This window comes from Cupriavidus sp. BIS7 (assembly GCF_000292345.1).
GTDB lineage: Bacteria > Pseudomonadota > Gammaproteobacteria > Burkholderiales > Burkholderiaceae > Cupriavidus.
This window is the reverse complement of the sequence record NZ_ALOU01000066.1, coordinates 1-55,831: the sequence shown is the minus strand read 5'-3', so window position 1 is coordinate 55,831 and position 55,831 is coordinate 1. Positions and strand designations below refer to the sequence as shown.

The following is a 55,831-nucleotide window of genomic DNA, read 5'->3' as shown; positions in this document are numbered from 1 at the left end:
GCATTGTTTTCAGATGTCTGTTCGCTGGCCATTATTGCACGCCATGCCGTCAAACCAAGCACCGGACAACGGGCCGGACAGCCTTTATTTCAATGCCCCGGAAGACCGCCGCACGGTGCGCCGCCGCCTGCTCGCGTTACGCGCCGCGCTGCCCGATCGCGCCTCTGCCGATACCCGGATTGCGGCCGCGCTCGCACCGTTGCTCGAACGCATCGGGGTACAACGGCTGGGGTTCTACTGGCCGATCCAGCAGGAGTTCGACGCGCGCGACACGGTGGCCCAGTGGCTTGCCGCGATGCCCGGCCGCGTGGCCGCGCTGCCCGTCGTGAGCCGCCCCGGCGCACCGCTCGACTTTCATACCTGGACCCCGGACACGACGATGCGCACCGGCCACTACGGCATCCCGGTGCCCGACGGCACCGAGGCAGTCATGCCCGACGCACTACTGATTCCCTGTGTCGGTTTCAGTGCCGATAAGTTCCGGCTCGGATACGGTGGCGGCTTCTACGACCGGACGCTGGCCGCGATGGCGGCCGCTGGCGCCACGCCGGTGGCAATCGGGATCGGCTTTGTTGCGTGCGAGGTACCGCTGCAGGCGGAGGCGCATGATCTGCCGATGGACTGGGTGGTGACGGAACGGGGTGTGATGTAGAACTCCCCTCGCCCACGTAGTGTGAAGGGCAGAGGCGCCAAGAGCCTTTCAAAGGCTGCTGGTTTGCTCCCCTCGCCCACGTAGTGGGAGAGGGGAGCAAACAGGTGGCGATTTTCAGGCTTTCACAAGGTCATCCACCAGCGTCTGCATCCTGCGCCAGTGCGAGCCTTCCCAGAACACGCGCCGGCACTCGGGACAGGTCACAAACCGATCGTGGCGCTCAAACACGCCCTCCGGTACCCGCCCATCCACTTCCGTCTTGTCGATGCGATGCAGCGGCACGTTGCAGTCCAGGCAGAGCGAAAACGGCCTGGCGTTGCGCGCAAGGTCAAGGCGGGAAAAAATCTCCCGAACCTGCAGCGACGACTTGATCGCCCGCACGTAGCACCCGTGGGTGATGCCGCGGCGCTTGAGCAGTTCCCGGTCGCGCGTCAGCACGATGCGGTTCTCCTCGGCGGCAATGCGCTCGATCTCGCTGTCCTCGTAGTGGTTGTCGTATAGCGTGTCGAACCCGGTCATGCGCAGCAGGTGGGCCAGGCCTCCCAGATGCGCATCGGCGACGAAGCGGATCACGCGCAGCGGGTAGTCGCGGACGCGCAGCAGCGGCGAGACATCGAGCGATTCGAACTTGGGATAGACGGCGACGCGGTCACCGTCATGCACGATGCGCTCGAACGGCGACGATTCGCCGTTGACGAGAATCAGCTCCACCTCCGTATGCGGCACACCGAGCGCCTCGATCATGTGCTTGACCGTGGCGGCGCGCGCACAGGGGCACGACAGGTCCCGGCGGCGCTGCGCTGGCGCCAGGAAATCGTTCAGTTCCTCGTAGAAACGGAAGGTGGCGGTGACCATGGCGTCGAGTAGACACCCTGGGCCAGGGTCATGGCAAGGCGCTCAGCGCGCGTTACCCTGGCGCAATGCGGCCTCGACCGCCATACGCGCCCAAGGCGTCATCGCCACAGGCGATTCCAGGCACGCGGCCGGCATGCTCAGGTAGTGACGCATCGTCACCTCGCGGCGTGCAGACTGGTATCGGAACGGTTCGCTGCTTTCGGCTTCGAAGCGCGCCTGCGTGACGTCATCGGCCTTCAGGAAGCATTGCCCGCCGCTGACCAGCCCGAACATCAGGCCGTCGTAGAACAGCCCGTGCCCGCCGAACATCCGCTTGGCCGTGATGGCCCCGATATTGGCCGCCAGCGGCGCCATCAGTTCAAGCAGATGCTCGATGAACGGGTCCGGGCGGCGCGCGGCGGGCATGGTCGATTACAACTTCAGGCGTTGCCAGATTGCCTTTGTGGCGCCAGCCGCGTTGAGCGTGTAGAAGTGCAGGCCCGGTACGCCGGCATCGAGCAGGCGCGCGCACAGGTCGGTCACCACATCCAGGCCGAATGCGCGGATCGCTTCCTTGTCGTCGCCAAACGATTCGAGCCGCTTGGCAACCCAGCGCGGCACTTCCGCGCCGCACATCTCGGAGAAGCGCATCAGCTGCGAGTAGTTCGTGATCGGCATGATGCCGGGCACGATCGGTACTTCCACGCCCATCGCGCGAACATCGTCGACAAAGCGGAAATACGCGTCGGCGTTGTAGAAGTACTGCGTGATGGCCGAGTTGGCGCCCGCCTTGACCTTGCGCACGAAGTTATCGAGATCGTGGCGCGGCGAGCGCGCCTGCGGGTGGTACTCGGGATAGGCAGCCACCTCGATCTGGAACCAGTCGCCGGTCTCCGCGCGGATAAACTCGACGAGTTCATTGGCATAGCGGAATTCGCCGATCTCGCCCATGCCGGACGGCATGTCGCCGCGCAGCGCCACGATATGGCGGATGCCGCCATCGCGGTAGGTCTTGAGGATCTGCCGGATGCTGTCACGCGTGGAGCCCACGCACGACAGGTGCGGCGCGGCCTCGATGCCCTCGCGCTGGATTTCCAGCACGGCATCCAGCGTGCCCTGTTGCGTGGTACCGCCGGCGCCAAATGTCACCGAGATGTACTTGGGCTGCAGCGGCGCCAGTTGGGCACGCGTGTTGCGCAGTTTCTCCGCGCCTTCCGCCGTCTTGGGCGGGAAGAATTCGAAGCTGTAGTAACGATCAGTCATGGTTGGCACGCCGCTCAGGCGGCGCCCCGGAAAAAGAGTCTCGGCGCGTCAGTTGCGCTCGCCAAGCAATACGCTGGAAAGAATCCACGAAATCACGCTGTACAGGATCGAGCCGAGCAGCGCGGCGCCAAACCCCTGCACGACAAACCCCTGCAGCAGGTTGCCGACAAACAGGAACAGCAGCGCGTTGATGACGAAGATGAACAGGCCCAGCGTCAGCAGCGTGACCGGCAGCGTCAGGATGACCAGGATCGGCCGGATCAGCGCATTGACCAGGCCCAGCACCAGCGCGGCAATCATGGCCGAGCCGAAGCTGCCAAGATGCACCCCGCTGATCAGGTAACCCACCAGGAACAGCGATGCGGCATTGATGATCCATACGGCCAACAGTCTCATTGCAACTCCTTATTCTGGTCAGTGAAGGGAATCCATTGTGCGCGATTCCTTTGAGGCATCATCGCGCACCGGCCGGTCAGTAGCCGATCAGTAGCGGTAGTGGTCGGCCTTGTACGGGCCTTCCTTCTTCACGCCGATGTAGGCAGCCTGCTGCTCCGTCAGTTCGGTCAGTTGCGCGTTGAGCTTCCTGAGCTGCAGGCGTGCAACCTTCTCGTCCAGGTGCTTCGGCAGCGTGTACACGCCCACCGGATACTTGCCGCTGTCGCGCTCCAGCCAGAGTTCGATCTGGGCGATCGTCTGGTTGGCAAACGAGCTGCTCATCACGTACGACGGGTGGCCCGTGGCGCAGCCCAGGTTCACCAGGCGGCCCTTGGCCAGGATGATGATCTTCTTGCCGTCCGGGAACTTGACGTGGTCCACCTGCGGCTTGATCTCGTCCCATTCGTACTTCTCGATCGACGCGATGTCGATCTCGTTGTCGAAGTGGCCGATGTTGCAAACGATGGCCTGGTCCTTCATCTTCGCCATGTGGTCATGCGTGATCACGTGGTAGTTGCCGGTGCAGGTCACGAAGATGTCGCCGTGCTCGGCGGCGTAGTCCATCGTCACCACGCGGTAGCCTTCCATGGCGGCCTGCAGCGCGCAGATCGGGTCGATCTCGGTCACCCACACCTGTGCGGACAGCGCGCGCAGGGCCTGGGCGCTGCCCTTGCCCACGTCGCCGTAACCGGCCACGATGGCGATCTTGCCGGCGATCATCACGTCGGTGGCGCGCTTGATGCCGTCCACCAGCGATTCACGGCAGCCGTACAGGTTGTCGAACTTGCTCTTGGTCACCGAGTCGTTGACGTTGATGGCGGGGAACTTCAGTTCGCCCTTCTGCGCCATCTGGTACAGGCGGTGCACGCCGGTGGTGGTCTCTTCGGTCACGCCGCGGATGGCTGCCAGGTTGCGGCTGTACCAGCTCGGATCCTTTGCCAGCTTTTCCTTGATGGCGGCGAACAGGTAGGTTTCTTCCTCGCTGGTCGGCTTGGCGATCAGCGACGCATCCTTCTCGGCACGGGCGCCCAGGTGCAGCAGCAGCGTGGCGTCGCCGCCGTCGTCCAGGATCATGTTCGGCGTGCCGCCGTCGGCCCAGTCGAAGATACGGTGCGTGAAGTCCCAGTATTCCTGCAGCGATTCGCCCTTGAACGCGAACACGGGGGTGCCCGACGCGGCGATCGCGGCGGCGGCATGGTCCTGGGTCGAGAAGATGTTGCACGAGGCCCAGCGCACGTCGGCGCCCAGTGCCTTGAGCGTTTCGATCAGCACGGCGGTCTGGATCGTCATGTGCAGCGAACCGGCGATACGCGCGCCCTTGAGCGGCTGCGCAGCGGCGAATTCGTCGCGAATTGCCATCAGGCCCGGCATTTCGGTCTCGGCGATGGCGATTTCCTTGCGGCCCCAGCCGGCCAGGCCGATATCGGCGATCAGGTAATCTTGCTTGAGGTCAGTCACAGCGTTCATGAGTCACTCCGGAGTTGAAGTGGTCATGCACGAGACGGAGTACGAAGGCAGCCCCGGTGGGTTACCGATGGGCACCATTTGGGAACCTATGGCCGCGCCGGCACATGAGATGTGCGGGCAAGGCAGGCAGACAGGTCGACTCGCGTCCCGTGCGAACCACGGAACAGCGAGCGCCGTTGAGACTTCCGAGCCTGGCGAATGGCAGGGCCATCCGTTGCAACGCTCCTCGGAGTGGCGGTATTGTAGCGTGCCTGTTCGCGCCGTGCGGCGCGAGTTGCCAGATTTTTCCCGTTTTTTGTTACCGTTTGCTCCTGTCCTGCACATGCTTTCCACGCCACCCCGTACCCTGACCATTGCCGGCTCCGACTCCGGCGGTGGCGCCGGAATCCAGGCGGATCTGAAGACTTTTGCGGCGCTCGGCTGCTTCGGCATGAGCGCCATCACCGCGATCACGGCCCAGAACACGCTGGGTGTAACCGGTGTCCATGCGATACCTGCCGAGATGGTGGCTGCGCAGATCGATGCCGTGGCCAGCGACATTGGCGTAGACGCGGCCAAGACCGGCATGCTGGGCGCGGCGGCGATCGTCGAGGCCGTGGCGGCCGCGGTGGATCGCCATGGCATCCGCAAGCTCGTGGTGGACCCGGTGATGATCTCGACCTCGGGCGCCACGCTGTCTGACGACGCGACGAGCCAGGCGATGGTGAGGCTGCTGTTCCCGCGCGCGATGCTGGTGACGCCGAACCTGCCCGAAGCGTCGTACCTGCTGGGCCGCCGCATCACGCGCCGCGCGGAGATGGAGACTGCAGCCGTGGATCTGCTCGCGCTCGGCTGCCAGGCCGTACTGCTTAAGGGTGGGCACCTGGAGGACGACGGCCCGGACAGCTTCGGGCTGGACGACCTGCTGATGCTGGCCGACGGCACCGTACGCGTCTACACCCATCCACGCATCGATACACCTAACCTGCACGGCACCGGCTGCACGCTGGCGGCGGCGATCACGTCGCAGCTTGCACGCGGCGATACTCTGCCGGACGCGGTCGGCGCAGCGCTCGACTACGTCGCGCAAGCCATCGCCTCGGGCGCGCGGCTGCGCCTTGGCAGCGGCAACGGCCCCCTCAATCACAGCTTCGCGCCACGTGCGTTGAGCTGACCACAAATCCCATGCAGACACTGACGAATATCGACCTGCGCGAAGACAGCGCGGCAAGCTGGTATGTGAAGGATGAAACCGTGCAGGTGGTCTTTGCCACCGAGGCGGGAGAACTGATCAGCCGCGAGGGCCCGAACCGCTATCAGCGCGGCGACGCAATCGTGACGGGCGCCACCGGCGACCGCTGGGTAGTATCGCGCGGCCGTTTCGATCCGCGGTACGTGGCGGTGGGCCCGAATGCCCATGGCGAAGCCGGCCCGTATCGCAACAAGCCGGTGCCAGTGCTGGCGAAGGAAATGCCGCACGCGTTTGCGATCGCGCGGTCGACCGGTGGAGATGTGCTGACGGGCAAGCCGGGCGACTGGCTGATGCAGTACGCGCCCGGCGACTATGGCATCACCGAACGCGCCCGTTTTCTTGCCGTATATCGAAGGACGCCCTCAGAATGATTCTGGCGTCGTTGCGCGGCCTTGCCGTACCGTTTGTACTGTCTGCGGCCGCACGCCTAGCCAGAACCGCTTTGCTTCATTCTGAGAGCGTCCCACAGCTTTCTGGTTAATTGCCGCCCGCAAGCTGCACCAGCTTGAATGACGCGCGAGCCACGCAGCAGACGGTGCCTGATGCGTCGCGGGCCTCTCCCTCGCAGAATGCAATCTTGTTGCCACGTCGCAGCGTGCGGGCCTCGAACGTCAGTTCGCCACGTGCTGCGGCCAGGAAGTGCGTGGACATGTCGATCGTAATCACGCCGATTTCCAGTGGCGCGTGCGAGCGCGCTGCGCCGCTCAGTGTGAAATCGAGCACCGCCATCAGCGTGCCGCCGTGCACGTCGCCACGGCTGTTCACCACATTCGGGCTGGCCGGCAGGCGAGTACGGCACAAGCCGTCTTCCATGTGCTCCGGCTGCAGGCCCAGCAGGCGCATCAGCGGGATCTCGATACCGAAATAGGGCTTGTCAGGCGTGCCGGGGGCGGCGGGGACGATCTCGTTCACTGCTGTTTCCTCTCTACAGGGTTCCGTAGGGCGGAACCTCGATCCTTTTGATGATGATCGGAGAGGATATGCGGATTGTCCGGGCGCGGCCAGCCGGAGTGGCCGGTTAGCGCCCAAACTGTCAGGTGTTGAAGCGCTGGCCCTCTCCCCCAACCCCTCTCCCGCAAGCGGGCGAGGGGAGCAAACCCGCAGCATTTCAAATACCGATGGTGGTCTCCCCTCTCCCGCACGGGAGAGGGGCCGGGGGAGAGGGTAAAGCCGTTCAATCAGTGTCGATCAGGCAAACAATGCATTGAGCCCTGCCACGGCTGCCGCCACGTCACTGGCCTCCGTGATCGCGCGTACCACGGCCGCGCTGCCGACGCCCACGGCCAGCACTTCATGCATGTTGCCCGCGTTGACGCCGCCGATACCGACCAGCGACGGAATCACCGGCTTCATCAGCGCCACGTACGACTGGAAGCGGCCCATCCCCTGCGGCTGGGTCGGCATGACCTTGGTCGTGGTCGGGAAAATCGCGCCGAGCGCGAGGTAGCTCGGCGCGATCGCGGCCACGCGCAGCATCTCGGCATACCCATGCGTGGATACGCCAAGGCGCAGGCCCGATGCGCGGATCGCGTCGAGATCGGCCTCGTCGAGGTCTTCCTGCCCGAGGTGAATGCCGTAAATGCCGCTGTCACCGCCGCAGGCCGCGTGGTAGTCGATCGCCACGCGCCAGTGATCGTTGATGAACAGGCGCGACTGCGAGCCCTTTGCCGCCTGCGCGGCGCGCTGCACTTCGGCCTTCACCGCCCCGGCATCGGCCGACTTGAAACGCAGCTGCACGGTCGGCACTGCCAGCGGGACGAGCTTCTCGATCCAATCGGCGGTCGGCATCACCGCGTAGAGGCCAAGATCGGGCGGGCATGGTGCAAACGGCTGCGCCGCCTGATCGGGCGACACCAGCGCGGCGTGCCGCACGCGCGGGAAACGCGCGAATTCGTCCGGCCACGCAGTAGCACCACTCCGCCAGGCACGTGCGATGCACAGCGCATCGTGCGCCGGAAAATGCAGTGACAACGCCGCGCAGAGCACCGCCGCAAAGCCGGGCGAATGCGGCGTGTCATCGTCGGCCTGCACCTCGAGCACCCACGTGCCCATCGGCGAACGCACCGTGTCGATCCAGCGGCCGCCTTCACGGTCCGTTTCGATCAGCACGGCGTTAGCCGCTGCCACGCGATCGATCAGATCGCCCATGGCCTCGCCGTCGGACAGCACCACGTCATGTCGATCAAGCACAGCCGGCGCATTGGCTGCCGGCCATGCGCGCCACGGCGTTTCGTCACGGCCGAATGTCGCGCCAAAGCGCTGCATCAGGCCTTCGAACAGCGCGGCGTCGATTGGCGCCGCAACTCCCTGACGTGTCATGCGCGGTCCTCCGCGCCTTCGGCGTGCCAGAACGGCATGCCCACCACGGGCGTGCTGGCCTGCGCCACCTCGCGCTCGGGCATCGGTCCGGCCAGGTACGCGGTGCGCCCGGCTTCCACGGCCAGCGCGAACGCGCGCGCCATGTTCACCGGATAGGCGGCCTGTGCAACGGCCGTGTTGAGCAGCACGCCGTCATAGCCCCATTCCAGCACCTGTGCCGCGTGCGACGGCAGGCCCAGGCCAGCGTCGACGATCAGCGGCGTGTCGGGCAGGCGGTCGCGCAGCGTGCGCATCGCGTGCGGATTTACCGCGCCACGGCCCGTGCCGATCGGAGCGGCCCACGGCATCAGCGCCTGGCAGCCGACGTCGAGCAGGCGGCGGCACAGCACGAGGTCCTCGGTGCAGTACGGCAGCACCTTGAAGCCTTCCTTGATCAGCGTCTCCGCCACGGCAGGCAGGTTCAGCGTGTCAGGCTGCAGCGTGTAGTCGTCGCCGATCAGTTCGAGCTTGATCCAGTCGGTCTCGAACACCTCACGCGCCATCATCGCCGTGTTGATCACTTCCTGCGGCGTGAAGCAGCCCGCAGTGTTGGGCAGCACCGGCACGCCCAGCGTGCGCAGCATCTGCCAGAAGGTCTCGCCGCCGAGCGTCTGGCCATCGCCGCTGCCCACGGCGGTCTGCCGGCGCAGCGCCACCGTAATCATGGCCGGATGCGAGGCCTCCACCGCGGCCTGCAGCGTGGCCGGGGACGGATAGCGCGCCGTGCCGAGCAGCAGGCGCGAAGCAAACGATTCCCCATACAGCACGAACGGGTCGCGCAGGGTTTCAGCAGGTTCGAATGTCATAAGAGGTCTTTACCCTCCCGTCACGGGTTGCACGAGGTCGATCTGGTCGCCCACGGTCAGCGGCGTGGCCGCATGACGGGTGCGCGGGACGAACTGGCCGTTCACTGCTGCAGCAAACGGCGGTGCGATGGCTGCCGCCGTCACCGCGTCCGCCAGCGTGGCGGCATCGGGCAGTTCTATCGGTCGGCCATTGAGCAGGATTTCCATGGTGTCTGTCTATTAATGCAGCAAGCCGCTACCGGCTTCGGCCGATAACGACGGCATGACGATGCCCGCCTCCTGCACGGTCTCGATCATGCCGGGCCAGCGCAGCGCGGCAGGCACGGCATGCGCGGCCGGGTCGCCACCGAGCATTGCGCGCACGACGGCGCAAGCCGCTTCGGTCACCGCAGGTGCGATCAGCCAGCCATGCCGATACAGGCCGTTGACGCGCACCACGCGTGCCTGCTGGTCGACGCGAATCGCGGGCAGGTGATCGGGGCGCGTCGGGCGGCGCTGCACGTTGAGTTCAAGCACGCGTGCCTCACCGAACGCCGGGTGCAGCGAATGGGCGGCCGAGAGCAGTTCCAGCGCGGAGCGCACGCTCATCGGCGATTCGTCTTCGCTTTCCAGTTCGGTGGCGCCGATCACGTAGAGATCGTTCGGCTTTGGTGCGATGTAGATTGGATAGCGCGGATGGAGCAGCCGCACGGGACGATGCAGCTTCACGTCGGGTGCATGGACGCGCACCACTTCGCCGCGCAGACCACGCAGGCCCGGCAGTGCCACGCCATGATCGCCAGCCAGTTGAGGCCACGCGGCGCGCGCGCCAAGGCCACGGCAGTCCAGCACCACGCCCGCGCGAATGCCGAGCGCGGGCAAAGCGTCGGCATCGATGTCGCCGGCCTCCCAGACGCAGTGCAGCCCTTCGGCCACCGCGCAGCTCAGCAGCGCGCGCAAGGCACCACGGTTGTCGAGTTGTCCTTCGCCCTGCAGCAGCAGCCCTTGCGGGAAACGCCCGGCCAGCGCCGGCTCGACCTGCGCCACGCCGTTGCCGTCGAGCGCGCGCAGCCGCTGCTGCACGAGTTCGGGCGGCGCCACCGCACGCATGCGGCCCGTGAACAGCGACACCTCGCTGCGGTCACGCGCGTGCCAGACCACCAGCGTGCCGTCTTCCTGGAAGAACACAGGCTCGGGCAACTCGCTGATCCAGGTACGCCAGAGATCGACGCTGGCCATGCCGAGATCGACAATACGCCGTTCGGCGATTGCCGATTCCGCCAGCGGCGCCAGCATGGCCGCTGCCACGTGTGCGGCCGAGCCGCTGCCGTCGGGACCGCCACGCTCGATCAGCGCCACGCGGGCGCCCGCACGCACGAGCTGCCAGGCGGATAGCCGCCCGGCCAGGCCGGCGCCGAGGATGGCGACATCGAAGGACTGTACTGCTGTCATGGGCTTGTATGCCGGCGGCATGAAAGATGTACGCGCCGTCCGGCCTCCGGTTGGGTGAATACCGCCGCGCCGCGTGGGGGCGCCGCGCGCGGGACTCGGGTACTGCAGGTGCTGCTGGTACTGCCGGGCACGGCCTTGCGGCCGCGCCCTTCCCGCTAGAACTTTCGGCTTACGAGTAGATCTTCGAGCCCGTCTTCACGAACTCGATCGACTTCTCCTGCATGCCGCGTTCGGCTTCCGGCAGCGATGCCGCGTAGTCGCGCACTTCCTGCGTGATCTTCATCGAGCAGAACTTCGGCCCGCACATCGAGCAGAAATGGGCGATCTTGGCGCCTTCGGCAGGCAGCGTCGCGTCGTGGAACGAGCGAGCGCGCTCCGGATCGAGGCCGAGGTTGAACTGGTCTTCCCAACGGAACTCGAAGCGCGCCTTGGACAGTGCGTTGTCGCGCAACTGTGCACCCGGCCAGCCCTTGGCGAGGTCGGCGGCGTGCGCGGCGATCTTGTACGTGATGATGCCTTCGCGCACGTCTTCCTTGTCCGGCAGGCCCAGGTGCTCCTTCGGTGTGACGTAGCACAGCATCGCGGTGCCCATCCAGCCAATGTTGGCGGCGCCGATGCCGCTGGTGATGTGGTCATAGCCCGGCGCGATGTCGGTGACCAGCGGCCCCAGCGTGTAGAACGGCGCTTCGTAGCAGTGCTTGAGCTCTTCGTCCATGTTGGCCTGGATGCGCTGCAGCGGCACGTGGCCCGGGCCTTCGATCATCACCTGCACGTCGTGCTTCCACGCCTTGTCGGTCAGTTCGCCAAGCGTGCGCAGTTCGCCGAACTGGGCATCGTCGTTCGAATCGGCGATACAGCCAGGACGCAGGCCATCACCAAGGCTGAACGACACGTCGTACGCCTTCATGATTTCGCAGATCTCGTCGAAGTGCGTGTACAGGAAGTTTTCCTTGTGGTGCGCCAGGCACCACTTGGCCATGATCGAGCCGCCGCGCGACACGATGCCGGTCACGCGGTCGGCCGTCAGCGGCACGTAGCGCAGCAGCACGCCGGCGTGGATCGTGAAGTAGTCCACGCCCTGCTCGGCCTGCTCGATCAGCGTGTCGCGGAACATTTCCCAGGTCAGGTCCTCGGCGATGCCGCCGGTCTTGTCCAGCGCCTGGTAGATCGGCACCGTGCCGATGGGCACCGGCGAGTTGCGCAGGATCCACTCACGCGTTTCGTGGATGTGCTTGCCGGTGGACAGGTCCATGATGGTGTCCGCGCCCCAGCGGATCGACCACACCATCTTTTCCACTTCCTCGGCCAGCGACGACGTCACCGCCGAATTGCCCAGGTTGCCGTTGATCTTCACGCGGAAGTTGCGGCCGATTGCCATCGGCTCCAGTTCCGTGTGGTTGATGTTGGCCGGGATGATCGCGCGGCCGGCGGCCACTTCACGACGCACGAATTCCGGCGTCATGTCTTCCGGACGCAGCGGCAGCGCGGCGCCCAGGGCGTTGCCCGGGTGCTGGCGCAGCAGTGCCTTGTACTCGGGCTTGTCGTAGAGCGCCTGCAGGTTCAGCGATTCACGCAGCGCCACGTACTCCATTTCCGGCGTGATGATGCCCTTGCGTGCGTAGTGCATCTGCGACACGTTCGCACCGGCCTTGGCGCGGCGCGGGTTGGTCAGTTGCGCAAAGCGCAGGTGCGCGGTGGCGGGGTCGTTGGCGCGTGCCAGGCCGTATTCGGACGACAGGCCCGACAGCACTTCGGTATCGCCACGTTCTTCAATCCACTTCGCGCGGACGGCCGGCAGACCGGCCTTCAGGTCGATATGCACGTCCGGGTCGCTGTACGGGCCCGAGGTGTCGTAAACCGGAATCGGCGGGTTCTGCATTTCGCCCTTCTCGGTGCGAGTGGCGGTCTGCAGAATCGTGCGCATCGGCACGCGGATGTCGGGGCGGCTGCCGTTGATGTAGGTCTTGCTGGAAGCCGGGTAGGCGAATTTCTGGTCGAGATCGCTTTCGAGCGATTCAAACGAAGCAGCGGGGGCAGTACGGGCCATGGGTATCGTCCTCTCTCATGCGGGGATGGACGAAACCAGGAGCCCTGTGAGGTCCGTCGCGAGGCCTGGCCGGCGGCGGTGTCCCGTTGCGGGACTAGAGCAATTCGGTTCTGTTTGAAACTTCCCACGCCGGTACTATCCGGATCGGGTTCGAAGGGACTCTCTCAGCCGCCCGGCCCATCCGAACGGCACCCCTGTTTCATCCAACGGGGTGAATTTAAGCACAAGCCCCAGCCCCGCGCCAGCCAAAAATCAGTTGCATCTGTGATGCGCCACAGTATCGGAATCGCCGTGCTGCGGCGCACGATCGGCGCAGATGTGTGCCGGCTGGCACTTCTTGCGGGCGAGTTTGGGAGTGTTGCGAACCCCGCGTTGCCGTACCATGATTTCCAGCAGGCTGGCCCGTTGCCCGATTTCCGCCCTCAGGAGATGCCATGACCGCCACATCCGCCGTCGATCCCGGTAGCGCGCAAACCCACGCGGTGTTCAACCAGGTTCCCGACCTGGCGCACTACAACCTGTTCGAATCAGACCCCGGCCTGCTTGTGGCGCTCGATCGCGTTGGCGGAGCATGGCATGCCGATGCACTGACCGCGTTCGGCGCGCGGCTGGGCGACCCGGAGGTCCAGGGCTGGGCCGCCGACGCCAACCGTTTCACCCCTGAACTGCATACGCACAGCCGTACCGGAGAGCGGATAGACAGGGTCGAGTTCCACCCGTCGTGGCATCACCTGCTGACGCTGCTGCGCAGCCAGCAGTTGCAGGCCCTGCCATTCGCGCAGCCGCGTGCGGGGGCTTGGGCCGCGCGGACGGCCGGCTACTTCCTGCAGGCGCAGGTCGAATCGGGATCGCTATGCCCGACCACGATGACGTTCGCGAGCATTCCGGTGCTGAGCAAGGAGCCCGCGCTGTTCGGCGATCTCGAAGCGCGCCTTTACACGCCCGAGCACGATGCGCGCGACCTGCCGTGGCGCGACAAGACCGCCGTGATGATCGGCATGGGCATGACCGAGAAACAGGGCGGCTCCGACGTGCGCGCCAACGCCACGGTGGCCCTGCCCGTGCGCGGCGAAGGCCGGGGCGCCGAGTATGCGCTGACGGGCCACAAGTGGTTCTTTTCGGCGCCGATGTGCGACGCCCATCTGGTGGTGGCGCGCATGGGTGCGGTGGATGGCCCGTTGTCCTGCTTCTTCGTGCCGCGTTTCCGCGACGACGGCAGCAAGAATCCGATCCTGATCCAGCGGCTCAAGGACAAGCTCGGCAACCGCTCCAATTCGAGCAGCGAGGTGGAGTTCCGCGGTGCCACGGGCATCCTGATCGGCGAGGAAGGCCGCGGCATCCCGACGATCATCGAGATGGCCACCAACACCCGGCTCGACTGCGTGATCGGTAGTTCCGCGCTGCTGCGTGCGGGCCTGGTACAGGCGCTCCACCATGCGCGGCACCGCATGGCGTTCGGCAGGCTGCTGGCCGACCAGCCGCTGATGCGCAACGTACTGGCCGACCTGGCGCTGGAATCCGAATCGGCCACGCTGATGATGATGGCGCTGGCCGATGCCTTCGAGCATGCCGATGGCGACGCGCTGGCCGCCGCGTGGAAACGCGTGATGACGCCTGCGGCCAAGTTCTGGATCTGCAAGCGCGCACTTGAAGCCACCGGCGAGGCCATGGAAGTCTGGGGCGGCAACGGCTATGTCGAGGAAGGACCGATGGCGCGGCTGTACCGCGAAGCGCCCGTCAATTCCATCTGGGAAGGCTCGGGCAACATCATGTGCCTGGATGTGCTGCGCGCACTCCAGCGCAATCCCGACGACGGTGTGCGCATCCTGCAGGATCTGGCGCGGCTGTCGAACGGCGATGCCGCAGTGCGCGCGGAACTGGCATCGTTGCAGGCGATGCTGCGCGGGCCGGCCGAGCAACTCGAGGCCAGTGCGCGCCGCTTCGCGCAGGGCCTTGTGCTGACGGCGCAGGCGGCGCTGATGATCGCGCATGGCAATGCCGAGTCCGCCCGGCATTTCGTGGCAAGCAGGCTCGGCCGCCAGCATGGCCGCGTGTTTGGCACGCTGGACGCGGACGCCGCCACGCTGGCGTGCATTGCGGATCGCTCCTGGCCGGGCTGAGCCCTGCGGACCTGCCGACCCGCCAGGTGCGGAGATCGCATCACGAATGCTGCGTTGCAGTATTTATTGCAGCGTCCCCACCTTCAGGGGGATATCAACGCTGCCGTAAACGTCATGGCGACGGGCCGCCGGCCCGCTGCGAAAACCAAGTCGCCACCACGGACGGCATGCGCCAAGTAGCGTGTGCCGCGAACGCACATGACCATCACCAAACGCCTCCTTCTTACACTTTCCCTCGCGTTACTCGCGCTACTCTTTGTCGGACTTGGCGGCATCTGGCAGCTCAACCAGGCGGAGGAACGCTTCGAGTACTTCAACGACAACACGCTCGGCAGCGTGCGCGACCTCAACGCCGTCAACAACGCGATTGGCGCGATGCGCATCGCCCTGTACCGGCATGCCATCACCGAGGACGCCAAGGGCAAGGCCGATGCCGAAGCCACGCTGGCCACTGCCAGCAAGCACTTTGACGACATGCTTGGCAAGTATGAGCGCGAAGACATCTCGGACGACACGGACCGCAAGCTGCTGGAAGCGGATCGCGCGGCCGCCAGGCGCTATCAGGGCCAGTTTGCCGTGCTCTTCGAACGGTCCCACAGCAATGACTACGCCGCCACACAGCAAATGCTGACGGCTGGCGAACTACACCTGGCGTCCACGGCGCTGCGCAAGGCCATCGACGACCACCTCGAGTACAACACCAAGCTCGGTGCCGATGCCGTGGCCTACAACAAGGCGCAGCACGCGTGGGCAGTGCGCGTGTTCCTGACCGTGATCGTGCTCGCCGTTGCACTCACAGCTTTCATGGCCCTGACGCTCTACCGCCGGATCAGCGGGAGCCTGGCGCAGATCCAGGGGACGCTGGAGCATGTGAACCGCACGCTTGACCTCGACCATCGCGCCCCCGTTGGCCGGCTCGACGAGATCGGCCTGACCGCGCAGTCGTTCAACGCGCTGATCGACCGCGTGGCGACAACGCTGCGCGAGGTGCGCCAGTCCACCGACTCGGTCGGCGTGGCCGCCGCGCAGATTGCGGCAGGCAACATCGACCTGTCGTCGCGCACCGAACAGCAGGCCGCATCGCTCGAGGAAACCGCATCGAGCATGGAGGAGCTGACCGCCACCGTGCGCCAGAACGCCGAGAACGCGCGCCAGGCATCGTCGCTGGCCTCCAATGCTGCGCTGGTGGCCGACGAGGGCAACCAGTCCGTGCAGCAGATGGTGGGCACGATGGGTGCGATCAGCAGCAGTTCCGAGCGCATCGCCGAGATCACGAACCTGATCGAAGGCATTGCATTCCAGACCAACATCCTCGCGCTGAACGCCGCCGTGGAGGCCGCACGTGCGGGCGAGCAGGGCCGCGGCTTTGCCGTGGTGGCCGGAGAGGTGCGCAGCCTGGCCCAGCGTTCATCGAGCGCGGCCAAGGAAATCAAGGAACTGATCGAGGCCTCGGTGGAAACCGTGCGCACGGGCTCCACGCAGGCGCATGGCGTGGGCAATACGATGACCGAGATCCGCCAGGCAGTGAAGCGGGTATCGGACATCATCGCGGAGATCTCGGCCGCTTCGCAGGAGCAGAGCGCCGGCATCGAGCAGGTGGGCCACGCGGTGGGACAGATGGACCAGGTCACGCAGCAGAACGCGGCGCTGGTGGAGGAAGCCGCCGCGGCTGCGCAGTCGCTGGACGAGCAGGCAGGCCGCCTGCGCGAGATGGTGGGCCAGTTCCAGATGCGCGGTTGACCGCTTCGGTTGACCGCTTCGGTTGACCGCTTCGGTTGACCGATCGAAAACGTGGTGGCCGGTGTGGTCAGTCGGCCGCCACGGTCTCGCGGATCCGCAACGTCACATGCGGCGCATAGCGGATCAGGTCATGGGCGCGTTCGCCGATCATGATCGCCGGGGCGGCGGTGTCGCCGCCGATCAGCGTCGGCATGATCGATGCATCCACCACGCGCAAGCCCTCGACGCCGCGCACGCGTAGTTGAGGGTCCACCACGGCCATCGCGTCCATGCCCATGCGGCAGGTGCCAACGGGATGGCAGCCCGAGCCCGCGTGCTCGCGAATCCATGCACGTGCCGCGTCGTCATCGCTGCCATCGAGGCGCAGTTGCCCGGAATTCAACTCATGCCCGCCAAAGGCCGCCAGCGGGGCCTGCGCAAGGATGCGCCGCACGATTTGCAGCCCGGAAAGCAGGTCTTCCATGTCCTGCGGGTCTGACAGATAGCGCGGATCGATCGACGGCGCATCGCGTATGTCAGGCGAAGCCAGCCGCACCACGCCGCGGCTACGTGGGCGCAGCACACTGGCATGGCAGGCATAGCCGTGGCCGAAACGAATGCGTGCGGTGGCTTCGTCGACCAGCCCCACCACGAAGCGCAACTGCAGGTCAGGCTCGGGCAGGCCGGCACGGCTGCGCACGAATGCCCCCGCTTCGGCAAGGTTCGACGTCATCATCCCCATGCGCTCGCGCCGGTAGCGCAGGCATTCGGCGATCAAACGGAACGCGCTGCCCAGCGAGAGGCCGAACAGCTCCGATGCACTGACGCGCCTGTGCACGCCGATATCCACGTGGTCCTGCAGGTTCGCGCCGACGCCGGGCAGGTCATGCACCACCGGAATGCCAAGCTCGGCCAGATGTGCGATGGGGCCCACGCCTGACGCCATCAGTAATTGCGGTGATCCAATTGCGCCAGCCGAGACAATCACCTCGCGGCGCGCGCGCAGTTCCACTTCCTGACCATCACGCCACACGACTACACCTACCGCGCGCCGCTTTTCGAACAGGATGCGCACCACCTGGGTACCCGTCAGCACATGCAGGTGGCCGCGCCCGCCATTGCAGGCGCGGTTGCGGGCATTGCCGCCGTGCAGATAGGCGCGCGCGGCATTCCATCTCTCGCCGTTGTGCTGCGTGACCTGGTACCAGCCCACGCCTTCCTGCTCCTCGCCGTTGAAGTCGTCGTTGCGCAGGATGCCGGCGCGCTGGGCCGCATCGATGAAATGCTGGCCGAACGGGTTGGGCGACCTCAGGTCGCTGACGTGAAGCGGTCCGGTGCCGCCATGAAGTGGATCGTCGTCATGACCGGCGACACGTGCATTGCACTCGGCGCGCCGGAAATACGGCAGCACATCGTCCCAGGACCAGCCATCGCAGCCCGAGTCAGCCCAGTCGTCGTAATCGGCAGGTCGACCGCGCGTGTAGACCATCGCCGAGATCAATGACGAACCGCCCAGGCCACGCCCGGCTGGCTGATGTGCGCGCCGTCCGGCAAGAGCGCTTTGTGCAGTGGTCTGGTAGCCGTAGTTGCGCACGCTGGCGCGCTGCGGGAACACGCTGCCGGCCGCAGGTGTGCGCACCAGCACATGATGATCGTGCCATCCCGCTTCCAGCAGCGCGATGCTTTCACCGCCGCTGTCGGCCAGCCGCCCGGCCAGCGCACAGCCGGCCGAGCCGGCCCCCACGACGAGATAGTCAAAGGTCGTTTCCATCTGTCTCCTCGCGTGTCCGGTGTCCGTTAGCAAATCTACGGCGGACGCGTGCCGCGAAAATCCAGTTTAGGCGCTGGTGCGGGGGTGGTGAAGCGGGCTATCGCCGCACCACCCGCCTCGGCGTTTCCCGCAGCGGGGCGGGGAGCCGCGAAAAAACTCAGGCTGCAAGCATTGGCTTGCCAAGCATCCTGGACAGCACGGCCTCGGGCGAGTGCGTGCGGTCGGCAATGGCGGCAGGGTCCAGGTAGATGGTCTGTTCCATCATCGCCTTGCCGCGCATGGCCGCATGAAGGAGCTGGTCGCTGAACACGATCCAGGTCGAACCGGGCGGGAACTGGAATTCCTGCTGCGGCACGGTCTTCTGGTAATCGAGATCAGCCTTGGCCAGGTCGTGAAGCTGCAGCATGCGGTGGTCGTATTCGCTGCGCGTGCGCTTGGTGATGTGCAGCGTCTTCATCAGCCACGCCTGCCCCGGCCACATGCCGTGGGTCTGCGGCACGAAGTGCTTGGCGAAATCGGCGAACGGCTCGCCCACCCGCCATACGCGCGGCGCCTGCGGGTCGATATTGTGGAATATGCGCAGCAGGCGCTTGCCAAGCAGCGGATTCGACGGGAATGAATCGATGTGCAGGCGCGTGTCGTCCTTGCGCCAGCTCACCGGGCGGCCGGCAATTTCGCTCGGGCGCAGGGACGTCCCGGCGCGCGTCATGTGCGGCCCGTACTCGGGGAACAGCGCGCGGATCAGGGCTTCGCTCGATTCGGCGTAGCGGTGAATCAGGTTGTACAGGTCGGTCAGGTCCTGCTGGCTGCCCGCCGCGCCACGCACGGCGCGGTCATTGGCGCGCAGGTTGATGTTCTTGGACTTGCCGTCCGAATAGCGGCTGTCGAGGAAGCGCTCCTCGCCCGGCGCGAAACGGAATTGCAGGTTCGGGAAGTACAGTACGGCGCCCTGCTCCAGCTCGCGGCGCAGCGCGGCCTGTGTCTCCGGCGAGACCTCGGGCGACCAGTCGGTATAGGGCTGAGTACGGATCAGATCCAGGGACATGGCCATTCCATTAAATTCGGTTTGGACCGGATTCTACCCCTGCGGCGCGCATTGTCAGGTGAAGCCAGATCAACAAAAAACCCCGCTCGGTCCTGATGGACCGGCGGGGTCTGTCCTGCACTCGGGCGGCTGGCGCTTACAGGCCGGCGGCTGCGCGCAGGATGGCGGCCTTGTCCGTGGCTTCCCACGAGAATTCCGGCTCTTCGCGGCCAAAGTGGCCGTAGGCAGCGGTCTTTTCGTAGATCGGACGCAGCAGATCCAGCATCTGCACGATGCCCTTCGGACGCAGGTCGAAGTGCTCCAGTACCAGCGCGGCGATCTTCTCGTCGGAGATCTTGCCGGTACCTTCCGTGTACACGGTCACGTTGATCGGGCGGGCCACGCCGATCGCGTAGCTGACCTGCACCTGGCACTGGCGCGCCAGGCCGGCGGCCACGACGTTCTTGGCCACGTAGCGGGCGGCGTAGGCGGCCGAGCGGTCCACCTTCGACGGGTCCTTGCCCGAGAACGCACCGCCGCCGTGCGGCGAGGCACCGCCGTACGTGTCGACGATGATCTTGCGGCCGGTCAGGCCGCAATCGCCTTGCGGGCCGCCAATCACGAAGCGGCCGGTCGGGTTCACCAGGTACTTGGTTTCCTTGAGCATCTCGGCCGGCAGCACCGGCTTGATGATCTCTTCGATCACGGCTTCGCGGATCTGGGCCTGCGAGATGTCCGGCGCGTGCTGGGTCGACAGCACCACGGTGTCCACGCTGTGCGGGCGGCCGTCCACGTAGCGCACGGTCACCTGCGACTTGGCGTCCGGACGCAGCCAGGGCAGGCGGCCATCACGACGCAGCAGCGACTGGCGCTCCACCAGACGGTGCGAATAGTAGATAGGGAACGGCATCAGTTCCGGCGTCTCGTCGCAGGCGTAGCCGAACATCAGGCCCTGGTCGCCTGCACCCTGGTTCAGGTAATCGTCCGAGGCGCGGTCCACGCCCTGGGCGATGTCTGGCGACTGCTTGTCGTAGGCGACGAGCACCGCACAGCCCTTGTAGTCGATGCCGTAGTCGGTGTTGTCGTAACCGATGCGCTTGATGGTGTCGCGTGCGACCTGGATATAGTCGACGTTGGCCGTCGTCGTGATTTCACCCGCCAGCACGACCAGGCCGGTGTTGCAAAGCGTCTCGGCCGCCACACGGGCGTACTTGTCCTGGGCAAGGATTGCGTCCAGGACGGCGTCCGAAATCTGGTCGGCTACTTTATCGGGATGGCCTTCGGAGACAGACTCCGAAGTAAAGAGGAAATCGTTCGACACGATCTGGTTTCTCCAGGTTGGCTATTGCGTGCCAGCCTCGGGGAAACGATGCGGCGACGCTTTAGCGGTATTTTCAGGCCCCTCTGGTAGAGCGGCATCGCCCCGCAAGTTGTCAGTTAACTCGGCGATGCAGGCTATTATACGCGCCTGCCGGCTTCGCTGCAGCGCGCCAATGATGGGAAAGCCACCGAGGGCGGCCGGCGCGAATCCGAATCCGAACTGACTCATTTTCGGCAGGCTCGCTGCCGGATTTAGCCCTGACGGCGATATGACTTTCATTTTCTGGCTGATTTCCCGCCTGCCCCTGCGCGTACTGCATGCCATCGGCGGCGCCGTGGGCCTGCTGGCGGCACGGCTGCCGGGGCGCTACGGCCGCCGGCTGGAGGAAAACTTCCGCCAGGCCTATCCCGAGGTTTCCAACGCCATGCTGGCCGATGCCGCGCGCCAAATGGGCCGGCTGGTCATGGAAATGCCGTACTTCTGGAGCCGCAAAACGCTCTCGGTGCATACGGAAAACCTCGACGACTATCTCTGGCCGGAACTGGCGCGTCTTGGTGCGGCCGGTAATGGCGTAATCATCCTGACTCCGCACCTTGGCTGTTTCGAGGTTCTGCCACAGTCGCACGCCAGACTGCGGCCCGTGACATGTCTGTTCAAGCCGCCCCACCAGCCGTGGCTGCGCGAGTTCGTCGAGCGCATGCGCGCGCGACCCAATATGGCAATGGCTCCGGCCAATCCGCGCGGCGTGCGCATGCTGGTCAAGGCGCTCAAACGCGGACAGGCGGTTGGCATCCTGCCCGACCAGGTGCCAAGCGGCGGAGAGGGCACCTGGGCGCCCTTCTTCGGCAAGCCCGCCTATTCGATGACGCTGGTGCACCGCTTGCAGCAACTGACCAGAGCCCCGGTGGTGATGGTCTACGCGGAGCGCCTGCCGAAGGGCGCGGGCTATCGCGGCCACCTGCGCATCCTGTGCGACGGCGGCATGCTGCCCGACGATCCGGCAGCGGCTTCGGCCGTGATCAATGCAACGATCGAAGACTTGATCGCGATCGATCCGACCCAATACCTGTGGGGGTATAACCGCTACAAGCACCCGGCCGGCGCCGAACTTCCGCCGGACACGCTCTCTGCCACGCCGACGGTTACCAACAACAATATCCAATGAGCCGCATCTTTACCTGGCTCGGCATCGCTCTGCTGACGGTGCTGGGCAAGCTCCCCTATCCATTTGTGGCCCGCTTCGGCGAAGCGCTGGGCGGCTTCCTGTTCCTGATTCCCAACCCGCGCCGCGAGGTGGTGCGCGCCAACCTGCGCCTGTGCTTCCCGGACAAGACAGACGCCGAAATCGAGGCAATGTCGCGCGAGACCTACCGCAAGGTTTTCCGCAGCTTTGCCGAGGGCGGCATCTTCTGGACCTGCAACGAGGCCAAGATGCGCCGTCTGGTACAGATCAACGACCAGGGCAACCTGCCCGCACTCGACGGCTCGCCGCATATCCTGGTGACGCTGCATCTGTCGGGGCTGGAAGCCGGTGCCATACGCCTGACGATGCACCTGCGGGACACCGTGGGCCGCTCTGGTGCATCGCTCTACACCGTGCAGAAGAACGCTCCATTTGACGATTTCCTGAAAGTGGCGCGTGGCCGCTTCGGCGCCAACATGATTTCGCGCAACGACAGCGTGCGCAACATCCTCCGCGTGCTGAAGAAGGGCGAGGCGCTCCAGTTGATCTCCGACATGGACTTCGGCGAGCGCGACTCTGAGTTCGTACCGTTCTTCGGCGTCCAGGCCCTGACGCTGACCTCGGTTTCGCGCCTGGCGCGGCTGGCCGGTGCCAAGGTGGTGCCGATCTATACCGAGCAGTTGCCCGACTACAAGGGCTACGTGCTGCACATCCTGCCGCCGTGGGACGACTACCCCGGCGAAAGTGTGACCGACGACACACGGCGCATGAACGCCTTCTTCGAGGAAGCGATCGGCCCGCGAGTGCCTGACTACTACTGGGTCCACAAACGCTTCAAGCACCGCCCGCCCGGCGAACCAGACATCTACTGATTACAATCTGCTTCATGAAAATCCAGTTCACCAAGATGCACGGCGCCGGCAACGATTTCATCGTGCTGGACGGCATTCACCAGAAGCTAGACCTGACCGACGCGCAATGGCGCGCGCTGGCCAACCGCCATTTCGGCATCGGTGCCGACCAGATCCTGATCGTCGAAAAATCAGACCGCGACGACGTGGACTTCCGCTACCGGATCGTCAATGCGGACGGCGGCGAGGTGGAGCACTGCGGCAACGGCGCCCGCTGCTTCGTGCGATTTGTCACCGACCGCGGCATGACCGACAAGCGCTCGGTGCGCGTGGAGGTCATGAACGGCGTGATCACGCTGATGCTGCAGGACGACGGCCAGGTGACCGTGGACATGGGCGAGCCCGAACTGACGCCGGCACGTGTGCCGTTCATCGCCGATGGCCTGCCCACGCGCAGCGACGGCGAGGACACGCTCTACGGGCTTGAAGTGAACGGCCGCACCGAGTGGATCTCCGCCGTGTCGATGGGCAACCCGCACGCCGTGCAGGTCGTTGAAGATGTTGAGCGGTTTCCGGTGCTGCAGGACGGTCCGGTCATCGAGCATCACAAGGCGTTCCCGAACCGGGTCAATGCCGGCTTCATGCAGATCGTCAACCGCAACACGGTGCGCCTGCGCGTATTTGAACGCGGCGCCGGCGAGACACTGGCCTGCGGCACCGGGGCCTGTGCGGCCGTCGTGGCCGGCATCCGTCGCGGCCTGCTGGATTCTCCGGTCAAGGTCCACACGCATGGCGGCGACCTGACCATCGCCTGGCATGGCAACGGCCAGTCCGTGCAGATGACGGGCCCGGCGACGACCGTGTTCGAAGGCTCCATCGACCTTGACGCGCTGCAAGTGGCGGACTGAGGCCCGCTCACCGGGCCACTTAGTCACTTAGCCACTTAGTTACTTAGCCACTAAGTCACCAAGACCTACCTGCATCGTCAGATGGGCACCACTCCTCTCTGGGCGCCGACCTGCTGGCGCGCCACCGCTGCAGCAATCTCACCCCGCTGCAGCTTGCCGTTTGCGGAGCTGGCCAGCGACGAAACGACCTCTATGCGGTCCGGCCTCAGCGCCCTTGGCTTGAGTTCCTCTCGCATGCGGCGCGTCAGTGCCGTGGTCACAGCATCGCCGTCACGATAGGCGTCGCCGAGCACGACGAACGCTCTCAGTCGCTTCAATCCGACTTCGGTCTCCACCGGGACCGCCGCAGCCTGGAGCACCCGGGCATCGGTCAGCAAGAAGGCCTCGAGCGCCTGTGGAGACACCCAGTGCCCCGCAATCTTCACGCGCTCGCTGCGCCGCGAGATAAACGACCAGCCTCCAAGGACACGGCTGAAGAGATCGCCAGTCTCGAAGGCGGGACGCTGACGCCATCGAAGGGCATCGGGCCGCGATTCCAGATAGCCGAGCATCATCGCCCGCCCAGTCAGCGCAACTGTCATGGCAGATTCTTCGTTCGATGCGCACTCGGCAGCAGTGAACGCGTACTCAAATGCGGCAACCTCCTTCAACCCGGCGCCCTCCCCCGGAACTTCGGTCAAGTACGGCAGAAACGTCTCCGTCGTCCCGATCGAGTCAACGAGATACGCCCCGGAGTACGCCTCCCAGCGCGAGCGAATGGCATCTGGCAACCGCTCCCCGGCCGAAAGACACAACCGCAGCGTACGCATGCGATAGATCCGGCTTGCGCGTGCCATCAGCAGGTGAAGCAACGTCGGCACGGCAAGGAAGACCGTGACGCCCTCGCGCTCAATCGTTTCCATGAATGCCTCATGCCGCGCCCACTCGGGCAGCAGCACGGCCGTCGCGCCCAACGACAAGGCAGTATGAATGCCCTGCAGCCCGAACGAAAAGTAGGGGCCGCTGCTGCCGAGCACGACATCGTCCGCACACATTCGCCAGAGCGCACGTGTGACATGACAATCGAACGCCGGAATAGCGCCGTGAGAATGGACACAGATCTTGGCCCTGCCAGTGGACCCCGATGACGCCAGACAGAAAGCCGGCTGACGCGCAGTGGCCGGCGCAGCGGCGGGAATGGCGGTCAACGGATCGATGACTTCCTCCGGATCGATCGCTGGCAGTGCGATGCCGGCAGCGTAGTAGCCAGTCCTGTCGTAGCAGATGAGATCGGGGCGGAAGTCGGCAAGCAACGCCTCACGCGCTGCTTCGCCGAGATCCGGATGGATCACGAACGGCAGGCATCCCGCACGCATCGCCCCAAGCCAGGCGCACAGCGTCTCCAGCGTGCTGCTGCCAAGAATTGCAATGCGCCTGCCCCGTCCTGCTTCATTGATCCGGGCGAGAAGTAGGTCGGCCGTGCGCGCGGTCGCGGCACGCAACTGCGTGTAGGTAAGCACGCGCCGCCGGCCGTCAATTCCGCATTCGACCAAAGCAGGGTGTTCACCGCGTTCGGACCTGACGTGCCGGTCGACCATCCAGTCGACGCAGTTGAACGATGGCTGTGGAACTGTCGTCATAAAGCCCTTCCCTCACGCCGACAGGTTCCGGGTGAATGCAGCACCCGGCGCCGATACTGGCGAATGCGAAGCCCGGCCGCCGCGCAAGGCTTCACCAAGCTTGCGGAGCATTGCACTGGGGTCATCGCGCTGAAACACGTTACGGCCGACACATAGTCCCGCGCCACCGCATCGGGCAATTGCGCGCGTGAGGTTGAGCAGCGCTTCATCCGGCATCAGCGCTCCACCAGCCATTACGACAGGCACGTGCTTGTGAATGCCGTCCAGCAACTCGCCAAGCGAGTCCGCATCGTCCGGCGCACCGATCTTGAGCACATCGACGCCGAGTTCGACTGCGGCACGCATGAAATGCCGCATGCGTGCGATGGCTTCATCCGGCCGGCCGGCTGTGCGGTCGTACACCATCGCCATCACTGGCAGGCCATATTGATGCGCCTGCTCCACGACATCGCCGATCAGCCGCAGATTGTGGGCCGCAGTTCCCGGCGTGAAGTTTGTCTGCACCGACACGGCGTCCGCACCCAACCTGATCGCCGCATCGACACTGGTCAGCAGCAGCTTGCGATCCGGCGCATCGTCCAGCGCCAGCGCGCCGTTCAGATGAACCATCATCCCGCAATGAATGGCCGGGCCAAGCCGTTCGGCGAGCCCTTTGTGCAGGACTACCCCCGTGACGAGATCCGGCGAGAGCCAGCGCGTCACGGTCTCGATACGGTCGATCCCGCGGATGGGCCCGACCGTCAGACCGTGGTCCATCGGGACGATCAGCGCCAGACCACTCGAACGATCCACAAACCGCGACCAGCGTCGCATACGTGCCGTGTCGGCCATGGTATGTCCTTTCGCAAATTGTCAGGGCTGCGCTGCACCTCAGGTATCGGCAAGCGCGCTACGGATGGGAACAGCCAGGATGCGGCGCGTCGGGAACAGGCTCGCCAGAACGGCCAGCAGCACGAATCCGGCAAACACCGCGCCATAGGTACCTGGCACCCAGGCGATCGTGACCGGAACCGCGTTGCTGGACCCCGGTGGCGTCCACATCCAACCTGCCGCGCGCACCGCATGGGTAATGGCCAGTGCGCCTAGCGTCCCGGCGATTGCAGCGCCCACGGCGAGCCAGGCATTCTCCAGCGCCGCCATGGCAGTCACGAAGCCGCGCGAGTACCCAAGGCTGCGCAACGTAGCCAGTTCGCGCTTGCGACGCATGAAGTTCGTGTAACTCGAATTGAGCAGGCTCGTGAACCCAACCACGATGGCGACGGCAAAGACGAAGCCGAAGAACGTGAGCAGCACGCCGCGCACCTCGCGATAGAACGTTGCCCGATCGGACCAGAGGAAGACGCGCGCGTCGATGCCTTCGCGACCAAACGCCTCGCCAATTCGCGTCCGTGCCTCCTGCATCTCGCTATCGGAGCGCAGCAGCACACGGTATGTCGATATGTCGTCGGTTCCCAGCAACCGCTGCGCCGAGGACAATGGCAGCACGGCAAGCCGGTCATTGACTTCCTTGATGCCCCAGTCCATCACGCCAGTCGGCCGTACGTACGATGCGTTGATGTACCCCGTGTGCTCGGTGACAGCCGATAGCTGCAGCGGTCCGGGCGGGCAATGGAACCGCCGCTCCGTCGGCGATTCCCCAACGCGAAGCGGCGCGAAGCCTTCCTGCGGCACATCGCAGCCGAGGATTCCCGCGAGGCCCTGCCCCAGCACCACGGCGTCGGCGTGTTCGGTCATCCAGAGCGGCTGACCGGCTACCACGTCGTACTCGTATGCCGGCCCCTTGATCCGGCGCACCGCATCGGCGTCGTACCCAACCCCTTCGAAGATGCCTGTCACCCCGTCACCGGCCACAAGACCGGAGACGCCGATGGACCGAGCAACCGCCGTGACGGCCGGGTCGACCGCCAGGATGGCTTCGATGGCGCGTTGCATGGCGGCGTCGATGGGCTGCTGCCCAACGCCTTCGAACGTTTCCGCGAGCGGTGATGTCGGCCGCTCGATGACCAGGTGGCCTCGTGCGCCCCAGCGCATGAACGCATCCTGCGTCAGCTTGAGATTCGCGGCCACATAGCCGAACAGAACATTCAGCGCCAGCACCGACACAAGCATGATGACGAATGTCCCCGTGGAGCGTCTCCCATGACGCAAGACGTTCCTTGCGGACAGAGACATCAACAGCATTCCTTTCATCGACGTACTCCTCCTCGTGTCAGCCGGTCACATCGCCGTCAACTGGTCGCGCGAGAACACTGACGCCGGATGAGCGGCCTCGCTGACGCCGGTATAGATCAACCGGCTGAACCGCTCCGGGAACGCGGCATTTACGATGGACATGGCCGATACGAAAGGCAGCCGCTTGCCATCACGGGCGACCGTATTGCCGTACTCGAACGTCGCGGTCTTGAAGACATCGCCGGATGCCGTCATGAAATCCGCCCGGACACCGAGCAGCGTCCGCTTGTCGAGGTAGTACACGATGCCCGCGTACGTGACCGCGCCGTGCGTGGCCTTCAGCACGAGCTTGTGGCAGTCGCGCCCGTCCAGCGTTACCTCTCCGCCATACTCCGGCGTGTAGTCGCGCGCATACTGCGTCGCGGCGATGTCTCCATTGGATGCCTCCCCCACCAGCCGCTGCTGCGGACTGACGCTGATCGGCCGGCGCAGTCCCGGCTTCGTGTACCACATGGCTTGGGATGCGATGAGAATTCGCTCCCCCTGGTACCGACGCGGCTCGGTTGTGCGAATCAGCGCATCGCCGTCACGCACCTTGACGGTGTACCGCGTGTCGGTAATACCCGAAGGCTCTTCCGAATGCACGGCGACGTCCCAGGTCAGATTGGCGTGCCCGCCGCGCGCCATATCGGCTTGCCGCAGCCACTCTGTCATCCTTGCCACGTCTGGCGAAGCGTCGGCAGCAAACGACTGAAGCGGAACCGTCAGCAAGACGCAGCCGGTGAATGCCGCGACCCCGCCCGCCAGTACTCGCGCCAACGATTGCGCGTGCTTCCCGCCTAGCCTCACGGTTCGCCGCAGACGCCACCAGGTCGTGATGGCGCTTGACACCACGATCAGCACACACCCCATCGCCAGTACTTTCGCCATCTGCTCCGGTGACAGCGATAGCGATAGCGGCACTGGCTGGGCCACGCGCGGCAGCATCGTTGTGACGCCCGCGCCCGCCAGCACGGCGAACACGGCCAGCGCGAACAGCGCGGAGATGGCCGCGACGATGCCCGCCGTCATGGTGCTTTCCAGCACGAAGATGCCGACGATTCGCCTGCGCGAGAAGCCCATGGCGCGCATTGTTCCGACCTCTTTCATGCGGTCCTCGATATTCATCGCCACTGTGTGCTGCACAGTGGCCACGGCAACCAGCGCAATCACAACGCCCGCGAATGCGAACAGCATGTTGAAGAACCCCATGAAGCTGTTGTAGAGCTGTCCGACTTGCGGACTCTTCCACGTCGTCACTTCGAATCGCCCTGGCATCGCTGCCTCCAGTGCCTGCGCGAGTTTGTCAGCGGCCTGATCGGTAGTCGCCCGGTCATCGAGCTGGACGATCATGCGCGAAACGGCGCTTGTATCGTAGAGCTCCTGCATGGACGCCAGCGACATCCTTAGCCCCTTGTTCTCGATGGCCTCGATACCCGTCGAGAAGAAATCGCCAATCGTGGCATCGATGGCGTTGCCGCGGTGTTCGTACGACGTGGCTACCAGTTGCACCTCCGCGCCCTTGCCACCACCGATGCGGTCCGCCAGATGCGGCGTCACGCGGATCGAATCGGAAAGCCGCGGGCCCGCGCCCGTATCGCCATCGCCACGCAGGGCGGCCTCAAAGTCGGGGTCCATTCCCGTGGCCAGGAACACAGCGCTGCGAGTGTCCAGCTGGATCATGCCGACGCCGGTCATGTCCGAACCCGTGCGCCGTACCCCCGGGGTTGCGTCGATCAGTGTCCTTACCCGATGCTGATCCTCGGCATCGAGCGCGTATTTCGCGGGGAACGAAGCCAGGTTCGCCTGCCCACCCTTGCGATAGACCTGCACATGACCGTTGCCTTGCGAATGGATGACGATTTTCGCCAGGGAGGCTTCCACGAAGTTGACATAGGCCAGGAACAGAAGCGCCGCCACCAGGCCGCTTGTCAGCGCCACCATCGTGGCGATCGTGCGCCTTCGATCGCGCCACAGGTTGTTCATTGCCAGCCCAATCATGAAACCAGCTCCCCTTCCGGCAAACGTCTGGCGGCCTGGACGCGACCATCGCGCAAGGTCACCACATCGCGCACGTTGCGCAAGAGCCGGTCGTCATGTGTCGAGAAGACAAAGGTGACGCCGTTGTCCCGGTTCAGCGTCTGCAGCAGTTCGATCAATGAAAAGGCGTTCGCACTGTCCAGGCTGGCAGTTGGCTCATCGGCAAGGATCAGTCTCGGCTCCGTGACAAGCGCTCTTGCAATTGCCACACGTTGCCGCTGTCCTCCAGAAAGATGGTCTGGCAGGCTGGCAGCGAATGGCGCAAGCCCTACCGCCGCGATGGCCCTGGTCACCCGGGCCCGTCGCTCGTCGGCGGACACGTCGTGCAGGTGCAGCGGCAATGCAACGTTCTCGTGCACGTTGAGCACGGGTATCAGGTTGAACGACTGGAAGATCATGCCGAACGTCCGCCCGCGCAGTTGGTCCAGTGCTGCCTCGCCGAGAGCGGCGGTGGATGTTCCGTCGATACGCACCTCACCCATAGTTGGCAGATCCAGACAACCGATCAGGTTCAGCAATGTCGTCTTGCCGCTTCCACTCGGCCCGGTCAACGCAAGAAAATCACCCTTCGCAATGGCAAGATCAACGCCATCCAGCGCGTTGACGGCGGTATCTCCAAGCTGGTACGTCTTCGTCACCGATATTGCTTCGACGATCGGCATGTCTTGCTCCATGTGCGGTCACAGATAAATTTCGAGTGCGGCATAGATGCCGTGGCTGACTGAGCGAACAAGTGGTGCGTCACTCGGACCAAACGTGCGTGTCAGGCCGATGAAGGCCGTGAGGTCGTCGCGCGGACTGAACGACAACTCCAGGAACGTCAGGTTGCCACCCGACGCCAGCGCGGTCAGCGTCCTGAAAACGACGCCGAAACGCCGATCGCCAAACAGGTTCGGCAACAGGGCCTGCATGTTCAGGTACTGCCCCTCCGGCAGCGGGTGCAGCGGACGGTTGCGTGTCTGCCAAACGCCTCCGGCCGGCTGGAAGGCCAGCAGCGGGTTCTGCAACTCGCCGTGGCTGAGGCGATAGCCGTTGTAGATGTACTCGATGCCCAGCTCGCCGCCAGAGCGCAATCCATAACGCAGGTTCACCAGTGCGTCGGACATCAGCCTGGCATCGTTCTCGCGCAGGTCGGGGCCTTCTCCCAATGTCCGCGCATAGCCTCGCGACGCCGAGAACTCGGCCCCGACTGTCCAGGCGTCATTGAGCAGATGTTGAAAATAGGCGCCCAGGTAAGGGCGATAAGGACCGCCGCCGCCTGCCACAACGCCGGCGGCAGTCGGTCGAACTCCCGTGCTCTGGTACTCGGTACGCAGCAGCCCGAAACCGCCTGAGCTGGATACTCCCGGCACGGACGCCACGTAGGGATTTGCGTAGAGCGCGGACACCATCCATGGCGGAGCGGGCGCATATGAAAGCATGCCGAGCCACTTGCCGGCGATCTCGCGGCGTGGCGTGGCGGTGCCGTTGTCGGGGAACAGCCGGTTGGTTGGCGAGAACAACATGCCAGGCCCCCAGGCCAGATAGCGCTTGCCTGTCAGCCACGTGACATCCTCCGACACATGACCGGCGGCGTAGACTTCCGTCCACGAAAACGCGGCGGGCGCCGGTGCGGCTGAGAAATTCGTATCCGATTCGAAGTAGCGCGCCCGGGGCTTCAGCATCAGCCGCGTTCCGGCACACCATGCCATCGCGCACGCCGCCGACACGTCAAGGCGACCTTCCAGATTGGCATAGCGATCATTCCAGCCACCCGTGCCATAGCGGTCGTCCCCCGCGAGCGCCTGCAGCGTCGTTTCCGCCCGGACATCGAAACCCGCCAGGCGCGTTTCGAGTGCCTGCGCGGCAAGCGGCAGCACGCCCGCAATCATGGGTGCCAGCCTGCGGCATCTTGCTGCAACTTGCGATCGCCTGGTGCGCTCGGCCAGCATCACGCGTCCCCCGCATTGGCTGCAGGGACATGTTCCTTGAACTCAGGTAGCCCCGGATAGCGCTCCCGCAGCTTGCGCCGCAGCGTCTTGCCAGTAGCGCCGATCGGAAACGATGCCCAGTCTTCGATCCATACATGCGCAAGCCGGTCCCTTGACGGCAGCATCGCATTCCATTCGTCCCGAAGTCTGGCTCCGGCTTCAGCAGGCACGCCCGAATGCAGGGCTACAACTGCCGCGGGTACGGCGGTTCCATCGGCGTTGATCACGCCAAACACGCTGACGTCCAGCACGGCAGGATGCTTGAGCAGCGCCTCCTCAATGGGCAGCGTGTATGTGAGGTGGGCCTTGCCGTGAATGACATCGACTTCCCGGTCCAGGTGAACGAAATCGCCTTCCGGCAATTGCATGACGATGTCGCCCGTGAACCACCATCCATCCCGCGAGGCCTTCATCAACAGGTCGTGCGCATTCCAGTACCCGCGGAACATCGCGGGTCCCTTGATCATCAACCGGCCGGGCTGGGAGCGCGCCACCGGACGCCCCGCTTCGTCCACTACCTTCACACGCGGGCCACCTGGCGTCGGACGCCCGACACGACGGCCGTACTTGCGCGTCCACGGTGTCACAAGACGCCACAAGGCCGCGATGCCGACCTCGGTCGAGCCGAGCCCATCGGAAAACACCGCCCCATCCCGGGGTATGCACAGGCGGCGAAAGAAACTTCCGTATTTGACGAACTCGCGTTGCTGAACCTCGTGAATCGCATCAGCCGTCGTTCCCCAGATCCGGATCGACGAAAGGTCGTAGCGGCTTGGGTCGCACGCCATCATGCGCGTGAACGTGATCGGAAACCCGAAGAACGCCGTGACGCGCCTGTCCGCGATGGTCTGGAGTGCGTGCACCGGGTCCATCCGGGTGCCGAAGCAGGTCCGCAAGCCAAGTAGAAGTACCGCATACGTGTAAAGATGCGCGACCTGATGGTTCATGGGTAGCGCGAAATACGCGTGGTCACGCTTCGATACCAGATTGAACTTCAGCACCGAGCGCAACGCCTGCACCAGGCCGCCCGCCGACACCATGACCCCCTTTGGCACGCCCGTCGTGCCGGAAGTATGGAAGATGAAGGCGATGTCATCCGCGCCGCATGGCGATGCCTTTACCGCCGTCATGGGCGTTCCAAGCAGTTTGCAAAGCGCATCGATGCGGATCCCTTCCCGCGTCGTACGTGCGTCCTCCAGGCCCCCATCGACGACGATGATCGTTCGTACGCCGCAATGCTGCAGACCGGCGGATTCCAATCGTGCCAGACCGTTGCGGTCCGTTACCAGCACCGTGGCATCAAGCCGAGCGATGTATGGGCCAGCGATGGCTGGGTCCAGGTTTGCATTGATCGGGGCAGCAATCGCACCAATCCAGTTGCTTGCCGCTGCGAAAAGGAAAATGTCGAATGCATTCTCCTTGTAGATGGCCACACGATCATTCGCCGAAACCGCCTGCCCGTTCAGCACTCCGGCAAGCTGACAGACGACATTGTGAATCGCTCCTGCAGACCATTCACGTGTATCGTGCTCCCGCCCATTCACACGTGGCTGCCATGACAGCGGTGCGTCAAGTTCCGCCACGATGCGGTTGGGATGATGACGAGCCGCGCGCACAAGAATCTCGAAATGGGGGGCGCGCGCAAATCGCAGACTGGCAAGCCGGCCTGCAACGCCTAGCTCTCGCATGACGTGCAGCATGTAGATCACGATTGCGCCCAGCGCGATACAGCCTATGATTTGAATCGGCGTCATATGGTCTTGGCTTCGGCGGTGAAGGCTGCGCTCACCGAACGCAACAGCCCCAGCAACTCCTTGCGATAGGGTTCGACGAGTTCCTTGCGAATATCGCGGAATGCTGCACGTCGATACACCACGTCGAGCTGCAACCGGCCATTGACGGTCGGCGGGTACAGAACGAAGTCGTAGGGTTCGAGCAGGCAACCGAACCCTACGTACTGCAGGGTCGGGTGGGCCGGGCCGAATCCGGACAGGTCTTCCCGGATCACACCAGGATTCGAGAGGCACGCATTGGTGCCCTGCGCTCGCCCGATCACGATACGGGTGAGCGGATCGAGAACAGGCATGGCAACGGACTGTGTCATGCACTCCAGGCGGCCTAGTTCTCGCTGCAGCGCCCCCGGACGCCTGGCGGCATCCATCGCCTCGTGCACGTGACCAACCAGGTCGGCGTCGGTCATTCCGCGGGGTGCGCGTACCGTGATCGGGAGAAGGTAATTCCGAAATGATTGGTCGTAGACGGCGTCAAGGCTGTTGCGCAGACTGAGTGCGCAAGTCACGCGTGTCATCGGTCGTGCGCCGCTGCGCTCAACCAGCCGAATGAGGGCCGCAAGGAACAGGGTGTTGATGGTGACGCCCGCATACCTGGAAGCGTACCTGATGGCAGCTGCGGTCTCCGCGTCCACCAGACTCTGGAAAAAATCGATGTCGGAATGCGGGACATCGGGCGCCCGCTTGCACACCAGACGCTGGTCGCTTCGCAGAATGTCCCGCGCAATGCTGCAGCCCGCACTAACCAGGCGACGCAACCGTGCATGGGGCGTGTACCACGCAGGCAAGATCGCTTGTAGCGTTGCGAATCCGTGCTCTTCCTTCGCCACTTGCGAACGCTCATCCGCGCCTTCGTTCGCCGCAAACTCTTTCATGATGCGCGCCAGCAGCAGGCAGTCGCTGCGCGCATCCGCCACCGCATGCGCGCTCGTCAGGTACACACATGAGGACTGCCCATCCCGTGCGAGGATCAGGTAGACCTGGATCGGAGGCCGGCGCAACCAATCCAGGCGGTTGCTGCGGCTCAACGTCATCAGCATGCCCCGGAATGCCGCGTCATGGAGATCGCATGGTCCGTCCCAGTCATGGAGCGAAACGCCAAGCGGCGCCCATTCCAGGGGCGGCCTTGCATCGGGGGCGGCAGAATGACGCGCACGAAGCAGGGGGAAGGACTGTGCGGCGCGGCGCACCGCAGCCGACAGTCGTTGGGCATCCAGAATGCCCCGCACCACTACGATCTGGTTGGTGTTGGTGTTTTCCAAACGCACCAGTTGGACGAATGCGGAGGTCAGCGCATCCGTCGGTGCCAGGGGATTGTTGGTGAGATGGCGAGGCACGGCAGTCATCCGGCGGCCTCCGCCGGTACGACTGCGCCATCCCCCGCCGACCGAATGGCATCGACGTACCAGAGAATCAACTTGCGCAACTGGGTTGTGCACACGGGCTCCGCACCCGAGTCACGGCCGAGCACAGCATCGAGCCGCGTGCGCCGGAAGTCCCAGTCCATCTCGGCGAACGGACGGTTTGGTCCTACTGCTCGCGCGAAAACGCGGTCGTGAGAGCTTTCCGCCGGTGCTGAGACAATCTGTACGCCCAGCAGGTCGCCGATCATCGACAGCATGTCGCGGGAGGACATCGACCTGCCACCTGCGCAATGGAACACTTCGAAATTGCCGCGATCATGCTCCTGCAATGTCAGATCGACGGCGTCGCGAACAAGGCTATCCACCGTGATCAGGTCGATGCACGGACCATCAGGCATGTCATAGGCGACTCGCGTTTGCCCCGCCGCCCGCGCTGCCTCCACCGCCTCCACGAACATGTAGAAGCCAAAGCCGTTGCGGCGCGTCCATCCTGACTGGCTGTGCCCGACGACAATCGTTGGGCGAAACAGTGTCACTGGCAGATTGCAGGCCGCGTGCAGCGTGTGCAGTGCCTGTTCCGCTGCCCATTTGGTGACCTGGTATGCGTTCACCAGCCGTTGCCCCGCGTGTAGCTGCTCCTCGGTGGCTCCCCCACGCATGCCCGCCGTGTATGCCGTCGACATGTGGTAGAAGCGTTTGCAGCGCGGTAGCTTTGTCGATGCCCAGCGATATAGCGCCGCGGTTTCGCAGACATTCGTATTGAACGCCTGCGTCAGCCGAAGGCCCGAGTGGCTCATGTCGGCAGCGCAGTGCCAGACGGCATCGATGTCGTCGATCGCCATGTCATCGAGCGATTCGGAGAGCGCCCGATCACCCATGTCGAACGTCCGAAGGCGGTCGGCCATTTCCGCCGTGAAGCGGATGCCACACCCCCTGGCAGCCTCGAGGATGGCCGCAAGGGTACGGTAGCCGGCAGTGTCACGCCGCGAAATTGCCGTGACCTGCACGCCCCGCGCCAGCAGCATCGTGGCCAGCACGCTGCCAACGAATCCCGTCGCGCCGGTCAGAAGAATCCTGGGCATCAGCATTCAATGATGTGTTCGTCGACCTGCACGCCCACATGGCGCCCCGGCTGCGTCGTGAAGCCCAGCACCTTGTCTCCGGGGCGCAGTTCGGTGATGTGGCACGGCCGCGCATCTGCGGAGAAGATCCGCACGTGCCAGTCGTCCTGCATCACGATGTTGACCATGTGGCCGTCATCGAATCGGACCTCTATCAACAGCAGAGGCCGGATTTCGGTCTTGACGCGGCCAACGTAGACTTGCCGGCAGTGTCCGGATGCACTGACGGCCGTAACCTGGGAGCCCGCCTTCAGTTCGCTGATGTAGTTCGTGCGATCGTTGGCATGAAAGACGTAGCTATGCACGGCAGCCGCGTTGATGCGGAAAGGTCGAAGCTCCATATAGGGAAGATGGAACACCTCCGGACAACACAGAATGCCGCCCGTGGAAGTCGAGCCCACCAGCAGCCCCTCGTCCGGCGCAAACATGTGGGTAGTGTCGATGCAGGCGCGATAGCCGAGCCCGAGATGCCGCGTTGCCACCACGGTTCCCACCTGGATCTGCATGGGTGGATTGCTGACGGCCGTGAGCCGCGTGCGGAAGTCGTCGAACTGGGCCGGTTCGTCGAACTGCACGATCACGCCATCGCTGCCAAGCTCAAGCACGCCGAGCGCGATGACCGCGTCATCGATGTCCACGCCGACCTCCTTGACCAGGCGCACATCGGTACCGTGAAGTTCGGCAATGACCAGTTCGAGCGGAATGTTCGTCGGGTCCTTGAACGACACCATGACGGCATCGTGTTGCGCCCCCTCCTGGAACGATTCACCGAGGGTAGCGGCATCGTCGACGTGTTTGCGCAAGCAAGTGCGCCACCCTGCGTGGGCGGCCAGCGAGAGAACGGCGACATCCGCGCTTGCCGCAAAGGGCATGGCGTTACCCCTTTGAGCGAAGCCCGCGTAGAAGCTCCGGGCGGCCTCCCATTCCTCCGGATCTGCCACATTGAAGATCTTGACGACTTCGGAAGAGAACGCCTCGGCAAGATCCTCCCAGTTCTGGGGATACAGCAGTACGCCGTTGAACCCGGTCTCGGCGATCTTCGCAATGAGCGCGATGCGAAGATCGACATCAAGTGAATCCAGCGCCCGCGTGTCATACCAGAGCGCCACTGCACCATCTTCCACTCCGTTGGCGGCATCATGAAGCGCCGACACCGATTTCCGCCTTTTCCGTCCGATTTCCGGAATAACAGCGATGGACTTGGCCTGGACGTCTATGGTCATGCTCGGATCCTTTTCAAGAACGTGCTACGAATATGTAGATAGGATTTTTCTTATCCTCTGGAGAGATTTCGATTATCTGATTCGGATGATCGTATTCTTCGTGCCTTTGAGTGGCACTCCACACGAGTCCAGTCAATATTCCTGAGGGCTTCGATATTCAGCACTCCGGCACGACGCATTTCTTCGAAAACTCCGGCCTTCACCCACTCGCGAAACCGGCGGTGAACCGTGCTGCCGGAACTCAAACGATGTTGATCGAGCGCCTTCCAGTGACAGTTCGAGCGCAGCACGAAAAGAATGGCGTCCATGATGATGCGATCGTCCGTACGCGGCCGCCGGTTTCTGCGCACCTCGCATGCGGGCAGGAAACGGCTGATTTTTCCCCATAGGGCATCGTCCATTCTCCATTTGTCGTCGCTTACCAGGTGTCTCATGGGATTCACTCGCAGCTTTCAAATCTGGCGGCCCAATAAGGAAATGACGGCAGCCCAGATTAGCATCACGCAACACGCCGCATATCCCAAAATTCTTATCTTTGACGATCATCAATCCAAATATCGTCGCAATAAGAAAATCGATAACTTGTTATTTTCAGATTTTTCTTAAAGATTCCGATGCCAACCGGGGCGCGGGTCGCGAGAAGGACGGAGAGGAAGGCCGCATTGACGACGCCTTCGGCATGGCGGACCATGTCGGCTGTATGCCACCGGCCGACTGGAGCCCCCATGGAACTGGAAGATTTCTGCATCACCTCTGGCAAGGAGTTCAAGCTTGCCGATTTCGATGCACAGAGCAAACCGCTTTCCTCCGGGAACAAGGAAGCCGACATTGCGCGCCTTGGCGAACTATCGACGCACCTCGATGCAGAGCAGGACATCTTCTACGCCGAGCACCGACGCAAGCTGCTGATCATCCTGCAGGGCATGGACACCAGCGGAAAGGACGGCACCGTGCGTTCGGTCTTTCGCAGTTTCGACCCTCTGGGCGTACGCGTGGCCAGTTTCAAGGCGCCGACCGCCGAAGAGCTTTCACACGACTACCTGTGGCGCGTGCATGCGCAGGTGCCGCGCCAGGGCGAGATCGCCATCTTCAATCGCAGCCATTACGAAGACGTGCTGATCACGCGGGTGCACGGCTGGATCGACGAAGCCGAGTGTTTGCGGCGCTACAGCCAGATCCGGGCCTTCGAGCAGATGCTCATGGAGACTGGAACGACGATCATCAAATGCTTCCTGCACATATCGAAGGCCGAACAGAAGGAGCGGCTCGAGGCGCGCATCGCAGATCCGCAAAAGCACTGGAAGTTCGACATGCAGGACGTGGCTGAGCGCAAGTACTGGAAGGAATACCAGCAGGTCTACGAGGCCGCGATTGCCGCCACGGCCACGCCCGAGAGCCCGTGGTACATCGTGCCGGCAGATTCCAAGACCCATCGCAACCTGATGGTGGCGGAGATCCTTGCCGAAGTGTTCCGCAAGCTCAAGCCGGCGTACCCGCCGGCCAAACCCGAGTTGACGAAGGTCGTTGTGGAGTGAGCGGGCTTGAGTGAGCGGGCTTGAGTGAGCGGGCTTGAGTGAGCCGGCTTACTTTTCGCCGTCGCCGCGGTGTACGTCGTGCGTGACGAACGGGTGCTCCGGACCAGGCATCGCCAGCCATTTCGGATGTTTGAGGGTTTCGCGAATGTCCTCAAGACCGCTGGCCCAGTGCTCGTGCATCGTCAGCACGCCGAACTGGTAGTCCTTGGCGCTGCCTTCGAATGACTTGTCGCGATAGATAAGCTGGATCACGTTTCGCCTCGCGTCGCACGCGTGGTCGGCCGCGCGCTGGTACGAGGGGTCTTTGCGTTTTGATTCCGGCACCAGCGCCATCAGCTCGCTGAGCATGCGGCGGTAGTTCTGCTGCTCGCGCATGTAGTCGGTGATCGCGCGCGTGCGGCTGGAGTACTGGATATCCTTCTGCCGCTCGGCCACGTCCATCAGGTTATGCGGCAGCCTGCCGCGTGCGCTCCACAGGTCCACCTGGAAGATCAGCGCGTCGCGGCGCGGCTGGGCCGTCAGTACTTCCTGCAACGGCGTGTTCGATACGAGCCCGCCGTCCCAGTAGTACTCCCCATCGATCTCGACCGCCGGGAAGCCCGGCGGCAGCGCGCCCGATGCCATGAAATGCTCGGCACGCAGCGTCACACGCGTATTGTCGAAATAGGCAAAGTTGCCGGTGTGCACGTTGACCGCCCCGACGGACACGCGCATTTCCTTCGGATGATTGATCCGGTCGAAATCGACAAACCGCTCGAGCGTGGCCTTGAGCGGCGCGGTGTCGTAGTAGCTGGCGCGAGCGGGGTCCTCGAAGCGTGCCCAGAGATCGGTGATCGCTCGCGGCGTGAAGAATCCGCGCTGGCCTTCGACCACGGCGCGCGCCGCGTTGATGCTGTCGAACCAGACGCGCATCGGCTCGGGCCACAGCGGCGCGGCCTCACTGAGCACCTCCAGCGGCAGCCCGGGCAGCCACGGCTGCGCGCAGATGTACTCCCAGAATGCGCGCAGTTGCTCGACGCGTGTCTCCGGCGGATTGCCGGCGATCACGGCGGCATTGAGCGCGCCAATCGAAATGCCTGCGATCCAGTTGGGATGGATACCGCCCTCGGCCAGCCCCTGGTAGACGCCAGCCTGGTACGAACCGAGCGCGCCGCCGCCCTGCAGCACCAGCGCGCGGACCGCATAGGCTTCGTGAGCCGGCCCTTCACCGGGCTCCACCGCTGGCGCGCAATGCTCGCTGAGCGTGGACCGGCGTGCACGGTTGCCACGCTTCGCGCGCTCCGGCGTCGCGGGCGACGATGAGTCCTGCGGCGGCGCGCCCTGCTCGCCGATTTCCCGTTCGATCCGTCCCGTCGCTTCCGAGTTACGCCGCTTTTCCGCCACGCCATGCTCCCAAATAGAAACGGCCCCATCCGGGGCCGTGTGTGCTGTCAGACGCCGTACTTCTGACGGTAGGCTGCTACCGCCTCGCGAGAGTTCCCGAGCGAGGGGTCCTGCGACGCATCGAGGTAGGCCAGCAGGTCCTTGAGCGTGGCGATCGCGATGACCGGGATGCCGTACTCGCGCTGCACGTCCTGAACCGCGGAATGCGTGCCGATGTTGTCGGCCGTGCCGCTCTTTTCCATGCGGTCCAGCGCGATCAGCACGGCGGCCGGTTCGGCGCCCGCGGCGCGGATCAGCTGCATCGATTCACGCACCGAGGTGCCGGCGGAGATCACGTCGTCGATGATCACGACCTTGCCCTGGAGCTTTGCCCCCACCAACGTGCCGCCTTCGCCATGGTCCTTGGCTTCCTTGCGGTTGTAGGCGAAGCCGACGTCACGTCCCATGCCGGCCAGCGCCACCGCAGTGGCCGAAGCCAGCGTGATGCCCTTGTAGGCCGGCCCGAACAGCACGTCGAACTCCACGCCCGAGCCAAGCAGGGTCTTCGCGTAGAATTGCGCCACCTGGCCAAGCATTGCGCCCTGGTTGAACAAGCCGGCGTTGAAGAAGTACGGTGACTTGCGGCCAGCCTTGGTCACGAACTCGCCGAAGGACAATACGCCCGCGTCCAGTGCAAAGCGGATAAAGGACTGGCTGAGGTCGTCCGTCGTCGTCTGCTGCGTCATCTTTTCTCTCTGAATTCAAATTTTCCCGAGATGTTACGGATTATCAGCGCCAACCTCAACGGCATCCGCTCAGCCTCCAAGAAGGGCTTCTTCGAGTGGATGGGTACACAGGAAGCGGACATGGTCTGCGTCCAGGAACTCAAGGCCCAGGAAGCCGACATGACAGAGGCGTTCCTGGCGCCACATGGGTATCACGGCTACTTCCACTATGCCGAGAAAAAGGGCTACAGCGGTGTGGGGCTCTACACACGCCACAAGCCCGACCGCGTGATCACCGGGTTCGGAAACCCGGAATTCGATGCCGAAGGCCGCTATGTCGAGGTGCAGTATCCGCATCTCGCGGTCATTTCGGTCTATGTCCCCTCCGGCTCAAGCTCGGAGGAGCGGCAGCAGGCCAAGTTCCGCTTCATGGAGGCGTTCCTGCCCCATCTGCTGCAACTGAAGGCCAGCGGCCGAGAGATCGTTCTGTGCGGTGACGTGAACATCGCCCACAAGGAAATCGACATCAAGAACTGGAAGGGCAACCTGAAGAACTCCGGTTTCCTGCCCGAGGAACGCGCGTGGATTGGCGAACTGTTCGACAACCACGGCTATGTCGACGTGTTCCGCCAGCTTGACCCGCGCCCCGAGCAGTACACGTGGTGGAGCAACCGTGGCCAGGCCTACGCAAAGAACGTGGGGTGGCGTATCGATTACCACTTGACTACGGCGAAGATTGCCGCCACGGCCAAGGCCTGCTCGATCTACAAGGACGAGAAGTTCAGCGACCACGCGCCGCTTTCGATCGACTACGACTATCCGTTGTGATGTGGAGCCCCGGCGCCATGCCGGGGACCGCCCTCAAGCCGCGCGGATCTCGTCCAGCAAGTCCGGGTGACGATCCAGCAATCTGAGTAGCTGGACAAGCGACAGCGGTGGCTTCGTGCGGCCGGTCTCATAGCGAGAAAATGCGTTCACTCCGCCGCCGAAGATCTGGCCGGCTTCCTTCTGGTCCAGGTGAAGCTTCTTGCGGACGGAAACGATGAAATTGGGATCGACGAGGGCGGCATTGACCTGCTTGTTGAAGGCCAGGGCGATCTCGTCGAGACGCTCGTCCTCTTCCCGCGAAAGCACTCCTTCGCCGCAAACGGGACACCATTGGCCCTCCACGTCTTCAAAGACGGTACTTTCGCCGCGATAGGTATAAGGCAGGTCACGGCGCCCCTTGACCAGGTCGGCGCCGCCACATTCTGGACATTTCATCTCATTTACTCCCTTCGGACACCTTCTACCGGACCTTGAACGACACAACGAGCAATTCGCTCTCCACCGTCAGCTTTACGTAGAGGCTGCCAATGGGTGTGCGAGGGTGATAGACATCCTGCCAGACACGATGATCCGCATAGGTGGTCATGCTCTTGTAGAAGTCCGCTGGGCACAGCCTCTCGACTATTTCCACGGCTTCTACCCGGGACATCGACATTGCGCGGTAGCCCTGTGAAGCGCCAGCCGTAAACACGATGCGCCTTTCTGCAATCAGCGTCCTTACCCGGTCCAGCTTGTAATGCGCCGTCGATTTCTCCATGCGAGATTAACCTACTTGGTTATTTTCTGCCAGTCCCGAACTGTGCCGAACTGCAATAGGTCTCTTTTGGCGTAAACCCTGCGTCCGGCCCCCAACCTCGCTACAATGCAGGTTCTCCACCCTCTGGGACAGGAGACTTTTCGCATTTTTCAGAGTGAGTCCGCCATGGTTTTCAAAGTGTTCGTCGATGGTCAGGAAGGAACCACCGGTCTCCGGCTGCTTGACTATCTCTCGGGTCGCACCGATGTGGAGCTGCTGCGCATTGCCGATGACAAGCGCAAGGACCCGCAGGAGCGAGCACGATTCCTGAACGCGTCGGACGTCTCTTTCCTGTGCCTGCCGGACGTGGCTTCGCGAGAAGCCGTGTCGCTGGTGACCAACCCCGATACCTGCGTGATCGACGCCAGCACGGCGTTCCGCACCGCAGACAACTGGGCCTATGGCCTGCCGGAACTGACCCGCGGCCAGCGCGAGAAGGTGCGCGCCAGCAAGCGCATCGCCGTGCCGGGCTGCCACGCCAGCGCCTTTGTGCTGGCCGTGCGCCCGCTGGTGGAAGCCGGTCTGATGCCGGCCGACTATCCGCTCTCGGCGTTCTCGCTGACCGGCTACAGCGGTGGCGGCAAGTCGATGATCGCCGAGTTCGAGGCCGGAGGTAATCCGAAGCTGATGAGCCCGCGCCCGTATGGACTGGGTCTGGCGCACAAGCACCTGCCGGAAATGCGTGTGCAGGCCGGCCTGTCGCAGGCGCCGATCTTCAACCCGATCGTTGGCAACTTCCTCAAGGGCCTGGCCGTGACGGTGCCGGTGTACCCGGCGCTGCTGTCGCGCAAGGCCGATGCGGAAGCCATCCTCGACATCTATCGCAAGCACTACGAAGGCGAGCAGTTTGTGCGCGTGCACCCGTACAACAGCGACGCCAACCTGGACAACGGCTTCTTCGACGTGCAAGCCAACAACGACACCAACCGCGTGGACCTGTTCGTGTTCGGCAACGAAGACCGCCTGAACCTGGTGGCGCGCCTGGATAACCTCGGCAAGGGTGCGGCCGGTGCGGCCGTGCAATGCATGAACGTCCATATCGGTGCGGACGAAGCCACGGGGCTGGCTGCCTGACGTCCCGTTTGCCACAAAAAAACCGGCTCGCATCGAGCCGGTTTTTTTTCGCCTCGCGGGTGCCATCCGCGCCGCGCCCCCCCTACTTCTTCAAAGGATGCTGGCGATCCTCGTCGCCCGAATCGACCGGCGCATCTTTCAGGTCGGCCATATTGGCCTTGTACGGCGGCAGCTTGTCCATCGACATGGACATGGACTTCGCGTAGAGCGGCAGCACTTCGTTCATGTGCGCCTGGAGCACGGCAATCCGGTTGCGGCCGGACGGATGGGTCGACGTGAACTCGTCGCCGGCCTTGAGCACCGTGCCCATCTTCTGCCAGAGCGTAATGGCCGCGCGCGGGTCATAGCCGGCGCGCGCCGCAATGTCCATGCCGATCAGGTCGGCCTCGGTCTCTTCCTGCCGCGAGAAGCGCAGCGACAGCATCTTGGCGTTGGAGCCGATATCCATGTTTCCAAGATTGCCGAAGCCGGTCAGTTGCGACACAACGTTGGCGCCAAGATTGGAGATCTCGGCTTGCGCGGCGCGCTGGCGCGCGTGCTCTTCCAGCGCGTGAGAGATCTCATGGCCCATGACCATCGCCACTTCGTCGTCAGTCAGCTTGAGTTCTTCGAGCAGGCCCGAGTAGACCGCCATCTTGCCGCCCGGCATGCAGAAGGCGTTGATCTGTTTGGAGCGGATCAGGTTGATTTCCCAGGCCCAGCGCCCCGCTCGCGGGTTCCAGAGCACGGTCTGTGGCAGCAGCCGGATGCCGATCTCGCGCAGGCGTTTCACCTGGGGATCGTCTTCATCCACCAGCGTGTGCTTGGCGATCGCCTCCTGCTTGACCTGTTCATATTCGCGGGCGGCCTGCTGGTCGATGACATCCATCGGCACGATCTCGCGCACCTTGGAATAGCGCCGCTCGACCTGCACGCCGTCGTCGGGGGCGGCAACCACGGACAGTTCCTGCGCCCGGACCGGCGGGGCGCAAACTGCACCAAGCACGGCGGACAACGCGAACGCAGCGGCCACGGCCTGCTGGTACAACCGGCACGATGTCTCGGACTCGATCGGGTTCACGGCAGGGCTCGCTGAGTAGGAAGTCGTGACTTGTTCGGGGGCGCCCGAATGGTGATGCAATAATACACAGCCAGCCGTGCGCCGTCCTCGACATCATGAATTTTCAAGACTATCTCGACATCTTCCGCAACCGCCGCATCGGCGCCATGCTGACGCTGGGATTTGCCTCCGGGCTGCCCCTGGCACTGACCTCGGGCACCCTTCAGGCATGGATGACGGTCGAGGGGCTCGACATCAAGACCATCGGTTTCTTTTCGCTGGTCGGCCAGGCCTATATCTTCAAGTTTCTCTGGGCGCCGCTGATGGATCGCTTCACGCCGCCGCTGCTGGGCCGGCGGCGTGGCTGGCTGCTGGTCACACAGCTGGGGCTGGTGCTGGGCATTGCGGCAATGGCGTTCTGCCCGCCCCACCAGGCCTTGTGGGCGCTGGCGGCCCTGGCCACGCTGGTGGCCTTCCTGTCGGCGTCCCAGGATATCGTCTTCGATGCCTACAGCACGGACGTGCTGCGCCCGGCCGAACGCGGTGTTGGCGCGGCGGTCAAGGTGCTCGGCTACCGGCTGGCGATGCTGGTGTCCGGTGGGCTCGCGCTCTATCTGGCCGACCGTGTGCTGGGCTGGCCACAGATGTACCTGCTGATGGCGGCGCTGATGAGCGTGGGGATGGTCACGCTGCTCTGGGCGCCCGAACCCGATGTCCCGGCGCGTGCGCCGCACTCGCTCGAAGACGCGGTTCTGGGCCCGCTGCGTGACTTCTTTGGCCGCCAGGGTGCCTGGTGGCTGCTGCTGCTGATCGTCCTTTACAAGCTCGGGGACGCCTTCGCCGGCAGCCTGTCGACCACGTTCCTGATCCGCGGCCTTGGCTTCGACCCGGGCGAGGTCGGCATCGTCAACAAGACGCTGGGGCTGGCCGCGACGATCATCGGTGCGCTGTTCGGCGGATCGCTGATGGTGCGCCTGGGCCTGTACCGCTCGCTGATGCTGTTCGGCATCCTGCAGGGGGTGTCGAACCTCGGCTACTGGATCCTGTCTGTCACGCCGCCGCACCTGTGGTCGATGGGCGCGACGATCGCCATCGAGAACATCTGCGGCGGCATGGGCACCGCCGCGTTCGTGGCGCTGCTGATGACGCTCTGCAACCGCTCGTTCTCCGCCACGCAGTACGCGCTGCTGTCGGCGCTGGCGTCGATCGGGCGCGTCTACGTGGGTCCCACCTCCGGCTACATGGTCGAAGCCTGGGGCTGGGCGCCGTTCTACCTTGGCACCGTGCTGGCAGCCGTGCCGGGCGTGGCGCTGCTCTGGGCGATGCGCAACACGGTGCACCGCTACGAAGCCCAGGCGCGTGAGCCGGCGGACCCGGCAGTGCCGCGCCCGGCCTGACACTCAGCCGCAGGCGCACCCCGCCAATCACTCCTTGTAGTAGACGATCTGGTGCGAGGTGGCGAGCAGCTCGCCGCTGGCGCTCCAGATCTCCGCGCTCTGGTCGAAAAACCCCTGGCGGAACACCCGCGCCTGCGCGCTGCCAAGTACATGACCATGACCCAGCGCCGCAAGCGTGGCCGCATCGGCATGGAAATACGTGGTCAACGACACCGTACCGGCCGGCACGAAGCCCGCACGCTTGAGGAAGATGCGCGGGTAGAACGCGTCGCACCAGGCGGCCATGGCCGCGTAGTCGGGCGTGCGCGCGGGTTCGTCGCGAATCCAGAACTGGGTCAGGCTGTCAGGGTTCTCGGTGCCGGGGGACGAGGATGGCTTGGCGCCCCGCACGGCACGCATGTCATAGCTGCCCAGCCACTTGACCGGCGCAAAGCCGTTCATCCTCGGCAACGATTCGGGGGCGGATGCCACGGGCATCACGGCCTCTCCGCAATTCCAGGTCTCCCGCCGCACTGCAAACACGGCGCTGCCGGTGGTGGTGATTTCACCGTTCTGGAGCAGTTCGAGGTGCCAGTGCTGGGTCGACCGGTTGGTGCGCGACGGGCGCGCGACGATTTCGAACGCGCCTTCGGCGATCGGTCCCGCAAAATTGACGGTCAGCGCGCTGGGATCGCCAAGGCGCTCGGGGTGGATCAGCGCGGCCTGCAGCATGGCCGCCGCCGTGGCACCGCCGAACGGCCCGATCATGTTCCAGTAGGCCTGGCTGGTGTGTCCGCGAAACCGGTGTTCGCCAGCCGGTTCGAGTTGCAGGGCTTGATCGAGTGGATGCAGGGGCGCTTGCGTCATGGCAGGAAAAAGTACGATCGTTCGCTAACTCACGTACGTTATGCCTGCCACACGCTTGCGTCAAGCTATCGACTCGCCATGTCGATACCCATCAGGCCGCGCAAACGCGGTACACCGCCAGGCTGCCGCGCCAGTTGACGCCCCAGTTCACCGTCACGCCCTCGTGCATCACCACGCGGTCGAGCACGCGCAGGCCCACCTTGGGCGCCAGCGCCTCGAAGTCGCTGATGGTCAGCACGCGCACGTTCGGGGTGTTGTACCACTGGTACGGCAGCGACTCGGACACCGGCATGCGGCCACGAAATACCGACAGGCGGTGCGGCCAGTAGCCGAAGTTCGGGAACGAGACGATGCACTCGCGGCCGACGCGCAGCGTGTCGCGCAGCACCTGGGCCGTGTTGTGGATGGTCTGCAGCGTCTGCGACAGGATCACCGTGTCGAAGCTCTTGTCCTCGAACAAAGCCAACCCGCCTTCCAGGTTCTGCTGGATGACATGCACGCCCTTCTGGGCGCAGGCCAGCACTTCTTCGTCGCGGATCTCGATGCCGTAGGCCTGCACGTCGAGTTCATCCTGCAGCACGCGCAGCAGACTGCCGTCGCCGCAGCCGGCGTCCAGCACCGTGGAATTCGGTTCGATCCAGCGCGCGATGGCGCGGAAGTCCGGGCGCAGCGCGAGGATGTTGGGATTGGAGGCCGCGTTCATGCGCCGATCTCCTCTGCAATGCGGTCGTAGTAGGCGCGCATCAGGTTGTGATAGCGCGGATCGTCGAGCAGGAAGGCGTCGTGGCCGTGCGGGGCGTCGATCTCCGCGTACGATACCGGCCGCTTGTTGTCGAGCAGCGCCTTGACGATCTCGCGGCTGCGGTTCGGTGCGAAGCGCCAGTCCGTGGAAAAGCTCACCACCAGGAAGCCCGCTTGCGTCTGCGCCATCGCGCGCGTGAGGTCGCCGCCATGGGTCAGCGCCGGGTCGAAGTAATCGAGCGCGCGCGTGATCAGCAGGTAGGTGTTCGCATCGAAATACTCGGCAAACTTGTCGCCCTGGTAGCGCAGGTAGCTTTCCACCTGGAACTCGACGTCGAACGAGAAGCGGATGTCCTCGGTCTTCAGCGAACGGCCGAATTTCTCCGCCATGTCCTCGTCGGACAGGTAGGTGATATGACCGATCATGCGTGCCACGCGCAGGCCGCGCTTTGGCTTGACGTTGTGCGCGTAGTAGTTGCCGCCGTGGAAGTCCGGGTCGGACAGGATCGAACTGCGCGCAACCTCGTTGAACGCGATGTTCTGCGCCGACAGCTTCGGCGTGGACGCCACCACGATGCAATGGCGCAGCCGCTCCGGATACATCAGGCTCCAGGCCAGCGCCTGCATGCCGCCGAGGCTGCCGCCCATGACCGCGGCGAACTGCTGGATGCCGAAGATATCGGCCACGCGCGCCTGCGCGTTGACCCAGTCCTCGACCGTCACCACCGGGAACAGCGCGCCATAGGGCTCGCCCGTGGCCGGGTTGATGCTCATCGGCCCGGTCGAGCCGAAACACGACCCGAGGTTGTTCACGCCGATCACAAAGAAGCGGTTGGTATCGAGCGGCTTGCCCGGGCCAACCATGTTGTCCCACCAGCCGATATCGCGCGGATTATCCGCGGCGATTCCGGCCACGTGGTGCGAGGCATTGAGCGCGTGGCAGACCAGCACGGCGTTGGTACGCGCCGCATTCAGCGTGCCGTACGTTTCGACCATCAGGTCATAGCCGGCGATCTGGCTGCCGTTGCGGAGCTGCAGCGGCTCTGCGAAATGCATGCGTTGGGGCGTGACGACGCCGACGGAATCGGTCGGCACATCAAGTACGCCAGCGGGAGGAGCGACATCGGTCATGAGCGGGGCCCGCGAGTGAGGCAGGCATAAAAAAACCCGACTGGCAGTGCGTGTGTTGCTTCGCAGCCAAGTCGGGCTTTCGCGGTGTCCCGCGCGCCGGTGCCGTACGTGGATTAACTTTCCCGCGAGGCACCGACCCAACCTCTTTAGCCGCATTTATATTGGCAACCGGAAGCCTTCCTTCCCGTTGCCGCGCGCCCGCAAGCCAGTCATCAAATCGGCGCGACCCGCACATTATAGTGCAATCCGGATTTCGTGCCCGGCTCCGCTTCGATCACCCCAGAAGCACGCGCAACTGGGCGTCGATGTTCTCGCCCGGCGCCTTGCGGAAGCCGCTCTTCACATAGCGGTGCCAGTGCCCCTGCACGGCAGCCGTGATCAGCGCCACGCGCACGGGGATATCGGCATCGGGCGGAAACGCCGCCTGGGTGGCGGCCACCTTCAGGCACTGGCGCAGCGACGCCTCGATGCGGTCGATCATCTGGTTGATGCGTTCCTGCAGGCGCTCGTGCTCGCCCACAAGAGCCTCGCCCGTCAGCACGCGCGTCATGCCCGGGTTCTTTTCGGCGAACGACAGCAGCATGCGCACGATGGCCTGGGCCTGGCGCAGGCCATGCTCTTCCTGCGTGGTGATCTGGTTGATCAGGCCGAAAACGGTCTGCTCGATAAAGCCGATCAGGCCTTCGAACATCTGCGCCTTGCTGGCGAAATGGCGGTACAGCGCGGCCTCGGAAACCGAGAGCTTCGCGGCCAGCGCCGCCGTGGTGATCTTTTCCCCGCGCGGATGCTCGAGCATGCCGGCCAGCGTCTGCAGGATCTGGATACGGCGCTCGCCCGGGCGCGGGCGCTTGCGCGCCGGAGCCTCCAGCGAGTGGCCGGCGGGCGTGTGCGCCTCTGTCTGGCTTGCAATGATTTCCGTCATGACCCGATTCCCCGTATTCGTCGTAGGAGTTGATGCATTGATTGTACTTTTATGTCCACATAACCGGGCCGCTTCGTCATGCGTGCCCGCACGCGCGGCGCGTGATCCGGCTGTGACTGTGGCGCGGTTGCCGCACCGGCGGGGTCCTGGCTCTCGGCCGCCACCAGCGTAACCGAACGCTCCTGCGCGGTATGCGCCACGTTCTGGCGATCTTCGGCCGCCAGCGTCGAGCGCGTGGCGGCATCGCGCACCGCACCGGGCACGCTGCTATCCTGAGCCGGCGCCACATGCGGCCGCGAAGGCGCGATCGTGCGCAGATAGCCGGTCACCCAGGCCGTGCGGATACCTGTGGCCGCATAGTGCTTGAGGTGCGACAGCGTGTCTTCCACCAGAACCGCGCGGTGCGGGGACACGTCGATCTGCGCCAGCAGCCGCCGCAGCATGCGGCGATCCGGCTTGGGACGCAAATGGCCGTGCACCCACATGTCCTCGATGGCCACGACCCGTTCGAAGCAGCGTTCGATGCCGGCGATCGCCAATACGCTCCGCGCATAGTCGCGCGGCGCATTGGTAACCAGGATCTTGCGTCCGGGCAGCCGGCGCAGCGCGGCCACCAGGCCACGCCGCACGCGCACCATGTCGGCCAGTTCGGGGAAGTCGTGCGCGGCGCGCAGGAAATCCGCGGGGTCCACCTGATGGTGCCGGATCATGCCAAGCAGCGTGGCGCCGTAGCGCTGCCAGTAGTCGACGCGCACACGGCTGGCCGTGGCGTCGTCGCTGCCCAGCACGCGCGCCACGTACGCGGTCATCAGGCGGTTGATGGCCGGAAAGATCGCGTGCGACGCGTCATGCAGCGTGTTGTCGAGGTCGAACAGCCAGACGACGTCGCCCGACGTATCGCCAACCGCGCCACGGGCCAGACGTCGGCGTGGCCGGTGGTTCGACGATACGCGAGCGCGTACTACGCCGCTACGCTGGGTGGGCTGTCTGATAAACACGCGGGTATATGGAATGAAGGGAGAAACGGGAACCCGCGCATCGCACGGATTCCCGCATGATGCGCTCAGTGCGAGCGGATCATCGTGCCGAAGGCCTGCTCGGTCAGGATTTCGAGCAGCAGCGAGTGTTCGATGCGGCCGTCGATGATGTGCACCGAATGCACGCCGCTCTTTGCGGCATCGAGCGCCGACGAGATCTTCGGCAGCATGCCGCCGGAGATCGTGCCGTCGGCGAACAGTTCCTCGATCTCGCGCGCGGACAGGTCGGTCAGCAGATTGCCCTTCTTGTCCATCACGCCCGGGATGTTCGTCATCATGACGAGCTTCTCGGCCTTGAGGATCTCGGCCATCTTGCCGGCCACCACGTCGGCATTGATGTTGTAGGCCTGGCCGTCGTCGGAGAAGCCGATCGGCGAAATCACGGGGATGAATGCGTCATCCTGCAGCGCCTTGACCACGGCCGGGTTGATCGCCTCGATATCGCCCACGTAGCCGATATCGATGAACGTGCCCGGCTTTTCGCGATCGGGCATCTGCAGGCGCTTGGCGCGGATCAGGCCGCCGTCCTTGCCGGTCAGGCCCACGGCCTGGCCGCCATACTGGTTGATCAGCATGACGATGTCCTGCTGGACCTCACCGCCGAGCACCCATTCGACCACTTCCATGGTCTCTTCGTCGGTCACGCGCATGCCCTGGATGAACGTGCCGACCTTGCCGACCTTCTTCAGTGCCTCGTCGATCTGCGGACCACCGCCGTGCACGACCACCGGATTCATGCCCACGAGCTTCAGCAGGATCACGTCACGCGCGAAACCGTGCTTGAGCTTTTCTTCCGTCATCGCGTTGCCGCCGTACTTGACCACAATGGTCTTGCCGTGGAACTTGCGGATATAGGGCAGCGCCTCGGCAAGGATTTCGGCCTTGAGGGCGGGAGCGATGGCCGCAACCGAAGTGGTGGCAGGCCCAGGATTGTCGTTCATGGCTTTGGACATTCCGTGTGATGTAGAGCAGGTATCATGACAACCGTCCGCCGGACAGGCAGGACGGGCGATGCCGGCGTTGCGGCAATAACCGTCTGGGAGGCAGATCACTGCGGGGGTCCCCCGAGTGCGTCATCCGGCCACGGCAGCCGCCGATTTTACAAGAAACCTGCGACCGCATTGCAATCCGCGAGAGGGGCATTCGATGACCGATCCGTCGACGATCCTGACGGGCCAGTTGCGCCCGGTCGAGCATTGCAGCCAGTGCGGCGCCGCCTTTGTCTGCGGCTACGTGGCCGGGCTGCCCGAATGCTGGTGCGCCAGCCTGCCGTTGCTGCCTTCGCGCAAGATCGTCGCGGGCCAGCATTGCCTGTGCCCCGCCTGCCTGAAACAGCGGCAGGACGAGCCCTCCGCTTAATCCTACTGCTTCCCGCTGTATTTTTTATTCAACGAATGCGCAAAGCTGCCGCATTACGTTTAACATTCGCCGCATGAATAGCCTACGCGGAATCGACCTCAATCTGCTAGTGGTGCTGGAAGCACTGCTGGCCGAACGCCATATATCGCGCGCCGCGCTGCGCCTGCAACTGAGCCAGCCGGCCGTAAGCCACTCGCTGGCGCGGCTGCGCCAGTTGCTCGACGACCCGCTGCTCGTGCGTGGCCAGGGCGGCCTGGTGCTGACGCCGCGCGCTCACGAACTGACCGGCCCGCTGGCCGAGGCGCTGGCGCAGGTTCGCATCCTGCTGGGGCCGGGCGGATTTCAGCCCGCCACTGCGCGACGCACGTTCAGGCTGGCAATGTCTGATTACGGCGCGCTGGTGGTGCTGCCGCGCCTGCTACGCACCGTGCGCAAGGCCGCACCCAATATCGACCTGGTGGTCACGCAGGCCAGCCGCGAGACGATGACGGCACAAGTGGCGGACGGCGAGATCGACTTCGCGCTGGGTGCGTTTGCGTTCGAGCCCGAAGGCGTGCGCACGGCGGTGCTGTTCGACGACGATTTCGCCTGCGCGGTGGATGCAGCCACCGTACGTGACACGGGCCGGCTGGACCACGTGGCCTACCTGGCGCGTTCGCACGTGCTGGTCACCGCCGCTGTCGAACGCGGTGAAGCGATCGACGCCGCCGTGGCGCGGCTTGGCGGGCGGCGCAAGATTGCTTGCGCGGTGCCGAACTGGAGCGTGGCGCCGGGGCTGATCCTGGGGACCAACATGGTATTGACCGCCGCACGGCGCACGCTGGAAGCGCTGGCCGACGACCGGCTGGCAATCTTCGAGGCGCCGTTCGCGATCCCGGGCTTCAGCTACAGCATGATCTGGGCCGAAAAGGCAGAGGCCGATCCGGGCCATACCTGGCTGCGCGAGCGGATACTGCAGGCCGCCGCCCCGGAGGCTGACAGCACGGAGGCGATCAGCCTGCGCGGCTGACCGTCCCCGGCTCGGTCCCTGTCCGGCCCCTGTCCGGTCCGGATTTAGTGCTTGTGATCGCCGTGACCGCCGCCTTGCGCGGGCGCGGCCACATCGCGGACCTGGGCGTTGACCTGCTGCTCGGTAACCTTGCCGTTCTGCTCGATCTTCAGCGTGATGGGCACCGTGTCGCCAGCCTTGAGCTGCTGCTTCAGGCCCATCAGCATCACGTGGTAGCCACCGGGCTTCAGTTGCACGTCCTGCATCTTCGGCAGATCCAGCGAGGGAATCTGGCGCATGCGCATGACGTTGTTCTCCATCTTCATCTCATGCAGTTCGGCGGCAGCCACCGGCGACGATACGCCGACCAGCTTGGCATCCTGCTGCGCGTGGAGCGTCATGAACGCGCCCGACGCCGTCTGCGCCGGCACGGTGCCGCGCACCCAGGCGTCGCTGACTTCGACTTGCGCCATGGCGTGCGCGCTGGCCAGCAGGCCGCCCAGGACCAGGGTTGCGATCGATGCGGCGCGGGCCGCGCGAAACTTGGCTTTCATAAACATCTCCACGATTTCTGCAAGAAGAAGGCGGTGTTGAGGGCGGTCATTAGATCACGCGGTGCCCCGCTTGTCTTGCCGCGACCCAAACATCGAAGTCTGGCAGCGCCGCCCACGGTTCAGAATGCGGCACTGTGTCGCACGGCGCAAGCGGCCATCCGCGGCATTGCTACACTCGCGCCATGCATTCTCAGATCGCCATGACCGCCACATCGCCCCCCGCCGCTCCTGCCATCGGTTCGGCGCCCCAGCGCCACAGCCTGGTGAGCCTGCGGCGCCTGTGCTGGCTGCGCTGGGCCCTGCTGGCCGGCCAGGCCATGCTGCTGGTGTCGTGCGAATCGCTGGCCGGGATCATCCTGCCCTACAAGCCGCTTCTGTTCCTGTTCGTCGTGCAGACGGTGTTCAATGTGTTCACGGTGGCGCGCCTGCACTGGCACACCCGGCACAACACGATGCCGTCAGACGGCGAGCTGATGGTGCAGATGATGGTGGACCTGACGGCACTGTCGGCCATCCTGTTCTATACGGGCGGCGCGACCAACCCGTTTGTCTCGTTCTACCTGCCGGGGCTTGCAATCGCCGCGGCCATCCTGCCGTGGCGGCTTGTCGTGGCACTTGCCGCCTACGCGCTGGCCTGCTATTCGATGCTGCTGCTCGAATACATTCCGCTGGACCTGCACAACCCCGACAATGCCGTGAACTATCACCTGGCCGGGATGTGGCTGAACTTCGTTGCCAGCGCGGTCATGATCGCGTTTTTTGTTGCGCGGCTGTCCAATGTCCTGCGCCAGCGCGATGCGCAGCTGAATCAGGCACGCGAACTGCTGCTGCGCGAGGCGCGCGTCGAGGCGCTTAACGACCAGGCGGCCGCCGTCGCGCACGAAATCGGCACGCCGCTGGCCACGCTGGCCGTGATCGCCGGCGAACTGCGCGCGGACTCCGAGGATGCGAGGCGCAGCACCACGCCCGTGGCCGACTACCAGCCTGACCTGCGCACGATGGAGCAGCAACTCGAGCTTTGCCGCTCGATCCTGGCACGCCTGCGCGCCGACAACGAAACACTGGCGCCGCAGCGGATCGATGCCTGGCTCGCGCCGTTCGTCGAACGCTGGCAACTACGCCATCCGCAGGCGAGCCTGCAGGCCGCCGCCGCGCCGGAGGCTGGCAAGCAGGCCGTGGATACCGCGCGTGTGAGCCAGATCCTGACGATCGTGCTGGACAATGCCGCGCGCAGCCAGCAGGCTGCCGGCCACGACCACCGCCAGGGGCCGCCGCTGCGGCTGGCCATCGTGCGCGAGGGCGAAGCGCTGGTCTATCGCGTCACCGATCACGGCCACGGCATTCCGGCCACGCTGCGCACGCGGCTTGGCGAAGCCCCCGTGGCCAGCGCGCATGGCGGCCAGGGCATCGGCCTGTATCTGGCGCAGAGCGCGGCACGCCAGCTTGGCGGCCAGATTGCATGGCATGACAATCCCGCAGGCGGCACCGTGGTCGAACTGCGCCTGCCGCTCACGGCCGCGCCGGAACCGACCATCGCCGCACAAACAGACTTTCAACCGTGATGACCGACGTCACTGCACCCAACGACGCTACGCCCTTCCTCGTCATCGATGACGACGAGGTCTTCTCCGGCACCCTGGCCCGCGCGCTGACGCGCCGCGGCTACGCGGTGCAGGTTGCCCACAATGGCGCCGAAGCGCTGGCACTGGCTGCCAGGACATCGTTCGCCTACGTCACGCTCGACCTGCATCTGGGGCCGCCCCCGGAATCGGGCGGCACCGCGCCGGCCGAATCGGGACTGCATCTGGTGGCGCCGCTGCGCGCGGCCTTGCCCGACGCACGCATCCTGGTGCTGACCGGCTACGCGAGCATCGCCACGGCCGTGGCGGCCGTCAAACAAGGGGCGGACGAATACCTGGCCAAGCCGGCCAACGTCGATTCGATCCTGACGGCGCTGATGGCGGGGATTTCAGAAGATGCGGCCGAGGCCGCGCTTGAAGAGCCGGTACCGCTGTCGGTGGCACGGCTCGAATGGGAACATATCCAGCGCGTGCTCACCGAGCACGGCGGCAATATCTCTGCCACGGCCCGTGCGCTGAACATGCATCGGCGCACGTTGCAGCGCAAGCTGGGCAAGCGGCCCGTTTCACGCTGAGTGCAACGGACTACATGCGAAGCTGCACGTAATCCCAGTCGAGATCGTCCGCCGAATCAGACGCGGAAGCATCGGCCAGGCGCACGGCATCGCTCGCATGGCGGTCGGCCAGCGTGACCATGGCGCCGGACGCCATCGCCACGGCGGCTGCCGCGGCCCGGCCCTCGTGCATGGCTTGCCGCTCTGGCTGATCGGCATGCGCGGAGGCAGTCACCGGCAATGTGGCCGCGACCGCGGTTGGAACCACCGCCGGCCGGATGCAAAGGAACACGGTAGCAGCAGTAATACCGGCCACAACGCCGGCAGTGGCCATCGCCACGCGGCGCTTGCGCACCTGGTTGCGATGGAAGAAGGGCGTTCGCGAAATGATTTGCGACATGGGCAGACTCCCAGGGACCATCAAGGTGCGCAAGGGTCGCATTTGCCGGGGGCGCCGCGCCAGTGTGCTTACCAATGCTTACCAACCTTACCGATGTGAACGAAGGCGATACGTCGAACGGGTATCGGGGCGATGCGGACCTATGTAGTTGCTCCCCTCTCCCATGCAATGGGAGAGGGGTTGGGGGAGAGGGCATTGCGGTTC

General features: G+C 64.6%; 54 protein-coding genes and 2 riboswitches. Of the genes, 16 read left to right on the top strand and 38 right to left on the bottom strand.

Translation table 11 applies throughout. The annotated features are described in order from the left end of the window. Positions 1–43 precede the first annotated feature (43 nt). Positions 44–652, top strand: coding sequence for a 5-formyltetrahydrofolate cyclo-ligase (locus B552_RS0121495; protein WP_019451122.1), 609 nt, complete (start codon positions 44–46; stop codon positions 650–652). A 114-nt stretch (positions 653–766) separates the two neighbouring features. On the opposite strand, the gene B552_RS0121490 is transcribed toward B552_RS0121495, so the two are convergent. From B552_RS0121490 to ahcY, 5 genes are all read right to left on the bottom strand, one after another. Next, complete coding sequence (locus B552_RS0121490) at positions 767–1,507, bottom strand: Mut7-C RNAse domain-containing protein (RefSeq protein WP_019451121.1); 741 nt, start codon at positions 1,505–1,507, stop codon at positions 767–769. Between the two features lie 42 nt (positions 1,508–1,549). Next, positions 1,550–1,912: a TfoX/Sxy family protein gene (locus B552_RS0121485; protein WP_019451120.1), complete on the bottom strand. Its 363-nt coding sequence runs from the start codon at positions 1,910–1,912 to the stop codon at positions 1,550–1,552. A gap of 6 nt (positions 1,913–1,918) precedes the next feature. Next, the gene (gene metF / locus B552_RS0121480) at positions 1,919–2,749 is read right to left on the bottom strand and encodes a methylenetetrahydrofolate reductase [NAD(P)H] (protein ID WP_019451119.1); all 831 of its coding nucleotides are present in this window, start codon (positions 2,747–2,749) and stop codon (positions 1,919–1,921) included. A gap of 48 nt (positions 2,750–2,797) precedes the next feature. Beyond that, positions 2,798–3,145 (bottom strand): phage holin family protein, encoded by a 348-nt coding sequence (locus tag B552_RS0121475; protein ID WP_019451118.1) that lies wholly within the window; start codon positions 3,143–3,145, stop codon positions 2,798–2,800. Between the two features lie 87 nt (positions 3,146–3,232). Beyond that, entirely contained in the window at positions 3,233–4,651 is a 1,419-nt protein-coding gene (gene ahcY / locus B552_RS0121470) for an adenosylhomocysteinase (RefSeq protein WP_019451117.1), read from the bottom strand. A gap of 161 nt (positions 4,652–4,812) precedes the next feature. Beyond that, a riboswitch (S-adenosyl-L-homocysteine riboswitch) is annotated at positions 4,813–4,885 on the bottom strand. Positions 4,886–4,973: 88 nt separating this feature from the next. On the opposite strand from ahcY, the gene thiD reads away from it, so the two are divergent. Together thiD and B552_RS0121460 are read left to right on the top strand one after the other, a co-directional pair. After that, complete coding sequence (gene thiD, locus B552_RS0121465; RefSeq protein WP_019451116.1) at positions 4,974–5,804, top strand: bifunctional hydroxymethylpyrimidine kinase/phosphomethylpyrimidine kinase; 831 nt, start codon at positions 4,974–4,976, stop codon at positions 5,802–5,804. Between the two features lie 11 nt (positions 5,805–5,815). Beyond that, a complete protein-coding gene (locus B552_RS0121460) occupies positions 5,816–6,253 on the top strand; it encodes a PGDYG domain-containing protein (RefSeq protein WP_019451115.1) in 438 nt (145 codons plus the stop codon). 106 nt (positions 6,254–6,359) lie between these two features. Here the strand turns inward: B552_RS0121460 and B552_RS0121455 are convergent, their stop codons facing one another. From B552_RS0121455 to thiC, 6 genes are all read right to left on the bottom strand, one after another. Further along, positions 6,360–6,794 carry a PaaI family thioesterase gene (locus B552_RS0121455; protein WP_019451114.1) on the bottom strand — a complete coding sequence of 145 codons (435 nt, stop codon included), beginning with the start codon at positions 6,792–6,794 and terminating at the stop codon, positions 6,360–6,362. A 276-nt stretch (positions 6,795–7,070) separates the two neighbouring features. Continuing rightward, on the bottom strand, positions 7,071–8,201 hold the full coding sequence (locus B552_RS0121450; RefSeq protein WP_019451113.1) for a thiamine phosphate synthase: 1,131 nt from the start codon (positions 8,199–8,201) through the stop codon (positions 7,071–7,073). Further along, complete coding sequence (locus B552_RS0121445) at positions 8,198–9,046, bottom strand: thiazole synthase (protein ID WP_019451112.1); 849 nt, start codon at positions 9,044–9,046, stop codon at positions 8,198–8,200. Before B552_RS0121445 ends, B552_RS0121450 begins: the two co-directional genes overlap by 4 nt. Positions 9,047–9,055: 9 nt before the next feature. Further along, entirely contained in the window at positions 9,056–9,253 is a 198-nt protein-coding gene (thiS, locus tag B552_RS0121440) for a sulfur carrier protein ThiS (RefSeq protein WP_019451111.1), read from the bottom strand. A gap of 12 nt (positions 9,254–9,265) precedes the next feature. Beyond that, complete coding sequence (locus B552_RS0121435; RefSeq protein WP_026035906.1) at positions 9,266–10,477, bottom strand: FAD-dependent oxidoreductase; 1,212 nt, start codon at positions 10,475–10,477, stop codon at positions 9,266–9,268. 169 nt (positions 10,478–10,646) lie between these two features. Next, positions 10,647–12,530 carry a phosphomethylpyrimidine synthase ThiC gene (gene thiC, locus B552_RS0121430; protein WP_193352208.1) on the bottom strand — a complete coding sequence of 628 codons (1,884 nt, stop codon included), beginning with the start codon at positions 12,528–12,530 and terminating at the stop codon, positions 10,647–10,649. Between the two features lie 98 nt (positions 12,531–12,628). Continuing rightward, a riboswitch (TPP riboswitch) is annotated at positions 12,629–12,730 on the bottom strand. Positions 12,731–12,958: 228 nt separating this feature from the next. Here thiC and B552_RS0121420 point away from each other — a divergent pair. Further along, positions 12,959–14,644, top strand: coding sequence for an acyl-CoA dehydrogenase family protein (locus B552_RS0121420; protein WP_019451107.1), 1,686 nt, complete (start codon positions 12,959–12,961; stop codon positions 14,642–14,644). Positions 14,645–14,842: 198 nt separating this feature from the next. Then, positions 14,843–16,384, top strand: a complete 1,542-nt coding sequence (locus B552_RS0121415; protein WP_019451106.1) for a methyl-accepting chemotaxis protein — start codon at positions 14,843–14,845, stop codon at positions 16,382–16,384. Positions 16,385–16,451: 67 nt separating this feature from the next. On the opposite strand, the gene B552_RS0121410 is transcribed toward B552_RS0121415, so the two are convergent. The 3 genes from B552_RS0121410 to metK all read right to left on the bottom strand — a co-directional run bounded on the left by B552_RS0121410 (position 16,452) and on the right by metK (position 20,479). After that, positions 16,452–18,134 carry a GMC family oxidoreductase N-terminal domain-containing protein gene (locus tag B552_RS0121410; RefSeq protein WP_019451105.1) on the bottom strand — a complete coding sequence of 561 codons (1,683 nt, stop codon included), beginning with the start codon at positions 18,132–18,134 and terminating at the stop codon, positions 16,452–16,454. Between the two features lie 157 nt (positions 18,135–18,291). Further along, positions 18,292–19,185 carry a Kdo hydroxylase family protein gene (locus B552_RS0121405; RefSeq protein WP_019451104.1) on the bottom strand — a complete coding sequence of 298 codons (894 nt, stop codon included), beginning with the start codon at positions 19,183–19,185 and terminating at the stop codon, positions 18,292–18,294. 130 nt (positions 19,186–19,315) lie between these two features. Further along, entirely contained in the window at positions 19,316–20,479 is a 1,164-nt protein-coding gene (gene metK, locus B552_RS0121400; protein ID WP_019451103.1) for a methionine adenosyltransferase, read from the bottom strand. A gap of 268 nt (positions 20,480–20,747) precedes the next feature. On the opposite strand from metK, the gene B552_RS0121395 reads away from it, so the two are divergent. Genes B552_RS0121395 through dapF form a run of 3 tightly spaced genes read left to right on the top strand, consistent with a single transcriptional unit; the run spans position 20,748 to position 23,421 of the window. After that, positions 20,748–21,644, top strand: coding sequence for a lysophospholipid acyltransferase family protein (locus B552_RS0121395; protein ID WP_019451102.1), 897 nt, complete (start codon positions 20,748–20,750; stop codon positions 21,642–21,644). After that, a complete protein-coding gene (locus tag B552_RS0121390; protein WP_019451101.1) occupies positions 21,641–22,534 on the top strand; it encodes a lipid A biosynthesis lauroyl acyltransferase in 894 nt (297 codons plus the stop codon). Before B552_RS0121395 ends, B552_RS0121390 begins: the two co-directional genes overlap by 4 nt. Before the next feature lie 14 nt (positions 22,535–22,548). Further along, positions 22,549–23,421, top strand: coding sequence for a diaminopimelate epimerase (dapF, locus tag B552_RS0121385; protein WP_019451100.1), 873 nt, complete (start codon positions 22,549–22,551; stop codon positions 23,419–23,421). Positions 23,422–23,498: 77 nt separating this feature from the next. Here the strand turns inward: dapF and B552_RS27780 are convergent, their stop codons facing one another. The 11 genes from B552_RS27780 to B552_RS28595 all read right to left on the bottom strand — a co-directional run bounded on the left by B552_RS27780 (position 23,499) and on the right by B552_RS28595 (position 37,160). Beyond that, the gene (locus tag B552_RS27780; RefSeq protein ID WP_162137621.1) at positions 23,499–24,998 is read right to left on the bottom strand and encodes an AMP-binding protein; all 1,500 of its coding nucleotides are present in this window, start codon (positions 24,996–24,998) and stop codon (positions 23,499–23,501) included. Positions 24,999–25,052: 54 nt separating this feature from the next. Then, positions 25,053–25,871, bottom strand: coding sequence for a hypothetical protein (locus tag B552_RS0121375; RefSeq protein ID WP_019451098.1), 819 nt, complete (start codon positions 25,869–25,871; stop codon positions 25,053–25,055). A gap of 39 nt (positions 25,872–25,910) precedes the next feature. Beyond that, positions 25,911–27,230: an FtsX-like permease family protein gene (locus B552_RS0121370; RefSeq protein ID WP_035880155.1), complete on the bottom strand. Its 1,320-nt coding sequence runs from the start codon at positions 27,228–27,230 to the stop codon at positions 25,911–25,913. A gap of 27 nt (positions 27,231–27,257) precedes the next feature. Continuing rightward, a complete protein-coding gene (locus tag B552_RS28140; protein ID WP_019451096.1) occupies positions 27,258–29,252 on the bottom strand; it encodes an outer membrane lipoprotein-sorting protein in 1,995 nt (664 codons plus the stop codon). After that, a complete protein-coding gene (locus B552_RS27775) occupies positions 29,249–29,953 on the bottom strand; it encodes an ABC transporter ATP-binding protein (RefSeq protein WP_019451095.1) in 705 nt (234 codons plus the stop codon). Before B552_RS27775 ends, B552_RS28140 begins: the two co-directional genes overlap by 4 nt. 18 nt (positions 29,954–29,971) lie before the next feature. Continuing rightward, positions 29,972–31,162, bottom strand: coding sequence for a hypothetical protein (locus B552_RS0121355; protein ID WP_157160318.1), 1,191 nt, complete (start codon positions 31,160–31,162; stop codon positions 29,972–29,974). Positions 31,163–31,221: 59 nt separating this feature from the next. After that, the gene (locus B552_RS27770) at positions 31,222–32,949 is read right to left on the bottom strand and encodes an acyl-CoA synthetase (protein WP_237718310.1); all 1,728 of its coding nucleotides are present in this window, start codon (positions 32,947–32,949) and stop codon (positions 31,222–31,224) included. A gap of 62 nt (positions 32,950–33,011) precedes the next feature. After that, entirely contained in the window at positions 33,012–34,397 is a 1,386-nt protein-coding gene (locus tag B552_RS29275) for a hypothetical protein (RefSeq protein WP_019451092.1), read from the bottom strand. Beyond that, on the bottom strand, positions 34,394–35,497 hold the full coding sequence (locus tag B552_RS0121340) for an SDR family oxidoreductase (protein WP_026035903.1): 1,104 nt from the start codon (positions 35,495–35,497) through the stop codon (positions 34,394–34,396). Before B552_RS0121340 ends, B552_RS29275 begins: the two co-directional genes overlap by 4 nt. Continuing rightward, on the bottom strand, positions 35,497–36,759 hold the full coding sequence (locus tag B552_RS0121335) for a 3-dehydroquinate synthase II (protein ID WP_026035902.1): 1,263 nt from the start codon (positions 36,757–36,759) through the stop codon (positions 35,497–35,499). The genes B552_RS0121340 and B552_RS0121335 overlap by 1 nt, the downstream gene beginning before the upstream one ends. Positions 36,760–36,809: 50 nt before the next feature. Continuing rightward, positions 36,810–37,160, bottom strand: a complete 351-nt coding sequence (locus B552_RS28595; RefSeq protein WP_157160316.1) for a transposase — start codon at positions 37,158–37,160, stop codon at positions 36,810–36,812. A 324-nt stretch (positions 37,161–37,484) separates the two neighbouring features. On the opposite strand from B552_RS28595, the gene B552_RS0121330 reads away from it, so the two are divergent. Further along, positions 37,485–38,294: a polyphosphate kinase 2 family protein gene (locus B552_RS0121330; RefSeq protein ID WP_019451088.1), complete on the top strand. Its 810-nt coding sequence runs from the start codon at positions 37,485–37,487 to the stop codon at positions 38,292–38,294. A gap of 48 nt (positions 38,295–38,342) precedes the next feature. Here the strand turns inward: B552_RS0121330 and B552_RS0121325 are convergent, their stop codons facing one another. Both B552_RS0121325 and pyrE read right to left on the bottom strand, forming a co-directional pair. Next, the gene (locus B552_RS0121325) at positions 38,343–39,512 is read right to left on the bottom strand and encodes a patatin-like phospholipase family protein (RefSeq protein ID WP_237718309.1); all 1,170 of its coding nucleotides are present in this window, start codon (positions 39,510–39,512) and stop codon (positions 38,343–38,345) included. A gap of 212 nt (positions 39,513–39,724) precedes the next feature. Next, positions 39,725–40,402, bottom strand: a complete 678-nt coding sequence (gene pyrE, locus B552_RS0121320) for an orotate phosphoribosyltransferase (RefSeq protein ID WP_019451086.1) — start codon at positions 40,400–40,402, stop codon at positions 39,725–39,727. Positions 40,403–40,432: 30 nt separating this feature from the next. Between pyrE and B552_RS0121315 the strand changes: the two genes are divergently transcribed. Further along, a complete protein-coding gene (locus B552_RS0121315) occupies positions 40,433–41,209 on the top strand; it encodes an exodeoxyribonuclease III (protein ID WP_019451085.1) in 777 nt (258 codons plus the stop codon). Positions 41,210–41,242: 33 nt separating this feature from the next. On the opposite strand, the gene B552_RS0121310 is transcribed toward B552_RS0121315, so the two are convergent. Continuing rightward, positions 41,243–41,644: a type II TA system antitoxin MqsA family protein gene (locus B552_RS0121310; protein WP_019451084.1), complete on the bottom strand. Its 402-nt coding sequence runs from the start codon at positions 41,642–41,644 to the stop codon at positions 41,243–41,245. Positions 41,645–41,669: 25 nt separating this feature from the next. After that, the gene (locus tag B552_RS0121305; protein ID WP_019451083.1) at positions 41,670–41,966 is read right to left on the bottom strand and encodes a type II toxin-antitoxin system MqsR family toxin; all 297 of its coding nucleotides are present in this window, start codon (positions 41,964–41,966) and stop codon (positions 41,670–41,672) included. 165 nt (positions 41,967–42,131) lie between these two features. Between B552_RS0121305 and argC the strand changes: the two genes are divergently transcribed. Then, on the top strand, positions 42,132–43,079 hold the full coding sequence (gene argC / locus B552_RS0121300; protein WP_019451082.1) for an N-acetyl-gamma-glutamyl-phosphate reductase: 948 nt from the start codon (positions 42,132–42,134) through the stop codon (positions 43,077–43,079). Positions 43,080–43,161: 82 nt separating this feature from the next. Here argC and B552_RS0121295 read toward each other — a convergent pair whose 3' ends face one another. Next, the gene (locus tag B552_RS0121295) at positions 43,162–44,139 is read right to left on the bottom strand and encodes a M48 family metallopeptidase (RefSeq protein WP_035880153.1); all 978 of its coding nucleotides are present in this window, start codon (positions 44,137–44,139) and stop codon (positions 43,162–43,164) included. A gap of 95 nt (positions 44,140–44,234) precedes the next feature. Here B552_RS0121295 and B552_RS0121290 point away from each other — a divergent pair, with 95 nt between their 5' ends. Then, positions 44,235–45,515, top strand: coding sequence for a muropeptide transporter (locus B552_RS0121290; protein ID WP_019451080.1), 1,281 nt, complete (start codon positions 44,235–44,237; stop codon positions 45,513–45,515). 27 nt (positions 45,516–45,542) lie between these two features. Here the strand turns inward: B552_RS0121290 and B552_RS0121285 are convergent, their stop codons facing one another. The 6 genes from B552_RS0121285 to argB all read right to left on the bottom strand — a co-directional run bounded on the left by B552_RS0121285 (position 45,543) and on the right by argB (position 51,133). After that, a complete protein-coding gene (locus B552_RS0121285; RefSeq protein ID WP_019451079.1) occupies positions 45,543–46,361 on the bottom strand; it encodes a thioesterase family protein in 819 nt (272 codons plus the stop codon). A 91-nt stretch (positions 46,362–46,452) separates the two neighbouring features. Further along, positions 46,453–47,064 carry a methionine biosynthesis protein MetW gene (gene metW, locus B552_RS0121280; protein ID WP_019451078.1) on the bottom strand — a complete coding sequence of 204 codons (612 nt, stop codon included), beginning with the start codon at positions 47,062–47,064 and terminating at the stop codon, positions 46,453–46,455. Further along, a complete protein-coding gene (locus B552_RS0121275) occupies positions 47,061–48,233 on the bottom strand; it encodes a homoserine O-acetyltransferase (RefSeq protein ID WP_026035901.1) in 1,173 nt (390 codons plus the stop codon). Before B552_RS0121275 ends, metW begins: the two co-directional genes overlap by 4 nt. 274 nt (positions 48,234–48,507) lie before the next feature. After that, positions 48,508–49,155 carry a nucleoid occlusion factor SlmA gene (gene slmA, locus B552_RS0121270; protein WP_019451076.1) on the bottom strand — a complete coding sequence of 216 codons (648 nt, stop codon included), beginning with the start codon at positions 49,153–49,155 and terminating at the stop codon, positions 48,508–48,510. Beyond that, on the bottom strand, positions 49,152–50,153 hold the full coding sequence (locus tag B552_RS0121265) for a pyrimidine 5'-nucleotidase (protein ID WP_019451075.1): 1,002 nt from the start codon (positions 50,151–50,153) through the stop codon (positions 49,152–49,154). The genes slmA and B552_RS0121265 overlap by 4 nt, the downstream gene beginning before the upstream one ends. A gap of 65 nt (positions 50,154–50,218) precedes the next feature. Further along, positions 50,219–51,133 (bottom strand): acetylglutamate kinase, encoded by a 915-nt coding sequence (argB, locus tag B552_RS0121260; RefSeq protein ID WP_019451074.1) that lies wholly within the window; start codon positions 51,131–51,133, stop codon positions 50,219–50,221. 205 nt (positions 51,134–51,338) lie between these two features. On the opposite strand from argB, the gene B552_RS0121255 reads away from it, so the two are divergent. Together B552_RS0121255 and B552_RS0121250 are read left to right on the top strand one after the other, a co-directional pair. Then, positions 51,339–51,551 carry a cysteine-rich CWC family protein gene (locus B552_RS0121255; RefSeq protein ID WP_019451073.1) on the top strand — a complete coding sequence of 71 codons (213 nt, stop codon included), beginning with the start codon at positions 51,339–51,341 and terminating at the stop codon, positions 51,549–51,551. Positions 51,552–51,624: 73 nt separating this feature from the next. Further along, the gene (locus B552_RS0121250) at positions 51,625–52,560 is read left to right on the top strand and encodes a LysR family transcriptional regulator (protein WP_019451072.1); all 936 of its coding nucleotides are present in this window, start codon (positions 51,625–51,627) and stop codon (positions 52,558–52,560) included. A gap of 44 nt (positions 52,561–52,604) precedes the next feature. On the opposite strand, the gene B552_RS0121245 is transcribed toward B552_RS0121250, so the two are convergent. Further along, complete coding sequence (locus B552_RS0121245) at positions 52,605–53,093, bottom strand: copper chaperone PCu(A)C (RefSeq protein ID WP_019451071.1); 489 nt, start codon at positions 53,091–53,093, stop codon at positions 52,605–52,607. Positions 53,094–53,293: 200 nt separating this feature from the next. On the opposite strand from B552_RS0121245, the gene B552_RS0121240 reads away from it, so the two are divergent. Both B552_RS0121240 and B552_RS0121235 read left to right on the top strand, forming a co-directional pair. Continuing rightward, positions 53,294–54,655, top strand: a complete 1,362-nt coding sequence (locus tag B552_RS0121240; RefSeq protein WP_051003605.1) for an ATP-binding protein — start codon at positions 53,294–53,296, stop codon at positions 54,653–54,655. Beyond that, positions 54,655–55,248 carry a response regulator transcription factor gene (locus B552_RS0121235; RefSeq protein WP_019451069.1) on the top strand — a complete coding sequence of 198 codons (594 nt, stop codon included), beginning with the start codon at positions 54,655–54,657 and terminating at the stop codon, positions 55,246–55,248. Before B552_RS0121240 ends, B552_RS0121235 begins: the two co-directional genes overlap by 1 nt. Before the next feature lie 10 nt (positions 55,249–55,258). Here the strand turns inward: B552_RS0121235 and B552_RS0121230 are convergent, their stop codons facing one another. Continuing rightward, complete coding sequence (locus B552_RS0121230; protein WP_019451068.1) at positions 55,259–55,627, bottom strand: hypothetical protein; 369 nt, start codon at positions 55,625–55,627, stop codon at positions 55,259–55,261. Between the last annotated feature and the right edge of the window lie 204 nt (positions 55,628–55,831).

What these genes read in the sequence shown, in the direction of transcription:
- thiS (WP_019451111.1), bottom strand. Translation starts at nt 9,253, where the DNA reads ATGGAAATCCTGCTCAATGGCCGACCGATAGAACTGCCCGATGCCGCC.
- slmA (WP_019451076.1), bottom strand. Translation starts at nt 49,155, where the DNA reads ATGACGGAAATCATTGCAAGCCAGACAGAGGCGCACACGCCCGCCGGC.
- thiD (WP_019451116.1), top strand. Translation starts at nt 4,974, where the DNA reads ATGCTTTCCACGCCACCCCGTACCCTGACCATTGCCGGCTCCGACTCC.
- B552_RS0121495 (WP_019451122.1), top strand. Translation starts at nt 44, where the DNA reads ATGCCGTCAAACCAAGCACCGGACAACGGGCCGGACAGCCTTTATTTC.
- B552_RS27780 (WP_162137621.1), bottom strand. Translation starts at nt 24,998, where the DNA reads ATGGTCGACCGGCACGTCAGGTCCGAACGCGGTGAACACCCTGCTTTG.
- B552_RS0121390 (WP_019451101.1), top strand. Translation starts at nt 21,641, where the DNA reads ATGAGCCGCATCTTTACCTGGCTCGGCATCGCTCTGCTGACGGTGCTG.
- B552_RS0121450 (WP_019451113.1), bottom strand. Translation starts at nt 8,201, where the DNA reads ATGACACGTCAGGGAGTTGCGGCGCCAATCGACGCCGCGCTGTTCGAA.
- dapF (WP_019451100.1), top strand. Translation starts at nt 22,549, where the DNA reads ATGAAAATCCAGTTCACCAAGATGCACGGCGCCGGCAACGATTTCATC.
- B552_RS0121415 (WP_019451106.1), top strand. Translation starts at nt 14,843, where the DNA reads ATGACCATCACCAAACGCCTCCTTCTTACACTTTCCCTCGCGTTACTC.
- ahcY (WP_019451117.1), bottom strand. Translation starts at nt 4,651, where the DNA reads ATGAACGCTGTGACTGACCTCAAGCAAGATTACCTGATCGCCGATATC.
- B552_RS0121245 (WP_019451071.1), bottom strand. Translation starts at nt 53,093, where the DNA reads ATGAAAGCCAAGTTTCGCGCGGCCCGCGCCGCATCGATCGCAACCCTG.
- B552_RS27775 (WP_019451095.1), bottom strand. Translation starts at nt 29,953, where the DNA reads ATGCCGATCGTCGAAGCAATATCGGTGACGAAGACGTACCAGCTTGGA.
- B552_RS0121290 (WP_019451080.1), top strand. Translation starts at nt 44,235, where the DNA reads ATGAATTTTCAAGACTATCTCGACATCTTCCGCAACCGCCGCATCGGC.
- B552_RS0121410 (WP_019451105.1), bottom strand. Translation starts at nt 18,134, where the DNA reads ATGGAAACGACCTTTGACTATCTCGTCGTGGGGGCCGGCTCGGCCGGC.
- argC (WP_019451082.1), top strand. Translation starts at nt 42,132, where the DNA reads ATGGTTTTCAAAGTGTTCGTCGATGGTCAGGAAGGAACCACCGGTCTC.
- B552_RS0121335 (WP_026035902.1), bottom strand. Translation starts at nt 36,759, where the DNA reads ATGACCATAGACGTCCAGGCCAAGTCCATCGCTGTTATTCCGGAAATC.
- B552_RS0121435 (WP_026035906.1), bottom strand. Translation starts at nt 10,477, where the DNA reads ATGACAGCAGTACAGTCCTTCGATGTCGCCATCCTCGGCGCCGGCCTG.
- B552_RS0121420 (WP_019451107.1), top strand. Translation starts at nt 12,959, where the DNA reads ATGACCGCCACATCCGCCGTCGATCCCGGTAGCGCGCAAACCCACGCG.
- B552_RS27770 (WP_237718310.1), bottom strand. Translation starts at nt 32,949, where the DNA reads ATGCGAGAGCTAGGCGTTGCAGGCCGGCTTGCCAGTCTGCGATTTGCG.
- B552_RS0121355 (WP_157160318.1), bottom strand. Translation starts at nt 31,162, where the DNA reads ATGATTGCGGGCGTGCTGCCGCTTGCCGCGCAGGCACTCGAAACGCGC.
- B552_RS0121305 (WP_019451083.1), bottom strand. Translation starts at nt 41,966, where the DNA reads ATGGAGAAATCGACGGCGCATTACAAGCTGGACCGGGTAAGGACGCTG.
- B552_RS0121275 (WP_026035901.1), bottom strand. Translation starts at nt 48,233, where the DNA reads ATGACCGATGTCGCTCCTCCCGCTGGCGTACTTGATGTGCCGACCGAT.
- B552_RS0121315 (WP_019451085.1), top strand. Translation starts at nt 40,433, where the DNA reads ATGTTACGGATTATCAGCGCCAACCTCAACGGCATCCGCTCAGCCTCC.
- B552_RS28595 (WP_157160316.1), bottom strand. Translation starts at nt 37,160, where the DNA reads ATGGACGATGCCCTATGGGGAAAAATCAGCCGTTTCCTGCCCGCATGC.
- B552_RS0121395 (WP_019451102.1), top strand. Translation starts at nt 20,748, where the DNA reads ATGACTTTCATTTTCTGGCTGATTTCCCGCCTGCCCCTGCGCGTACTG.
- B552_RS0121485 (WP_019451120.1), bottom strand. Translation starts at nt 1,912, where the DNA reads ATGCCCGCCGCGCGCCGCCCGGACCCGTTCATCGAGCATCTGCTTGAA.
- B552_RS0121330 (WP_019451088.1), top strand. Translation starts at nt 37,485, where the DNA reads ATGGAACTGGAAGATTTCTGCATCACCTCTGGCAAGGAGTTCAAGCTT.
- B552_RS0121235 (WP_019451069.1), top strand. Translation starts at nt 54,655, where the DNA reads ATGACCGACGTCACTGCACCCAACGACGCTACGCCCTTCCTCGTCATC.
- B552_RS0121310 (WP_019451084.1), bottom strand. Translation starts at nt 41,644, where the DNA reads ATGAAATGTCCAGAATGTGGCGGCGCCGACCTGGTCAAGGGGCGCCGT.
- pyrE (WP_019451086.1), bottom strand. Translation starts at nt 40,402, where the DNA reads ATGACGCAGCAGACGACGACGGACGACCTCAGCCAGTCCTTTATCCGC.
- B552_RS0121490 (WP_019451121.1), bottom strand. Translation starts at nt 1,507, where the DNA reads ATGGTCACCGCCACCTTCCGTTTCTACGAGGAACTGAACGATTTCCTG.
- metW (WP_019451078.1), bottom strand. Translation starts at nt 47,064, where the DNA reads ATGAACGCGGCCTCCAATCCCAACATCCTCGCGCTGCGCCCGGACTTC.
- B552_RS0121285 (WP_019451079.1), bottom strand. Translation starts at nt 46,361, where the DNA reads ATGACGCAAGCGCCCCTGCATCCACTCGATCAAGCCCTGCAACTCGAA.
- argB (WP_019451074.1), bottom strand. Translation starts at nt 51,133, where the DNA reads ATGAACGACAATCCTGGGCCTGCCACCACTTCGGTTGCGGCCATCGCT.
- B552_RS0121370 (WP_035880155.1), bottom strand. Translation starts at nt 27,230, where the DNA reads ATGAAAGGAATGCTGTTGATGTCTCTGTCCGCAAGGAACGTCTTGCGT.
- B552_RS28140 (WP_019451096.1), bottom strand. Translation starts at nt 29,252, where the DNA reads ATGATTGGGCTGGCAATGAACAACCTGTGGCGCGATCGAAGGCGCACG.
- B552_RS0121405 (WP_019451104.1), bottom strand. Translation starts at nt 19,185, where the DNA reads ATGGCCATGTCCCTGGATCTGATCCGTACTCAGCCCTATACCGACTGG.
- B552_RS0121230 (WP_019451068.1), bottom strand. Translation starts at nt 55,627, where the DNA reads ATGTCGCAAATCATTTCGCGAACGCCCTTCTTCCATCGCAACCAGGTG.
- B552_RS0121340 (WP_026035903.1), bottom strand. Translation starts at nt 35,497, where the DNA reads ATGCCCAGGATTCTTCTGACCGGCGCGACGGGATTCGTTGGCAGCGTG.
- B552_RS0121445 (WP_019451112.1), bottom strand. Translation starts at nt 9,046, where the DNA reads ATGACATTCGAACCTGCTGAAACCCTGCGCGACCCGTTCGTGCTGTAT.
- B552_RS0121375 (WP_019451098.1), bottom strand. Translation starts at nt 25,871, where the DNA reads ATGGCCGACACGGCACGTATGCGACGCTGGTCGCGGTTTGTGGATCGT.
- B552_RS0121240 (WP_051003605.1), top strand. Translation starts at nt 53,294, where the DNA reads ATGACCGCCACATCGCCCCCCGCCGCTCCTGCCATCGGTTCGGCGCCC.
- B552_RS0121475 (WP_019451118.1), bottom strand. Translation starts at nt 3,145, where the DNA reads ATGAGACTGTTGGCCGTATGGATCATCAATGCCGCATCGCTGTTCCTG.
- B552_RS0121460 (WP_019451115.1), top strand. Translation starts at nt 5,816, where the DNA reads ATGCAGACACTGACGAATATCGACCTGCGCGAAGACAGCGCGGCAAGC.
- B552_RS0121250 (WP_019451072.1), top strand. Translation starts at nt 51,625, where the DNA reads ATGAATAGCCTACGCGGAATCGACCTCAATCTGCTAGTGGTGCTGGAA.
- B552_RS29275 (WP_019451092.1), bottom strand. Translation starts at nt 34,397, where the DNA reads ATGACTGCCGTGCCTCGCCATCTCACCAACAATCCCCTGGCACCGACG.
- metF (WP_019451119.1), bottom strand. Translation starts at nt 2,749, where the DNA reads ATGACTGATCGTTACTACAGCTTCGAATTCTTCCCGCCCAAGACGGCG.
- B552_RS0121255 (WP_019451073.1), top strand. Translation starts at nt 51,339, where the DNA reads ATGACCGATCCGTCGACGATCCTGACGGGCCAGTTGCGCCCGGTCGAG.